Origin of the sequence: Cohnella lupini (genome assembly GCF_003386205.1) — a bacterium.
Taxonomy (GTDB): Bacteria; Bacillota; Bacilli; order Paenibacillales; family Paenibacillaceae; genus Cohnella; species Cohnella lupini.
This window is the reverse complement of the sequence record NZ_QRDY01000015.1, coordinates 57,672-115,342: the sequence shown is the minus strand read 5'-3', so window position 1 is coordinate 115,342 and position 57,671 is coordinate 57,672. Positions and strand designations below refer to the sequence as shown.

Here is a 57,671-nt window from a genome sequence, read left to right as displayed (position 1 = left end):
CCGGACGAAGTCGTTGCCGGCCTTGGTTCGAGTAAGAAGCCCGCGGTCAAAGTGACGATCGGCGGCTACGCTTATCGAACGACTATCGGCACCATGGGCGGGAAGTTCATGATTCCCGTAAGCGCGGAAATTCGCAAGAATGCCAACGTAGCCGGAGGCGAAGAGGTAGACGTTCAAGTCGAACTCGATAACGAGCCTCGCGAGCTTGCCGTACCTGCCGATTTCTCGGAGGCTCTAGAACGCGATTCCATGGCGGAAAGCTTCTTCGCCGGGCTGTCTTACAGCAACAAAAGACGATTCGTGCTTTCGATCGAGGAAGCCAAGACGGCCGAAACCAGACTGCGTCGCATCGATAAAGCCATTACGACCCTTCGCGACGGCCGAATTCAGTAACATTCCATGCAAAAACCACTGACGGAGAGTCCAGTGGTTTTGTTTTGCCGTTTTGTTTTGCCGTTTTCTATTGCAACCTTTGCATCGGTTCCGTTCGCTCTGCCGGTAACCTCGCCGATTCATGAACCGCTTTTTCGTTCCATCGGTCATCGTTTTCATCGTTCATCTTTGCTTGCGATTCCCTCGCTCGTGCGATCGACCTTATTCAACGCGAACGCGAAGTAGATAAAGAAGCCGCAACACACCGCCGCAATGAACCCGAATCCTCCGAAAATGTCCAACCGCGCTGAGAAGTATCCAAAGCCGATACCCGTAAGAGTCAGCGCCGCGTTCTCCCCGAGCGATTGAAAGGAGCCGATGGTCGCCCTCATCGACGAATCCGCTCGATGGTGCAGATACCCGGCGGTCAGCGGTTCGTTCATACCTGCGAACAAACAAATCATGCCGATCGCGAGCAGACTGCTATAGTCTTTTATCAGGGAAATATACAAGAAACACGCGGCGAATACGGCAATTGCACCCGTTAGCAGGCTTCTGTAGCTGAATAAGCCCAACAGGAAGGACACCAGCAGATTGCCGGGTAATCTAAGCAGGAAAATAGTCGCCGAGAACATCCCGAAGTAAATAACCGGAATACCGAGCCTATCCAGGTAAGTCTGCCAGAACTCGTCGATGAAATTAATCGCGGCCCCCGCCACCATACCCGACAAAACCACGATTCGTATGCCCGGATGATTCCGAAAGAATCGTAGCGAAGCCGATACGTACGCGAGAATCGGGATCGGCCGGCCATTGTCCAGGCCGCGATCCGATACGGGCTCGACAAGCGTTAGCGTGAGGAACAGGGCGATAGACGCGCTCGCCAAGGAAATCCAATAATTAAACTCGAAGCCGTATCGGCTGGCCAGCAAGCTGCCGCACAAGGCCGCAATCATAATGGAGACGATATCTAGCGCGTTCAGACGCCCCAGTACCTTCTCGAAGGAGCTCTCCTTGCCTCGCGAAGACAAGGACTCGTAGAGCAAAGCGTCCTCCGCCCCGCTGCTCGCGGAATTTCCGATGGCCGCCAACCATACGACGATAGCGAAGTGCCAGAATTCCGTCGCGTATATCAGAATCAGAAACTCGCAGCAGCCCATGATCGCGGAGACGGTCAACATAGGCTTTCTTCCCCATTTATCGGCCATGATGCCCGTGGGAACTTCCAATACTACGATCGTAATCGCAAAAATAATCTCCGCGTACACGACCATCTGAATGGTCATGCCTCTTTCTTCCCAATACAACCGCTCGATAACGTAAGCGGGTATCAAGCTAGAGAAAAACCGGATAACGAACAGCTTCCATACGTTCGACGTTATACCCATTGCAGGGCTCCTCTCCTTGTGATCGAGACTTGCTCAATCTAAGGAGGAGGCGCTCGCGGGCGGTAATCCCTTAACGATTAGCAGGGAGGTCTAGCGTAGGTCATGTCGTCGTTCACCCTTTCCTTGTTATTGAAGAGCGCCTATGAATTCTTCCAGATCGCGATCCGCTTTGGACTGGTTGCATTCGTTACACGCGCAAACGCAGTTGTCCGGCGTCGTATGGCCGCCCTTGGCGCGAGGCAGCATGTGGTCGATCGTATCGCCGTATTGCCCGCAGAAGTGGCATATATAATGATCCCTCTTCAGAATGAAGAGGCGAAATTCCTTATTGGCATAGATTCGGCGGATCGTATTCCGATTAACGACGACGGCCGCGCGTTCCCGCACGAGAGTAATCGCCAGCTCCGGATCGACCTCTTGGTACCAGCGCCGTCCGTTGTCCGTCTTGCCTCTCATGCGAATGAAGCCTTGCCGCGTCGGCCTCAGGCTGGACGCGTCCAGCAAGCCCGGTTCCGCCATGGTTATCCGCTTGGTCGGTTGCGGAGCGGCCGTCGACTTCGGTGCCGCTAACATCTTCGTTGCCGCCGTTACCTTTGGAGTTGGCAACTTAGCCCCGGCTCCGCGTTTACGCCGCCGCCTCTTCGGCTTAATCCCCGTCATCGGCTTTGCCGTTATCCCGGAGACGGTAACTTCGGGTTCGACCGCTTCTTGCCGGATCGACCGAGGCTCGCCCGGGATCTGCCGGCATGCCCGGCACGTCCCGCGACGTCGCTTGCGTCCCCCCGACGTTCCGCTTCTCCTAAGAAACTCCGACAGCGGCCTCGCTTCCATGCACCGCGCGCACACTTTAGTCGAAGCTTCCGTCTCCTGTCTTGGAGTATCGGTAGTTGTCATCTCGATGGAAGGACGAGCCGTCTCGTCCTTCCGTTCACCTCGTCCGGATTGAATTCTCATCCTCCGATTATATCACACCGAAGCTTCCGACTCGATTAGACGTATATACCTCTCGTGCCAAAGCGGCCATTCCTCGTCTCGATCGATCGCCTTGCCGTCCAACAGAGCCTCGATAACCATTAAGCACACATGCCAACCGGCAAGGTCCTTGGGAGTATGACTCGTGATACGGGCAATCTTCTCGATCAGGATCAGGCGACAGCCTTCTTGCTCCTTATGAATCTCGAATCTGACGCGATCTTCGCCCCAGGTGTATTCCAGTACGGAATTCATGCTAAGCTCGAGAATCTCGAACTTCTCGAACGTGCCGTCCCGCATGTCGAATTTAATGAAGCCGCCTTCGCGGAGCTCGTCGACCGAAAGCTCCGAGAACCATCGGTCCAGCTTGTCGTTGTCCGTGAGATACGACCATACCTCTTCCGGGGAATGGCGGAGCGTTCTCTCGAATCGGGCAATATACCCTTCATCCGATTTCCGTACGGTTGCTAACATAATCGAACCTCCTTTGCGATATTATTCCAGTTTGAATCAACTTTAGACCAAAGTAAAGAACGCCCCATCGGGAGCAGACGCGATGCGTCGAGCCTCCATTTCTTGACGGCGAGCGGGCCGAGGCATAGTATTAGAACAAATCCCCACGATTGGATGTGCATACGCGATGAGCGATTACCAAGTAGAACTAGAACGTTTGCTGCAGCAGGAGACCGACCTGCAATTTTCGGAATTCTCCAACGAAACGGCTTATCGTATCGGCACTAAACTCATAGAAAAAGCGGCGGAGGAAAACAAATTCGTCGCCGTCACGATCACGAGAAACGGAGAGTTGCTATACCACAGCAAAATGAACGAAACGAACGAAGGCAACGATTCCTGGATAGCGCGCAAGAGCAACGTCGTTCATCATTTCGGTCACAGCTCCTACTACATGCACGTACTGTTCAAATCCAACGGAGGCTCCATCGAATCTTCGTCATTGGATCCTAAGGATTATGCCGCCGAAGGCGGCGCCTTCCCGCTAATTCTCAAGAATACCGGCATCATAGGCACGATCGCGGCATCCGGCCTTCCAGGGGATCAGGATCACCAATTAATCGTCGACGTCCTGCAAGAGTACTTTCAATCTCTGTAATCCATGAACGCAAAACGACGAAACAGGACGTCATGTCCCGTTCCGTCGTTTTTTCAAAGTTAGTGGTTCGCCGCTTACTCGTTAACCGTCGCCAAGGCAACGTTCAAAGCACCGATCACTTTATCGCACCAAATATCGAACTCCTCGTCCTCCCGTTGAAGCTCGGGATGGGCAAGAATGTGCTGAATCGTCTGCTTGATTCCTTGGTCCAAGCGCGTCGTAGCTACGAATTCGGGAACGAGCCGTTTCAGCTTCGAATTATCGAATACGACGGAATTCGCCTTATCCCCGAGCAAGCCTCCCCTGTAATCCTCTTTGCTGCAGCCTGCCAGAAATTCCGAAGAAACATGAACCGCTTGCAACGGAACTCCAAGAGCGCCGGCGATCGATTCGTAGATCTGATTCCAGGTAACGGTCTCATCGGAAGTGATGTGCACGGACTCCCCGATTGCGTGAATGTTGCCCATAAGACCGATGAACCCTTTGGCAAAATCACTATTGTGCGTCATCGTCCACAAGGAAGTCCCGTCTCCGTGAATGATTACGGGTTTGTTCTCCAGCATGCGCTTGACAACCTGCCAGCTCCCTTTCCTTCCATGTACGCCGAGCGGCACGGACCGCTCATCGTATGTATGGCTAGGCCGAACGATTGTAATCGGAAAACCGTTCTCCCGGTACTGCTTGATCAAGTAGTCCTCGCATGCGATTTTATTCCTGGAGTATTCCCAATAAGGATTGGATAATGGCGTGCCCTCCGTAATTCTATAATCGGACAGAGGCGTTTGATAAGCCGAGGCGGAGCTGATGAAAATAAATTGTTTGGTTCTCCCGTTGAACAGGCGATAATCCCGTTCCAATTGGGCGGGCTCGAATGCGATAAAATCGGCTACGACATCGAACTGGTGTTGATCGACTAGCTCCGCAACCCGGGCTTCGTCGTTGATATCCGCTTGAATAATCTTAACGCCGGCCGGCAAGGCCCCGTTCCGGTTGCCCCGGTTCAGAAGGTACAGCTCGCAGCCTTGTTCCAGCAACTGCCTCGTAATCGCGGAACTAATCGTTCCCGTGCCTCCGATAAATAGCGCTTTCATAAATCCACCTCCGGTAAGATTCGAACATCCAACTCTAGTATTTTCGTGCTAATTCTTACGATAACACGCGTTCACGATGAAAACAAACCCGACGAAAACGGCGGCTTGATCATCTTCGTCGTCAGAAGGGTTTCCGGGCATACTCGTAATACTCGACAATCACTCGATACCTAGCAAGATCAAATTCCATACCGCATCGAAGTCGGCATCGATCGTCTCCGCCAACCATTCCCGAGCATGCGCCGGATGATGAAATCTCGAGGTTGCTATGAATATAGACCGGGCAAGAACTTCCGGCTGCCCGGGCTTGAATTCCGCGGAATCCATCCCTTGTCGGATAATTCGAGCGATCTGTTCGATCAGGCAGTCCACATGCGTCGCGATCATCTCGATCGTATCCAGCGTGACTGCCGCGTACATCGCGAACATCTCCGAGTCCTGCAAGGAAAAGGATTGCTTAGCATGAATAAGCGCCTCCAGCCACAGCTTCAACCGTTCGACCGCGCTTCCATTCACATTGCCCGCTATGGCCTCTAACGGTTCGGCAATACTCTTATGCAACCATCTCTCCGTGACGGCCTCCCGCAAGGAAGCTTTGCTTGCAAAATGTCTATACACCGTTCCGTGGCTAACCCGGAGCACCTTGGCTATATCCACGACGGAAGTCTTGTCCGGCCCGAACCGCCTCAGCACCTGCTCCGCCGCGTCAAGAATCGCTTCTCTCGTTAAGGGCAAATCATTGTTCACGCGTCGTTTCCCCCTCCGTTTCCTTCATCATAGCATGTCGAAGACTGTATCCAAAGGACAATATTGATATTTTGTCATTTGATAGCTAACAGATTACTTACTTTTGTTGAGAAACCATAAATTATATAGTAAACTAAAGAACAATGAAGGAGGGATCTCAGAATGGCAGATTACGCTAAAATGGAAATAGGAATCAGTACCTTCTTGGAGGCTACGCCCGATCCGTCGACAGGAAAGACGATCAGCCACGCCGAACGGTTGCGCAACGCGGTCGAGGAGATCGTAATGGCCGACCAGTCCGGCTTGGACGTATACGGAATCGGGGAACACCATCGGTCCGACTATGCCGGAACCGCGCCAGCCGTCGTATTGGCAGCCGCTGCGGGATTGACCAAACGAATTAGGTTAACGAGCGCCGTTACCGTCTTATCCTCGGACGATCCGGTTCGCGTATATCAATCCTTCTCTACCTTGGACGGCATCTCCAACGGCCGCGCCGAGATTATGGCGGGAAGAGGTTCCTTTATCGAATCCTTCCCGCTCTTCGGATACAGTCTGGATGACTATGATGAGTTGTTCGAGGAGAATCTGGAGCTGCTTCTCGCGATCAGAGCTTCCGAGAAAGTCACCTGGCGCGGCGGCCACCGTCCCGCGATCGATAATCGCGGCGTCTATCCGCGATCCGTTCAAGACCCGCTTCCGGTATGGATCGCAAGCGGAGGCAATCCCGAATCGGCCGTTCGCGCGGGAACGTTAGGCCTTCCGATCGCATTCGCCATTATCGGCGGCATGCCGGAGCGGTTCGCTCCGCTGGTCGATCTTTATAAGCAAGCCGCGGCCCGAGCCGGGCACGACCCCGCTACCCTGCAGATCGCGACGCACTCGCACGGCTTCGTAGGAGAGACGACCGAGCAAGCAGCAGACCTCTTCTTTCCTCCTACGCAAGCCCAGATGAACGTCATTGGACGCGAACGGGGATGGCCGCCCTATAGCCGGGATGCGTTCGATGCCGCGCGCAGTCTCCGCGGAGCCTTATACGTCGGAGATCCCGAATACGTCGCGGAGAAGATCGTCTTGCTGCGCAAAAACTTGGGAATCAACCGCTTCTTCCTCCACGTGAACGTCGGAACGATGCCGCATCTCGAGGTGCTGCGCGCCATCGAACTGCTCGGCACCAAAGTAGCGCCTATCGTTCATAAAGAGCTCGCGCGGATCGAGTCAGGGCAATAATCGCACTTAACGTCTTAAGACTTCCGAAAACCGTAAAAAAGAAGGGATGGCCGATGCCTCCCTTCTTTTTGCGCGCTCGCTTCCGTCCGGCGTTCCGACTGTCTTTCGACTCCATGTCACCCAGCGAGGCCATTTTCCTTCAGTACTTTCTGTTGATCGCCGGCCACGTAAGCAAATACCTGAGCTTGACCGTCCACAAACTGCAGCAAGTACGTCTCGGCAAATTCGATCGAGATATCCTTGCCGTCCTTAGGCCGGCGATAATCGGCAGCCCAATTGATTTTCACCGCGCTATGGTATTCGTCAATCCGATACTCTTCCATAGCGGCTACCTTCATCGCCCGGGTCCCGATTTTACGCATATGCTCGAACATTCCGGGAATCTGGCGCGCATAGGCTTCGTCGTTCCGATATACGGTCACGCCCTGCGGGTTAGCCTCCATGATGGAATCGGCATAGGCTTCCGTCATTGCTTTTACATCCACATCCGGAGAATCCTCCAACGCGGCGAGCATCCACTGCTCGTAATTGGTGAAATACTCCCGTACCTCCTTACGCGTTTCCGACCGACCTGAATCCAATTTGTCTTCCTTCATCATGATCTCTCCTTTCGTTAAGGGGGTTATTAATACTTTACCTAAGAGCGAGAAATCCGAATCACACTTTGCAAGGTGCGGGTTACCGCAGTAATTCGGCCAAGGCATGCATAAGGAACGTACGGTAGGTAGGATAATACCGAAAACGGTTAAGATGACGGGATTCGAGCAGGGAGGATTATTGGCGGTGCAAATGTTCATTACGGTTCTCATCTTACTACTCATCATTGCCGCTGCGCTCGCTGGATCCAGCTTCTACTTCTACCGCGTCGCGGTCGCGCGGGCCGATAAGAGCTTCTTAAGACGCCATCCCGATCTGGCGGAGCTCGGCGCAAGCGCCGAAAAAAACGGCGAGAGCCCCTTTACATTCAACAAGGAATGGTGGAATCGGCAGGCTTTCGTCGATTGGAGCCTGACGTCCGACGACGGCCTCAGGCTGGAAGCCTACTACTTGGCGGCGAATCGGCCGACGGACAAAACCGCGATACTCGCGCACGGTTATTCCGGACAAGCCGACCAGATGGGCGAATTCGCCCGGCTGTTCAAAGATACTCTAGGCTTTAACGTTCTGATTCCCGATGCCCGCGGACACGGGCGAAGCGAAGGGAAATATATCGGTTTCGGTTGGCCCGAGCGCAAGGACATCGTCGATTGGATCGGCGAAGTCCTCAAGCATTCGGGCAAAAAGGCGCAAATCGTCCTGCATGGCATTTCCATGGGCGGGGCTACGGTCATGATGACCGGCGGCGAGCCGCTTCCGCCGAACGTCAAGGCGATCGTGGAGGATTGCGGATATACCTCGGTCAAGGAGCAGCTCTCTTATCAATTGAAACGAATGTACCGCATGCCTTGGTTCCCGATGATCCCGGCGACTAGCCTGGTGACTAAGCTATTGGCAGGCTACTTCTTCGGAGAGGCTTCCGCTCTTGCCCAAGTCAAGAAATCCAAGACGCCGACGCTCTTCATTCACGGAGATGCCGACATCTTCGTGCCGACGCGCATGGTGCGCGAGCTGTACGCGAGCGCTTCTGCGGACAAGAGTCTGTACATCGTACCCGGCGCGGGTCACGGCCTTGCCAGGACGACCGACCCGGCAGGTTACGACCGGGAAATCTCTCTATTCATCGGACACTACGTGAAGTGAAAAACCGCAAGGGCTATACCGGACAATAGAATCCGGTAAGCTCGCGAAGCGGGCAAGGAATGCCCAAACCCGTCAACGGCAACCATAATTTGAGATACAATAACCCGGTTATGCCAAGCGAGGCACCCCATAGTAACCTGGGGTGCCTCTTTGGGTGCAGTGACTTAAGCGAGTTTATTAACATCTAATTGTACCAATGCATAAGTGACGATTCCTAAACCGAGGTGAAGGATCTGTCCCCGCTCAATCTGCCCACATCATTCGTTGGCTCCTTAGAATACCGCTCGCGTTCCTTATTCTGCGGAAATCTCTTCGCCGCCGAATTTGATATCCACGATCGAGCCGCATTTCACGAAACCGATGCTCTGATAAACCTTGTTCGAATCCGGATTGCTCGAATCCGCATACAGCATCGGAATCAACCGTTCCGACTCGAGTATCGCGCATAGCTCCGCAACGATCGCGCTTGCGTAACCTCGCTTACGGAAACTCGCAGGCGTATATACGGCGTTAATTCTAGCATTTCTAGGGGAGCGATGCGCGATATTCGCCATGGACACCGGAGTCCCGTCCACGATCCAAGTATATAAGTTGCCGCTCTCGATTGCCCTCTTGGCTGCCGGAATCTGGCTGGCGGGATGGACGGAAACGCCGTACGCCCCATCGGAGAATCCCGCGAAAAACTCCGCTATGATTTCCAAATCGCCCATTTCGGATCTTCGTAATATTCCCGTTACGTTGAGCGGCTTCTTCAACTCGTAACAAGCATAAGCCTCCATCGTCATATGAGTATGAAAGGAGCGATTCGTTGCTACCGCAAAGGCTCTGGCGAATCGTTCCGCCGTCCTCGGCTCACCGGTTATCCCCGGTAACAGTGCCCCCTCGAGATTTTCTATCATCTCGTTTACAAGAGCGTTCTTAGGCTCGTCCGCCATGCCCTTGAGCATCCATAACCAAGCATTATGACCTTGGGATTGGGCATATATCATCGAGCTGTCCGTGGATTTGAGACATTTCGAGCCCGTTGAGCCGCTAATTCGGTATATCAAATTGTAGGGGACTTCATCCTCGATGAATTCACTCCGATTAAGCACTTCATCGTTTTGCTCGACCGGTACCAGCATATGCTTCCTCCTCGTTTGTTTCTAGCCGGCTTTCCCCGCTCGCTTCACCCGGTACATAGCTTTGTCCGCATTCATCAGCAAGGTGTCGCCATCCGTTCCGTCCTGGGGAAAGAAGCTCGCACCTACGCTCATATGTACCGTGAGCGACTGCCCGCGGTATTGCAGCTCTTCCTCCGTTAATCTGCTTTGAATCCGCCGAATCGTCTCCTCGACGAAAGCATTCGATGGGGCATGTCGAATGAACAATACGAATTCGTCTCCGCCCAGCCTCGCGGCCATGCCGAGCGTTTCCGCCGTTTCCGCGATGATGCGCGCGGCGTGACGCAGTACCTCGTCCCCCGCTTCATGCCCGTATCTGTCATTCGTTTCCTTGAACCGGTCCAGATCTATCAGAATAACCGCCAATCCGAGGCGATTTTCGTCCGCCTTGCGGATAGCTTCGTTTAATCTTTCGTAGAAATATCTTCTATTGGGAAGCCGAGTCAACGGGTCATGATAAGCCAAGAAACGAATTTCTTCCTGGCTTTCCTTCTGCGCCGTCACGTCGCGAACGATCATAATCATATGCGGCTCGTTATCGACGGACACATAGTCTCCGTCTATCAGCGCCTCCAAGCGCGCGCTGCCGTTATAGATCGACGCTTCATAGTCCTTGATTTCCTTCTCGTCCCTTATGCGATCTTGCAATTCGTCGTTTACTAGCTTATGAAACGGTTCTCTGTCCAGATCGATATGATCGAATAGATGTCGGGCGCTTGGATTCGCTTCCTTGATCTTCCCCGATAGCTCGACCAATAGAATAGCGGCGGGATTCAGATTGAACAGCTTCTCGTATCTTTTGGTCACGAAGTTAAGGAAGTCGAACCTTATCATCGCTAACCGAAGGAATGAACACCATAACACGCCGCCGTAAATGTAAGAGTACGGAGGGAGCGTCCCCGCGAATTGAAAGTACCCGAAAGCCACATGCCAGAACGTGCACAGAACAACTCCGGTAATCAACAAATTAAAGATCGCTTTATGTTCCCGGGTGCTCGCTCTCGCCTTGCCGACGTATAGCACGAGCAAATAAAAACAGCTAATGAAAATACTCACGCTAAGAGCAATATAATATTGCAGGTTATATACGGGATATTTCCATACTCCCTCCTGGAAAAACCGGCTGGAGGAGATCACTTCCTGGCTACTTAGGGTATTGACGATAATAACCGCAAGCGGCAAATAGAAGATGCCGGGATAGAGGTACTTTGGCATGATTTTTTCCATACCGGCGAACTTGGACAGAAAATGAAAGCCCAGTCCCGGCATGACGATGCCCACATTGGAGAACCAGAACGCGACGAGCTCGGGGCTATAGGAAATGGGGAGCTGATGCCGGATGTATTCTTCCGAAAATAATAGAATGTACACGATCGCGGTGAGGCTGAGCAGCCGGTGCTCGACTTTCTTCGAATTACGCACGATCACGTCCGTGCCCATGTAAACGAAAAATAAAATCGGGAGCAAATAAGCCAATGAATAGGTCCAAACTTCCGATGTGTTCAAGGCGATCACGTCTCTTCCGCGAGTTGTTCCAAGCCGGCATCCTTGCCGCAACGTTCTATGCTATATTCTATCTTACTTCGATCCGTAAGCGGGTCGTTTTCGACAAAATCAGAGGATTTCCTGATGGAGCCCCCTTCGCGCGTCCCGTAAGATCAATGCATTCATGCATGAATTAACGAACAATTTCGCAAGCTGTAATAGGCACAAGCGTTTGCCTTAACGGTCCCGACACCCGAATTCGATATAACGAATTAGTCTTGGAGTTACGTTGCAAATTTAGTTACTATATAAAATTTCAGTTCTTACGCCGGACTGGTTATTAAGCTATACTTTCTTAAAACGCTTTTCTTATTCGAAGGAGGATTTACAACGGTGAGAACAATCAAGCTTGGTACCACTTCGCTAGACGTGCCCGTCATCGCCGTCGGCTGCATGCGTATTAACTCGTTGAGCTCGACTCAAGCCGAGCGATTCGTGCAAACGGCAATGGACGAAGAAGCGAACTTCTTCGATCACGCGGATATCTACGGCGCCGGAGAATGCGAATCGATATTCGCGGACGCCATCCATATGAACGACGATGTTCGCGAGAAGATCATCCTGCAATCCAAATGCGGCATTCGCAAAGGAATGTTCGATTTCTCCAAAGAACATATCCTGGAGTCGGTGGACGGAATCTTGAAGCGGTTGAGAACCGATTATTTGGACATCTTGCTCTTGCACCGTCCCGATGCGCTCGTAGAACCGGAAGAGGTCGCCGAAGCGTTCGACATCCTGGAAAGCTCGGGGAAAGTGCGCCATTTCGGAGTGTCCAATCAGAATCCGATGCAAATTCAGCTGCTGAAGAAATTCGTGAAACAGCCTATCGTTGCCAACCAACTGCAATTGAGCATCACGAACGCCACTATGGTTACGAACGGATTCAACGTAAATATGGAGAATGAGTCCGCCGTGAACCGCGACGGCAGCATTCTTGATTTTTGCAGACTGAACGATATTACCATCCAACCATGGTCTCCATTCCAATACGGATTCTTCGAAGGCGTGTTCCTTGGAAGCGACAAATACCCGGCATTGAACAAAACGATCGATCAAGTCGCGGAGAAATACGGAGTCAGCAACACCACCATCGCCACTGCATGGCTGTTGCGCCATCCGGCGGGCATGCAACCGGTTATCGGTACGATGAACATCGAACGCTTGAAGGATTGCATCAAAGCAGGCGACATTCAACTGACGCGCGAAGAATATTATGCGATCTTGCTCGCGGCAGGCAACGTGCTTCCTTAATCGTAAACCTAACCTGAGTAAATACAGAGAAGCACCTCCAACGACTATGGAGGTGCTTCTCTCTTCGTTGATATCGATGCCTGATTTTCGGCGACGATGATGGCCGAAAGATTCTATAATAAGGTCATATTCAATGCAAGGACGTGAGCCGATGGAAATGAATAAACTCAACGAAAAGTATTACGAAGCTCTATTGGAGAAAAACACGGAATATGAAGGAATATTTTACGTAGGCGTCAAGACGACCGGCGTATTCTGCCGCCCTACTTGTCCGGCTCGGAAGCCGAAATACATCAATTGCGAATTTTTCGGGACGGCGCAACAGGCGCTTCTCGCCTCCTATCGGCCATGCCAACGGTGCCGGCCCTTATCCCATCCGAATCAGGTGTCCGACATCGTGCGTCTTCTCGTCGAAGCCGTCGAGAACAATCCCGAGAAACGATGGAAGGGACAAGATTTCAAAAACCTCTCGGTCGATGAATCGACGGCGCGCCGTCAATTCAAGAAGCGTTTCGGCATGACGTTCGTCGAATATGCGCGCGCACGCCGCATGGGACTCGCATTGAAGAATATAAGAGCGGGTCATACGGTCATCGATAGCCAATTATCAGCCGGATATGAATCGAGCAGCGGGTTCAGGGATGCCTTCTCGCGAATATTGGGGGCAGCTCCTACGTTATTGACGGCAGGGAACATTCTTAAAGCGTCATGGATCGATACGCGACTCGGTCCAATGATTGCCATCGGTGACGAACAGTCCATTCATCTTCTGGAATTCGTGGATCGCCGGGGACTGGAACGCGAAGTGGAACGTCTTCGCCTGAGGACGAAATCGGCGATTATTCCCGGGACCACGGAACCGATAAGATCGATCGAGCAGGAGTTAACTCAATACTTCGTAGGTTCGCTGACCGTATTCCGCACCCCTCTTTCGTTGCTGGGGTCTCCTTTTCAGAGAAGCGTGTGGGAGCAATTAATGAAAATTCCGCCCGGAGAAACCCGCTCTTACCTCGATGTCGCCAACTCGCTAGGAAGACCGACCGCTTTCCGAGCTGTAGCCCAAGCCAACGGAGCTAATCAATTAGCTATCGTTATCCCCTGCCACCGCGTGATTAATTCGAACGGAGATTTAGGTGGATACGGCGGCGGCATAACGCGCAAAAACTGGTTATTAGAGCATGAAAAAGCAGGACATTGATCGTCTGATGTCCTGCTAACCCGATATTATGCTCATAGAATATGTCTTTCCGAAAACTCTTGCTTTTTTATCATTTGAGTAGTAAAGTGATGACAAGGTTAGCGAAAGGAGGGCAACATGGATGCGTGCAAATAATCGATTAGGATCAATGATTTGGGTACGTTTATCGCGTTTTACGAGCCAAAGTAACCAACTCTCGAACGTTTTTCTGAAGCGCTTCGACCTCACGTCCGCGCAGTTCGACGTACTCATGCAAATTCGCATATACGGGCCTCTTTCCCAAATGGAGTTAGCCGATAAGGTCACGGTGACGCAAGGCGGTATTTCGCGAATGCTCGTACGTCTCGAGAAGGAAGGCTACATTGTCCGCAAACAAGACTGGAAAACGAAAACGATTAGCCTTACGGCGAAAGCCGAGTCCATATTAGAGCGCGCGTACCCTGCGCAAGAAGCATTTCAATCTTCGTTTTTCGAAGAGGCTTTAAATGAGGAAGAACAGAAAACGCTGCACGATTTGTTGTCGCGCGTTCATAGGCACAGCCTGAAGAAAGAAATACCGCTCGAGTAAATTTTTTTATCCATCAGTTGACTAATCAAGTTATACAAAATAAGGAGTGATTACATCATGAAGCAGTATCGTATGGATACCGACAAAGGAATCGAATTCGGCTTATATTCAATCGGGGATCATATGCCGAATCCGCATACCGGCTCGATGATTAACGCCGAGCAACGCATTCAGGAATTTATCGAGGCAAGCAAGCTGGCAGACGAAGGCGGGCTCGACGTATTCGCCGTCGGAGAAAGTCACCAACCTCATTTTACGACGCAAGCTCATACGGTCCTTCTTGGCGCGATTGCCCAAGCCACGAAGAACATTAAAGTCGCCAGCTCCTCAACGGTGCTGAGCACGTCCGATCCCGTTCGCGTATTCGAGGATTTCGTTACGCTCGATTTAATCTCGAAAGGCCGCGCGGAAATCGTCGCCGGGCGAGGCTCACGAGTAGGGGCGTATAACTTGCTTGGCTATGATGTGAATGATTACGAGGAATTATTCGAAGAGAAAATGGAGCTTCTCCTCAAGCTGAATAACGAGGCTACGATAACCTGGAAAGGCCAGTTTCGCGCACCGTTGAACCGCGCGTCTATTTTGCCTCAGCCCATACACGGTCGCCTTCCGATTTGGCGCGCGGTCGGCGGCACGCCCGCTAGCGCGATCAAGTCCGGATATGCCGGCGTACCGATCATGGTGGCGATGCTTGGCGGTCCTTCGATCAACTTTAAGGCCACGATCGATTCGTATCGCGAGACTGCCGCCAGAAACGGTTTCGATCCGGCAACCTTACCGGTAACGACGACGGGTCTATTTTATACGGCTACCAACTCTCAGGATGCGCAGCGCGAGCTCTATCCGCATCTGAACTCCGGTTTCCAGGCGATACGGGGGACAGGTTATCCCAAGCAGCAATTCGCGCAATCCCCGGATCCACGCGATGCGTTAATGGTCGGCAGCCCGCAGCAAATTATCGAGAAAATTCTTTACCAGCACGAATTGTTCGGCCATCAGCGCTTCTTCGCGCAGCTCGATTTCGGCGGCGTACCGTTCGATAAGATCGCGAGAAACATCGAGCTGATCGCCACGGAAATTATGCCGGCCGTCAAGAAACATACGGCAAACCATAAGGAGTGATCGAGATGAAAATCATAGGAATATCCGGCTCTATCGTAGGTTCCAAAACAAGAACGGCAATGACTTATACTCTTGAACTGGCACGTAAAAAATATCCGGACGCGGAGATTGAATTGCTCGATCTAGCGGACTACGAGTTGGTTTTCAGCGACGGTCGCAACTATTCGGACTATGAAGGCGACACTAAGACGGTAACCGAAGCGATTATGGCAGCGGATGCCATCATTATCGGAACGCCGACGTTCCAAGCGTCCATTCCGGCAACGCTCAAGAACATATTCGATTTATTGCCGGTCGACGCATTCCGGGACAAAGTGGTGAGCATTCTGGTAACGGCGGGCACGCCGAAGCATTATCTAATGGCGGAACAGCAGTTAAAACCGATTTTGGCTTATATGAAGGCGCATATCGTACCCCTCTACGTCTTCATAGAGGAAAAGGATTTCCATCGGAAAGAAATCGTAAACGACGACGTTCTATTCCGCTTAGAGCGTTTGGTTGAAGATACGGTGCGCTATGTCGATGCCTTTGCCGGCATTCGGGCGGCAAAAGACGCCGAATATGATTTCTAAGCAAACAGGGCATCCTCGCTCGCGAGGATGCCCTGAAATTTTAGCAGCAATCGTTTCTATTATTCTCTAACCCATCCATTCTCGATAGTCAGTTCCCGAATCGGCTTAGCGGGAGTTCCCCCGGCCAATACGTTGCCGGGGATATCCTTGTTCACGGTGCTCTTGGCCGCGATAACGGAATTATCGCCGATGGTCACGCCCGGAAGAATGGTGCAATCCGCTCCGATCCACACGTTGTTTCCGATGGTCACTTTTTTGCTGAGCTCGCCCTTATCCGCGGAATCCATTCGGTGATAGTTACTATCGAAAATACTCGTTCTCGGACCGATCTTCACGTTGTCGCCGATAACGATTTCTTTGCTCGCCGCGATTCCCACTCCCGCATTAATGTACACGTGGTCTCCGAAAATCAAATTCGCGCCCTTGGTACTCGTAATTTGAACCGCCCAAGGGTGGCCGACAATGGATAAATTCTTTCCGACTCGAATTCGTCCCAGCTTATTGACGAACACTTTACCTCTTAACTTCGAAGACATATCCCCGAATTTATAGAGCCCTCTAAGCTTGTACAATACTCCCTTATAACCCATATCAACATCTTCTCCTCCCGAATAGTGTGCTTAATGAATACTATAGCAGAGATTATTCTTGATTATTTGCAAAAGTTATTCATTTTGAATAACTTTATTCAAAATGAAAGAGCGCTAACCCGATGGTCAACGCTCTCTTTATGCTTCCTTCCCTCAACGTGCGGCTTCTCTTCCTTCGCGAACAAAACGGGACGCCGAAGCCAACTGCGTCTCGCTTACGTCTTCAAGCGTTACGAATCCGCGAGGCTTGTACAGCTCCAGCCGTTTCCAGAATAGCGAATAATGGAGTTCGCCGAGCCCGGCCGCCGTACCCGTAACCTCTCCGTTCTCCCCTCGCTTCATGTCCTTGGCATGCGCGCTTACGATGCGCGGTCCGAGCAATCGGAAAGCCGTCTCCATGATTTCGTCCTGATGATCGAAGTTGTTCGAATTCATTAGGTTGCACGGATCGAGCACGACGCCCATGCAGGAGGACGGAAAACGATCCAGCGTCGCCGCCAACGCGTCAGTCGATTCGATCAAATGTCCTTGCGCCGCTTCCAGTCCGATCGTGACTCCCCATCGTTCCGCTTCTTCAACCAATTCTTCAAGCGCTTGATTCAGCCGTTCCCAATGCTGCGGGAGTCGAGCTAGATCCGTAGGCACGCCAACCTCGGTAGCGACAATCGGCGCGCCGAAATGCCGCGCGTGACGCAGATGCTCTTTGAACCGATTCACATTGTAACGGTAGCTCTCGTCGTCCAGCTCGATCAAGCTTGCGTAACAGCCAAGTACGGCGATCTTGACGCGATTGTCCGCGAATGCTCCGCCCACTTCGTTGGCCAATCCCGGACTCATTTTACCCAACGAGAAATCGACGTCCGCGATCGCCTTGGACAGAGCAAGCTGCACATAGGGAAAATCGCATGCGGCAACCTTCTCCGCCAATTGCCTGTAAGGCAGCCCGCCAAGCAAGTGCGCTAATATTCCGACCGACAAAGTCTCTCCCCCTAATCGTTATGGTAGTCCTTCCAGTATATAACGATAATGCGACCGAGTCATTGGCGATGTTATGATTCCGCGTACGGCGAAAACCCCCTTGCGAGGTTGGGGGCCACTGAAGAACTTAGCTTTTTCATTTGAAAATGAGCGATTAGCTAAAGAAAAGCGACACCTACTCCGAATTTCCGGACTGGTGTCGCCTTTTTATGGTGGAATTGCTTATTTGCTTAGTCCGCCAACTTCAAGATCCTTTTTAGATTTACAGCGAATATTGCCATTGCACCTTGTAATTGCATCCCTAATAAACCCGAGGATGACGCTACATCATACCCGTGTCGGTGTTTTAATTCACTGTTCTTCGCTTCGATTTTATAGCGTTCCTTTGCCTTTACTTTGAAGTACTCGCTTTCTTGAAACTCAGCCTGTCCCGAGTGCTCGTTCGACTTTATTGTCACAGAGTAAGTTTTACTGGCGCCGTCGTTATAGCATCCCGCCTTGATCGGGCATACCTTGCATTTTTCTGTATCAAAGTAATAGATCGTTCGTTTGTTTTTTCCACCTTCGTTTTTTCTTCCTTGCTTTGCTTTTCGAATGGCCATATGGCCAGCCTTACACACGTACATTCCTGCGTCTTTATTAAATTGGAATTCGTCTTCTTTCCTTCGTCCGCCTTGAGTAATAAGGGGGTTGAGTTTAGAAATGAGTTCAATTTCTTTGCTATTGGTGTATATGATATTATCTTTTTCCGAATACGCGGTATCTCCAATTACCGTAGTCACTTCAAGTCCAGTCGCTTTGCTTTTCTCAATTAGCGTCTGTAGTTGCTTACCGTCGTTCTTTTCTCCGGTCGTCACTACCGCTGCAGTAATAATCCGTTCTTCGGTCATGGCAATGTGGGTTTTGTACCCGAAAAATGAAGAATCCGCGCTCTTGTGGCCTACCCGAGCATCCGGATCTTTCGAGATTTTTAGCTGCTCCAGGTCGTCTTCGACGGCTTCTTTCAAGAAGTTGAGCGGCTCTTCAATTTTCGGGAGTTGGCAAACGCCGCTTTGGGCCTCGAGTACGGCGATGAGCTTCTCGCAGTAGACGATTTCATCCTCGAGCACGTCGTTTGTATTTTTGGCAGGCATCTTGGCCTTTAAGGATTCGTCAGCCATATACACGGCTTTTCTTAGCTTAAGCGAGCGTTCCAGCAACACCTCGCGAGGTGTTTTCTGGTTATAGCGAGCTTTAGTATGTGTGGCGTCGACGATGATTGATTTGCTCGTAATAATGCCTTTCTCAAGCGCAATTTCTACGGTTTTGCCAATTAACATATCAAGCAGGTTCATATCCTTAAGACGTAACTTCCGGAATTTCGTTAAAGAACTCGCGTCGATTACATCGTCTTCCGGCGCCATATCAAGAAAATACTTAAACGACATGTCATACCGGGAGCGCTCGACAATATCTACATCCGACAGCTCAAAGATTGCTTTTAGAAGCAAGTACTTAAACATGCGAATAGGGTCAATCGCGTTACGACCGTTATCCAGGCAGTAACGCGCTTTTAGCTCCTCATAGATGAACGAGAAGTCGACCAAATCGTTGATTTGGCGTAGCGTGTTGTCTTTTGGAATGATGATGTTGTAGAGATCTATATAGGGACTTAACTTCAAGGTTTGTTGTTGTTGGATCAAGGTTCTCACCTGCTTAGGTTAATAACCTAATTATACAAGAAAAAGGTAAAGCCTCCCTCAGTAAATTGAGGTTTGCTGTACCTTTTCTCTTAAGGGCACTTTTTCAGTGGCCTCCGAGGTTGCGAGGGGGCTTTCACTGATATCGCGCCAACAACTCGGAGAGCCTCCTTCGGATCGAATCCTTCAACTCCTCCGGTTCCTCCAACACTGCCTCGTTCCCCAGCCCGATGAAGAACTCCGCGTAAAAAGGGATGTCCGCGCGCGAAACGTCCGTATCGATCGCACCGCTCCCGTCTTCGCGCACTTGAAGCATGCGAGCAAGCCACAGCTCGACTTCGCAGCGTTGGACGCCGGACGGACTGAGCTCCGCGCGAAGGCGGACGGGCTCCCTCGGCTCCGCGACTTCCCGCCGACTGAGATTGACGTCGCCAAGATCGAGCGGCTCCGTTCCGGATACGTCGAACTCCGCCTCGCGGATCCGATCGCAGCGGAACACGCGGTAGCCTTCGCGAAGAAAGCAATAAGCCGTGCAATACCACAAGCCGTTGTTCGCGTAAATGCAAACCGGCTGAATCCGGCGGCTACTCGTCCCTTCCTCCGTCGACTCGTATTCGACGGAGAGCACCTTCCGATGGACGGCCGCGTCGAGAAGGATAGCCAAGCAAGGAGCATCTCCCCGCCTTGTCGGCGTAATGAAGTCGACCCGATTCTTCATCCCGTCTATCCGGTCCCTGACATCCCCCGGCATATGGAGGTAGAACTTGTTCAGCGCCGAAGCGGATTCCGCTTCGAACGGTAGCGAGGAGTAGTGGCGAAGGGCATGTACGGCAAAAAACATCGCCACCGCCTCTTCCTCCGTGAAAGCAATCGGCGGCAACACCCTCTCCCTGACTACCTGATAGCCCCCGTGCGGACCCACTTCGGAGTAAAGAGGCACTCCTAATTCGCTCAACTCCTGCAAATCCCTTAGAATCGTGCGCGTCGAGACGCCGAACTCGTCGGCGAGCTCCTGAACCTTGAATCTCCTTTTCCGGTTGACGGTCATCATCAGTTCCATGAGTCTTTTGGATTTGGGCATTGGTATCACCCCTATTTGAGTAAACATTCGAGTTCATGACAGAATCTGTCACCATTATACTTTACGATAGAAAACGCAAGCAACACTACACCCTAGGAGTGATTGGCCATGCGTAAATATACCGCGCTGTTCTTTCTCGTCATGTTCATGATCGGAACCGACACCTTCCTCATCTCGCCCTTGCTCCCGACTTTGCAGGCGCAATACGGCGTGTCCACCGGCATCGCCGGATGGATGATCGGATCCTACACGTTAGGCTCGGCTCTATTCGCATTGATTGCCGGCCCTCTATCCGATGGATGGAACCGTAGAACCGTTATGCTGTACGGGCTGCTCGGCTTCTCCGTCTCGACGGTTCTATGCGGCTTCGCGGACGGCTTCTGGACGATGTGCCTGTTCCGTTTCCTTGCCGGCGTCAGCGCGGCATTCACGGCACCGCAAGTGTGGGCATCCATTCCCGCCGTCATGCCCGCATCCAAAATAGCGAAGACGATGGGCATCGCCTTCGCGGGACTAGCCGCGGCTCAGGCGCTCGGCGTACCGATCGGAAGCTGGCTGGCGGTCGCTCGCTGGTCCGTTCCGTTCTGGACGATCGGAGCCGCTTCGTCGCTGCTCATCGTTTACGCTTATTACGCGCTGCCCGACATAAAGCCGAATACGCGCGAGAAGACATCTGTCCTTCGACGTTATATCCCGCTAATCATAAGCGGCAAAGCAAGGAGCGGCTTCCTTGCCTATCTTCTATTGCACTTAGGGAGCGGTACCGCTTTCGCGTTCGTGGGCAAGTGGATGGCGGATCGCTTCGAGCTTCCGATCGGGCAGATCGGTACCGTGATGATGTTCCTCGGATTCGGTACTCTTCTGGGAAGCATAGTGAGCACCTATGCGACCCGCAAGCTAGGTATTACGAATGCTGTTGTCGTAGGGATGCTCCTGCTCATGGCGCTATACGTTGTTATGCCCCGACTGGCGAGTCTACCGTTCGTGACAATCGTCTACTTCATTATTTTCGTGACGCTTGGAATCATCTTCCCCATCGTCATGGGTGCGCTCACCTCGCTGAACGCCTCCATTCGAGGAACGATTTCCAGCCTGGCCAACTCGACGATGAACGGCGCGAACACGCTCGGCGCATGGATAGCCGGCGTGCTCTACGTTCAGCTTGGCGGATATTCATCGATCGGTATTTTCTCTGCGATCTGTCTTGCGTTTTCTCTCGGTACGTTCCTGTTCGGTGGCGTCCTCGAGAGAAAGCCGGCGCGCATTAGCGAGGAACCGGCGTCCGTTTCTGAGACAAATACATAAAGACCGCATGGCCGAAGATCAGTAACCCCCCGCTTGCCATCAATGAAATACACGGCCATTGCCAAGCTTCAGGGAGATATAGAGCGAGGAACCAGACGGGATCGCCGCCGCCGCCGGACAGTTTGATTCCGAGCGGTGCGATACCTTGCGGGAACAACGCGAGCAAGCCGACAATCGTGCTGGTGAAAAAGACCGTTTTCCGTTTGCCGGACATGCTACCCGTCACCTTGTCAAAATCCAGCTTCATCGAGCCGGCATCGGAAACTGGATGCAGCGCCGCCCGCCCGCGGAGCATGAGGTTCAACAGCTCGGGACCGCGCGCCTCCAGCGACTTATACGCCAGTCGTCCGAACCACCACCAATAAAAGCTGCCTGTGAGGATCGCGGTCGGGATCCCGGCCCATACTACCCCGTCCATCTGAAGGGAGGCGCCTAGAACGAGAACTCCCGCGGAAGGAGCGACCAAGAGCAGGGCAGCGATCATGAGCGACATGAACTGCCACCAACCGATAGGATTGTCGAACATATCTTCGCTGCGCTTGTTGGCGTCGGTCATCGGATCGAGGCGAAAGACGGAATTCAGCACGACAAGTCCTGCACCTGCGCCGAGAGCGGCAAGGACGAACGTGAGCGCCCACGGCATCGCCCAGTAAGAGCCGCTAATACTAATCATGGCTAAGGTGGTGACCAACGCGATCGGGGCTACCACTAAGATCCATGCCAGTTGACGCCCCCGGACATCAGGCCGCTCGGCATCCGGCGTCACGAGCGTCATCCACAAGGCGCTCCCGTCCGATCCATATAAGTTAGAAGTGGAACCGATCGCCGTAATAACGAATATCCCTCCGCACCATGGGAGCAAAGCTGCATTCCCGACAAAAAACGGATACACGCATAAGAAGAAGCTATAGAAGAAGGCGAAATACACAAATCCGCTCCGTGTAAAATCACGACTCCACGCCACGAACTCTTTGCGCGCGACGGCTCCGGTTTGGCCGGCAAAACGACCTAAGCGGATCTCGCGACGGCCGAACGTACGGCCACGCTTGGATTTAACGGTCAGCCGACTCACTAGCAAGATCGTCCATAAGGAACGAAGCAGCAAGATCAGAAGCCCGAGCCCCGCCAAGCATACGGATGCAAGTGCCCATTGTCCGTTATGCGCGGCGTAGACCGCTGCGATCCCCCAACCGGAGGGGAGGGCGTACAGAATAGTGGAGAGTTGCGGGAGGAACCCCAGAGTTAAGATAGGTTGCTCCGTATCCAGCAGCAGCCAGCCGGTGATGAAGAAAGCCATGATCGCGCCGGTAACCATCGAGCTAAGCGCCGAACTAAGTTGAGAGCGGGTTAGCTTGCGCAACAGACTGGTCGAGACGCGGGACAGGACTACAGTGAATATCAGCTGCAGAACAACCGCGGGGATGGCAATGATGACCGGCATTACGCCAAGCTGAAACGAATGAATGAGGAGAAGAATGAAGGCTAGCAAGCTAATAACAGCTGGTAATCCGACGAAGGATGCTCCCAGCAATCCCGTTGCGAGCTGTTTGGAGGATAGGGAAAGCGATCTGAAGTTCTCGGGAAGCAGCGTCCGGTCTTCCCCGCTGAACAGAATCGGACCGAGCACCCAGCCCAGCGTCCAGATGCCGAATAGGAGAGCGAGTTTGTCTTGCGCCACGCGGGGGGAGGCGTCAGCCAGACCTATCGTATACGTAACGGCGACGGCAGCCAAGCCGAACAGAACGCCCCAACCTAGCCTAACCCAATCTTTATCGGTTAGACTGTTGCGCAATACGGCGAGCTTCATCCGGATCAAGACAGCAACCATTTCAACCCCTCCTTGCCGCCCGACCGTGCGCCTACGAGCTCGACGAAACGGTCCTCCAGATCACGTCCGGCACGAACGGACTCCATCGTCCCGGCAGCCCGCACTTTGCCTTCGCTAACGACGGCGAGCGAGTCGCACAGCTGCTCGACGGTAGCCATAACATGGCTGGAGAAGACGACCGATCCTCCCTGGTCTACGAACCGGCGGAGAATGTTCTTGATCGTAGACGCCGAGACCGGGTCTACCGCCTCGAATGGCTCGTCGAGCACGAGCAGCTTAGGTCCGTGGAGAAGGGCGGTGGCGAGGGCGATTTTTTTGCGCATCCCAGTGGAGTATTCGCTCACGAATTTCCCGGCGGCTTCCTGCAGATCGAGCACGTCGAGCAGCTCTTGGGCTCGCGTTGCTACCGTTCGTTCATCCAGCTTGCGGAGCAAACCCATGTACGTCAGCACTTCGCGGCCGGTTAGCCGCTCCGGCATCGCGAGTCCATCGGGAAGCACGCCAATCAATTCTTTGGCTGCAGCCGGATTCTGCCATACGTCCACACCGAATATCCGAGCCGTTCCCCCATCCGGGCGCAGCATTCCGGTTGCCATCGACAGCGAAGTGGTTTTGCCGGCCCCGTTCGGACCGACCAGTCCGTAGAACGATCCAGCCTGCACAATCAGATCGATATGGTCAACCGCTACTTTGGTGCCGAAGGCTTTATACAGGCCGGTCAATTCGAGTGCATGCTCTTTAGTCGCATTCGAGTTCGTCGCCATTTCCCGCTCTCCTTTTTTTGAAAGGCATCGTTGGTTATTCGGTTAGTTAGTTATGTAACTAACTATATATGCAGATAACCTACGATGTCAATACTTGAAAAAGGAATTGGGCCAATGTCTGTAAACTAAGAGAGAGTCAGTTAAGTAACACTATCAACCCCGAGCGGCTGCGTCCGCATAGAAGATCACCGTGAAGAAATGTAACGCCTCGGAGCCCGTATTGCGATACCAATGCGGACGATTGGCAGGGAAATGAACGGCGCTGCCCGCCGGTACTACATAGGATTCTTCGTCGTAAGTTAGCTCCAAGACGCCCTTGTGAACGAAAATATACTCCTCTACCCCATCGTTATGAGGCTCGGAACCGTGTTCGCAGCCCGGCTCGATCGTAACCATGTAAGACTCCAGCTTCGTTCGCAACCGATAGGGAAACATAGGGTACGCGCGGTAAGCGCCGTCCTCCTCCGAGAAAGGCTCCAGATTCTCCGGAGTAGCCACCGTAACCTCCGATTCCACGTCTTCGATAAGCGTCGTAAACGAGATTCCCAGCCCGTTGACTATGCGCCACAACACCGAGATCGTCGGATTCGAATCCCCGCGTTCGATCTGCCCGAGCATTGCCTTGCTTACGCCGGTCATTTCAGCCATGTTATCCAAGCTTAAGCCGCGCGATTTCCGAATGGCCAGCAGATTTTTTCCGACCTTCTTGTGTATCTGTTCCATCGCTCGTTGCCTCTTTCCAACCCGTTATTCAGCCCAAAGTTAAGCGAATTATAACAGATTAGTACCTCTCCCGCTATTTCCGAAGCTATATTTTCCCGATGCGCGTTGTCATGTACCGTTCGCCGTTTTCGTACACTAATAGATAACGCTCGTACGAATGACAGTATGCCTCGGGGGGATGAACATGAAAATAACGTCCGGAGGATTCGAAGTCGTATATCACGGAAGAGTATTCGCCTACGAAATGAGTCCGATCGAAATCACGTTGTCCGAAGAAAACGATCCTCTAAAGTTCGTGTTTTGCATCGAGCATGAAGCGGAACGCGACGACTTCATGACCGACATTCGGCTTACCCGTTACAACGAAGTGCGCATTGCCTGCGTTAACTTCCCAAGAGGCAAGCCTACCGGCAATCACGACATGATCCATCTCGGAGTGCTGAACAATCGCAAGCTTTCCCTTCGTTACGAGGTGACCATTAACTTCGATATGACGGCTTGGGTGCTGACGTTTACTTTTTACGCGGGGGAGGGAGTCCCGGATCATGAATAAAATCGAAATCCAAGATCCCAAGGTCGCAGGCAAGATCATAGCCGCTAACGCGGAGAACGAGAAGCGCAAGGCCGAGCTCGGTTTCCTTGGAAGGTTTTTCGGGTCGGGGGACAACGTCCGCTTGTATATCGTAGGTACGATCGCGCTCGGAATTCTCCTTATCGCGCTGGTCTATACTTTGACGCCCGAGAAGTTCCGTTCGGCCGACTTCGGCTTGAAAGAATTGTGGTCGCTGGTGCTTCCCGTCGAAATGACGATCATCGGTTACTTGATCGGATCGCGGTCGAAGGAAACCGGCGGGTGAAGCGGTTAGTCTTTTGGTTAAAGTCGAGAACACTGACATAATGGTGTCAGTATAGATGGTTTATAATAACGATAGAATCCTGTTTTAATTAGTTGAATAGCTGAAAGGGCGGCCGGGATATTGGTTATAGATAAAATAGCTCAAGCGCGCAATCGTACAGAATGGCGACAGTGGCTAAGCGATCATCACGCTACCGAAGATTACTGTTGGTTGCTATACAATCCATCTTTAAGTTATTTAGATTGCGTCGAAGAAGCCCTCTGTTTCGGCTGGATCGACAGCACGCGCAAAAGAACGGATGACGATCGAACGGGACAACGATTTTCTCCAAGGAAAAAACAAAGTAACTGGACGGAGCTCAATAAAGAGCGTGCCAGAAGATTAGAGAAATTAGGGTTAATGACGGAAGCAGGAAGAAAAGCGTTGCCTGATATGAGTATCGAATCTTTTACGATTCATGAAGCTATCTTAGCGGAATTGCTTCGGGATGAAGAGCTCTACCGCAATTTTCAAGCTTTGCCCGAACTATATACGCGAATCAAGATCGACAATATTCAGTCCGTTAGGAAGGACGAAAATCTGTATCATGAACGGTTGGCCAAGTTTATTGAACATACTCGCATGAATAGGATTTACGGACAATGGAATGATGACGGTCGCCTGATAGGATACTAACTTTGCCGATTCTCAAACAAGCCGAGCTACCCTTTTGAGAGGGGGCTCGGCTTTTCCATTTCATGGTTATACGAAATAAGTGGAACCTTTTTGTCCGACGTTGCGTCTATGAGGAGGCAAAACAACAATACGCCCAGAGGTGACTTAAATGAAAGTACCATTCAAGATGATTACGATGTCGACCGCAGCTGCTCTAGCTCTTAGTTTTGCCGGACATGAACTTGCTTCTGCCGCTTCCTTTAAGGATATTAATAGCGTTCAAGGCAAGGAAAAGATCATTGCCCTTCAAAATAGCGGCCTGATCAAAGGAATCAGCGCCGACCTGTTTGCTCCTCTATTGACCATCTCGGAGGCTGAAGGCGTTCAACTGATCGTCAATGCGTTTGACTTGAATCTAGATCTCGTTAGATTCGTCAAAGAGCCTAAGGCTTCCGACTATTTCAAAAACGCCAGCGATTCCGCTTGGTACGCAAAAGCTTTCATTATCGCAGCAGTCAACGGAATGGACCTCCCGGCCGATCTAAAGCCGAACAAGAAGCTAACGCGCGAAGAATTCACGCACCAGCTCATTCATACGATCGAAGCAAGCGGCAAGCTACCCATGGTGAAGCCGGTTGTCGTGGAATTTAAGGACCAGGATCAAGTCAAGCTGGATTACTCCGCCTCGATCCAACGCGCCTTGAACTACGGCGTCGTGAAGCTGGATGCCAACGGGAAACTGAATCCGAAGAAAGAAATTACTAGAGCCGAAGCAGCCATCGAGATAAGCAATGCGCTGGCGTACCTGAAGGCTCATCCGGCACCGGTCGTCGAGGGCGAAGCCCTTACATCCGAGCAAGCCGTTCAATTGATCAAGGACGTCGTCGGCCCCGAAGCCGCCCTTCAGATCAAGATCGATCCAACCGCCAGCATAAGCCGTGAATCATTCACGTACTTGTTGGTCCATACTCTTCAAACAAGCGGCCAACTACCTATGCTTAATGTCGTTCCGGTCGAAGTGAAGGATGAAGCTCAGATGGACATCTCGAACTCCGGCGCCATTCAAACGGCGATCGCTCTTGGCTTCGTCAGCCTGGATCAAGCCGGCAACTTTAATCCGAAAGCCGAGTTGACCCGCACCGATGCTACCGCGATCGCCAGCAAAGCGACGGAATACTTGAAAGCTCATCCGGCGCCGGTCGCCGAAGGCGCGTTCCTCACGTCGGAGCAGGCCGTTCAATTGATCAAGGATGCTGCCGGACCTGAGGCCGCTCTACAGATCAAGATCGATCCAAGCGCTAGCGTGACTCGCGAGTCGTTCACGTACCTGCTGGTCCATACTCTCCAAACGAGCGGCCAACTACCGATGCTCAACGTCGTTCCGGTCGAAGTGAAGGATGAGGATCAAATGGATGTCTCGAACTCCGGCGCCATTCAAACGGCGATTGCCTTGAAGATCGTGGAGTTGGATTCGGAAGGCAAGTTTAATCCTAAAGGTGGAGTTACCCTTACGGATGCGACTGCTATGGTCAACCACGTGAAAGAAATATTGGTAAAATTCTCGAACCCGCAAGAATAGGAGTCAAAAAAAAGAGACTATCCTCCGGCAATCGTTCATGCCCTTGGATAGTCTCTTTTCTATGCCCTCTATTGAAATTTCATCTCGAAGTACGGCACTCGGCGGCAGGCTTCAATCTTCTTTATATTTTTCCTTCACGACGCCTGAGCAAATCCCCGCGCCGACCATCAATACAAGCGGTCCGAAATTCCATATCCACGCTCCGCCGACCAACGTCAAATCGAAAGAGAACGCTTTATTTAATAAAAGTATGCCTAATTTAATGACCAACAAAGCCACGCCTAATAAAAACAGAACGTCCAACGCGAACTTTAATCTGGGGTATGCCAGTTGCTTGCCGTCCTGGATGACTTTCTTGGTTAGCCCCTCGTCGCTCCTTAACAATTCGTCGATCGTGACGCCGAAGAGATCGCTTATCTTGATGATGATTTCGATACTCGGATAATTCTGGCTATTTTCCCATTTCGAAACGGATTGCCGGCTGACGAATAGCTTCTCCGCCAATTCTTCTTGCGACCAGCCTCGCTTCGTTCGCTCGCTTTTCAACTTCTCGCCAAATTCCATTTCGGCCATCACCTTTTCTGCATTTGGTAATCCCATTATTGTGGTGACCTCCGAAAAAAGTAAAGCTAGTTGTAGTTGCATTCCCCCCGCAACCTTACGTTGCACGCTTTCTTCTCCCTCTCCAGAATGGAGCGTGCGATTTGGCCGGTTCCTAATCTACGTACATTTAAGAGGATATGGGTTCCTTACGACGAAGTATTAAATTATGAGACATCAAACGACAAATATTTTGCGCAAACCGTTCGTACAGATCAGCCTCTTCATTTTGCTGTTGCTTGTCGGCCGTACCATGTGGTATTTGCACTATACGCCTCCCGAGCATCCGCAAGCGGTGCAGGGCGTACTCGATATGCGAGGCTGGGATTTCGAACATTCTCGGATGATTCCGTTAAACGGGGAATGGACCTTCTATCCTAATCAACTCCTGACGGAAGCGGATCTGAAGGACGGCGATCCGTCTTCGCCCCTCTATATTCACACTCCGGGAGATTGGCGGGACGCATGGCCGGCAGGGAACGATTCATACGGGTATGGAACTTACCGTTTGCGGATTCTGGTCGACGGGGCTTTGACGCAGCCCTATGGATTCTGGTTCGATAACGTTCAAGCCTCATCCAAAGTCGAGATCAACGGGGAAGAATTGGCTCAAATTGGTATGCCCGGCGACCGGCGACAAGATTATACGCCGAATGTTCGTTCATATACGGTTTCCTATTCATTAGAGGCCGAGAATGAGATTGACTTGCTTGTGCAAGTCGCCAACTTCGACAACCCTAGAACCGGCGGGATTACGTCAGCCGTCAAATTCGGTTCGCAAGCCGTAATCGACCAAGAACGCTGGTATTCGATCGGGTTCCAGCTTGTGACTTTCGTTATCTTTCTGTTGCATGCTTTATATGCTCTAATCATGTTCGCGATTAACCCTAGGCAGAAGATGCTGCTTATCGCGGTTCTTCTGTTCGTCTTCGCCGGAATGACGGTCGTGTCGGCTTCGGATCGTCTTCTGTTGCAATGGTTGCCGCTTACGTATACTGCACGGATCAAGGTTGCCCTGCTCTCCTACGACTACGAATCATTTTTTATCCTGGCGATGACCTTAATCCTGCTCGGCTTCACTCGGAAATCCATGCTGTTTCGCCTGTACGTAGCCGCGCTAGGTCTCTATACCCTCTTCATGATAGGAGCGCCAGCGCACTACGTCTATACTTGGTATCTTGTATTCGCAATTCTTTACCTGCTTCCTTTCGCGGCGGTTCTGGTCTTGTTTATTAAGAAAGTCCGCAAGGACGGACGCGACGTTCTGCTGCTGATGGCCGCAGTTAGCATCGTGTTCAGCGTTGCGGGAGCATTCGGTTTTTTGCATGGAGTGTTGCCGATTGAGTTTTACCCTCTCGACATGATCGCCGCATTGATCGGCTTCTCCGCCTACTGGTTTAAGAACTACTACCGGAACGCGGAAGAGAACAATAAGCTAACCGAGCGATTACAGCGAAACGATAAACTCAAAGACGAATTTCTGGCTTACACCGCGCATGAACTGCGGACGCCTCTTCACGGAATGGTCAGTCTCGCCCAAACAGTGCTGAGCGAAGAGCGTCCGACGATTCGGCCTAGGAATACCGCCAACATGGAACTTCTGTTAACGGTTGGTCGCCGCATGTCCCAATTGGTTAACGATTTGCTGGATATGTCCAGACTCCAAGAAAAGCGCATCATACTTAAGCCCGAGAGACTCACGCTACAGTCCCTTGCGCCCGGCGTCTTCTCGATGCTTGCCCACTTGTCCGAGGCCAAGGGGCTGAGGATGGAGATGGAGGTTTCGGATACGTTCCCGTCTATATACGCGGACGAGAAAAGACTCGTGCAAATTTTGTACAACTTGCTTCACAATGCGATCAAGTACACCGAGTCCGGTACGATAACGTTGTCGGCCGAATCGGATAACGTCATGGCATCTATTCAAGTGGCCGATACCGGGATCGGTATAGACGAGGAGCTGCAAGCTCGCATCTTCCATTCCTACGAACAGGGGCCTCACGAGTTCGGAGGAATGGGCCTCGGGCTCTCGATTTGCAAGCAGCTTACGGAATTACACGGCGGCCATCTGAGCCTGCGATCCGAGCCGGGCTTAGGTTCCGTGTTTACTTTCACGATTCCATTGGATTCTCAAGAAGCCAACTCGGCGCTGCGGGAGATCAGAGCTATTCGAGAGGAGACAGCGGCTACCGAAGAGTCGCCGATTTCAAGTTTATTACGAGAAACATCCTCCTCTTGGTCCTGGCCATTAACGCCTCATCCGCCTGGAGGGAAGGAACCGAACATCCTAATCGTCGACGACGATCCCGTGAATCTAAAAGTGCTGACGAGCATCCTGCAAGCCGAACAGTATCGCGTCACGCCGGCTTTGTCGGGCAAAGAGGCGATAGTTAAGCTAGGAAAAGCCTCCTGGGATCTCGCGATTATCGACGTTATGATGCCCCATATGTCGGGATACGAGCTGACAAACGAAATTCGCAAACAATTTTCCGTTTCCGAGCTCCCGATATTGCTTCTTACGGCACGCAGCCAGTCGGAGGACATCTATGCCGGATTCTCATCGGGAGCCAACGACTACGTTTCCAAGCCTATAGACACTCTGGAACTAAAGTACAGAATCAAGGCGTTAGTCGCTCTGAAGCAATCGGTAAATGAACGATTACGTATGGAAGCCGCCTATCTGCAAGCGCAGATCCAACCCCATTTTCTGTTCAACACTCTTAATTCGCTTTTAGCGCTTAGCGACATAGATACGGAAAGAATGAGAAATCTGGGCAATGCTTTTGCATCTTTTTTACGAATCAGCTTCGACTACCTGAATACGGGAGAATTAGTAACCCTCTCCCATGAAATCGAGCTTGTTAAATCCTACTTGCATATCGAGAAAGAGAGGTTCGAGGATCGGCTGACTATCGAATGGGAGGTTGACCCGAACATCGAACTGCTTCTCCCGCCGCTCTCGATTCAGCCGTTGATTGAAAATGCCGTCAAACACGGTCTTATGAGCCGGCAGATTGGCGGCATGGTAAGACTTAGCGTGACCCGAGCGGATGGGTATACGCTTATCGAAGTGATAGACAACGGCATAGGCATGGATCAGAGGAAGGTTACGCAGCTGATGGATCCCTCCCTTAAGGGCGAAAGCGGCGTTGGAATTACCAACACGAATCGGCGGTTGATTCAGATGTACGGTCAAGGTTTGTCTATATCAAGCAAACCCAATGAAGGGACAACGGTATCGTTCATTGTCCCGGACAACGATCGCGGTAGCCGGGGGATCGAAAAGTGATTTGCCGTATTCAAGATATATTCTCCGCGATAAGCATGGCATAAGCTTTGGAGCCGATCGGTTGAATATGGACGCCATCTTTGGCGAAATATTCGTCATGATTAGCACTGAATGAGTACCAGTCGACCAGAGTGACGTTCTCATAATCTTTGGCGGCTGAAGCTAGCGTTTCGTTCACGTCATCTTGCCAATTCCTGGGGACGCGAGTGTTGACCAGTATGACGCGACGCAAATCCGCAATTGAATCGAGCAGGCTTCTAAGCTTATTCTCGGTAAATATTCCATTGGTTCCAAGCTCGATAATGACAATATCCCCAAGCTTGCCGGTCGATTTAAGTTGGTCGATGAGTTCCATGCCTTCCCCAAACTGCCGACCGACTTTTCCATCGACAACGATGCCGGGCAACTGCTCCTCCAAATAAGGCTTAATATCCAGCATGACCGAATCTCCGATCGCGGTTATCCCTATTCCGGTACCGTCTTCCTGCCTTCCGGTGTCGTTGCCATTGCCAGCATCCGGCTTCGCGCTTTCCTCGGTCGTAGAAGGTACTGGAGACAAGAGGGGTGCATTGCTGCTGCCTTGACCCGAACAGGACGCACAAATCGCGATAATAAGTCCTAATGAAATAATGACGGGCCATTTACGATTGATTTGAACTTTCTGTTTCCTTTTCCAGTTAGCCCATATTGCGCCAAGCGCCTCGCGTCGAACGGGGGACTCGACATACTTCCAGGTGAACGCTGCTAATAGTATGCTAGCTCCTGCCTGAACAATCGGGCGGATCAATCCGGTATCTCCCGTATCGACGGCAGGCGTGGTCAGAATAATGACCGGGTAGTGCCATATATAAATGCTGTAAGACCTTTTTCCCAGCCAGCGTAATGGTTTGCAGCCGAACGCCGCACCTAGGCGGCTGGATGGATGAGCCAGCGAAGCTAATAAAAACGCCGTGGCCAGAGACAGGAGCACGAAACCGCCTTGGTACAGGAAAGCGTCATATTCGCCCGTTCGCCAAATCATCCATATAATAACCGTCAATCCTGCCGCTCCGATGAGTTCGAGCATTATCTTTCCTTTGACGGACATAAGAGAACCCAGTTGCCGGCTTGGCCAAATAACGGCAAGCAACGCGCCGATCAACAGCGCGAAAGCACGCGTATCCGTACCGTAATAGACGCGACTGGGATCGCCATCAGGGTTATAAAGCACCGCCATGGCAATGGCGGACACCGCCGCCCCGCACGCAATAAGCAGAGCTAGGGATCCGCGTCTGGGAGCAAGTCGGATGCCTAGAAGGAGTAGCATCGGCCAGATCAAATAAAATTGCTCTTCTACCGCAAGCGACCACAGATGGGCGATCGGTGAAGGGGGACCGAAACTTTCAAAGTAAGAGACCTGATGAAAGATCATAACCCAGTTGTTCATAAAAAATACAGTTGAAAACACCTCCCCCCGCAGAGAGAGCAATCTAGAACCGTCAAAAAGGAGTAAGAAGACCGTAACAACGACGAGTACGAATAGCATCGCGGGCACAAGTCTCTTTATTCTCCTTAGCCAAAATGTCTTAAGATCCAGCTTTCTCTCGTTTCTATATTGGTTGAGAAGGATGTCGGTAATCAAATATCCGGACAACACGAAGAACACTCCGACTCCCAAAAAGCCTCCCGAAGCCCAGTCAAGATGAAGATGATATCCCATAACAGCGAATAGGGCCAATGCTCTTAGACCGTCAAGGCCGGGCATATATCGATTTTGCGGTTTGATAGACGGTTCAACTTGTTCATATCCCATCATTTTTAACCTTCTTTCGTTTTAGATTTTCTTGCTGCACACTCTCAAGTCCGTCTTCTTCTTGTTTGTTTCCTCCTGTCCTTCCTACGTCAGAATAGGGAATACTTATAAAGAAAAAGGTAGAGTAGGATTTAAATTTCCCTTAAACCGTCGGGAGGGCTATTCATAACGAAAAACAACAGCCCCATTTTAATGGGACTGTTGTCAAAAACTGCTTTTGTTTACATCATGCGCAATCCCTTTTATCTCATCTCCTCATATAAAGACGTATCCAATGCCTGGACGAATGGTGCCCATTCCCCAGTCGCGTAAAGCAAAAGCCGATGCATAGCACGGGTGCATGCCGTATAGAAGAGCTTACGCTCGCTTTCCCGATGATACGTTCGCGGAGAAGCGTCGTAGATCAACACGGCGTCGAATTCAACTCCCTTAGCGAGATACGCGGGAATAACCATCGTCCCCCTCTCGAAGGTGAGCGTCTCTTTCGTAATGAGCCGAAGCGCCTCGCACCCACCAGCCTTCAATGCCTCGTAGGCCTCAAGGCTTTCCGCCATCGTCTTCGTAATGACGGCAATCGAGTCGAAGCCTTCATCCCGTAGCTCCGCTAGGTCCTCGATTAATCGAGCTACCTTCATCTTATCGCCGCCCATCTTCGAGAGAACGGGCTTCCTGCCGTTCCTCTCGAAAGGCACGATCTCTTCTCCGTTCGGCAGCAGCGCCTTCGTAAACTCCACGATCTCGCGGGTTGAACGATAACTCCGGACAAGGCGAATCAGACTCGTATCGCCCTCGCCGTATAGCCGGATCAACGGCGAATCCGCTGCGTGCAGATTCGTTGCCTGCGGGAAGATCGCTTGGCCGAAATCGCCGAGCACCGTCATACGGGCGCGCGGAAACAATTGTTTAAGGAACAAGAATTGGAAAGGCGAGTAATCCTGACCTTCGTCAATGAATAAATGCCGCACCTCCGTATTCGTCCGAGCGCCCTCGACGAGTTCTTTTAAATACAAGAATGGGGCAGCATCCTCATAAAACAGTTCTTGACGGCTCAGCTTCTCTTTCGTTTGCTTGCACATCTCCTGCCAATGTTCGGGCACTTCAGTCTCGTTCGTCATTAGCCGATAAGCGTCATCATCAACGAATAACTGATCGTACAGACCGTTTACGTTTATGAACTTCAACCTCTTCGCGTCTTGTCTAAGCGGTTTGAAGTGCTCCTTCACAATCATCCGGCGCAGCAGCTCCTCTTCTTCCTGCGTGGAAAAGTCGAAGTCGTTTGCTTCATCCTGCTCCAACTCGCCATACATCTCGGCAAACTGCTCGTTTAAATCAAACACTGCCTTTTCTTGCCGATACTTCTTGCGAAGCGCGCCGTGGGCTTCGGCATACTGATCGTTGTCGAGGTAATTAAGCTCATCTTGAACCCAGCGGGCTTCCTGCTCCTTACGCTCCAGGGAAGTTAGCTCCCGCAGGATCCATTCCCGCAACAGAGCAACGCGATTAGCGAGGCGGATGGAACTGTCGTAGCCGTAAAATCGCGATTTCAATTGCTCCTCGGTAATCAGCTCGCGATCTTGGAACCGGATACCTCGGAACATCATGCCTTCCTTCCCCAACCACAGCGCATAGCTCTGGAGAGCACGCAGGAAAGCCTCGGAAGCCTTATATCGAATCCCGCTCAGCCTTGCCTCATACCCTTGAGATTGAATAGAAGTCAGTACGTATTCGATCTGTTCGAATGGGTCCTCTAGGCGAAACGAAGATCCAAGCCAATACTCCAGATACTCCTGAAGGGTCGTCTGCTGCATGTTCTCCTCGCCGAGCTCCGGGAGGACCGTGGATACGTAGCTGTTAAACATCGGATTAGGCGAGAAAAGAATCATTTGATCCGCTTTGAGCTTATTTCGGTGCTTATACAACAAGTAGGCTACCCGTTGCAATGCCGCGGAAGTCTTTCCGCTGCCGGCCGCCCCTTGCACGATGAGCATCCGGCTCTTATCGTCGCGGATGATGGCGTTTTGCTCCTTCTGGATCGTCGCCACGATGGTCTTCATTTGGGTATCCGCGCCTTGGCCGAGGACCTGTTGCAGCAATTCGTCGCCTATCGTTAAGCTCGTGTCGAACACGTTCTGCAGTTCGCGTTCCCGGATCTGATACTGCCGCTTCAGCATCATCGTCCCCGCGACTCGTCCACCCGGCGTCTCATAGGCGGACGCCCCCGGCGAGTAGTCATAATACATACTTGCAATCGGCGTTCGCCAGTCATATACCAGAAAGCTTAGACCATCTACATCGACGAAGGACGATACGCCGATGTAGATCTGCTCGTTGGAGCTTAAGCCGTCCTCTTGAAAATCGACGCGACCGAAATAGGGAGACGGCAGCAGCCGTTTCATGCTTTTCCAGCGTTGTACCCGATTCTGGTGACTGCGCTCTCGTTCGGACAACACCGCTTCTTGCTGCTTCATACTATAGAATGACTCTTCGAAATCTTCATGGGTGCTCGTGTTGATCGTAACCTCTTCCCAGAATCGCTTGCGGATTTCCGCCACCTGGTCCCTCAATCCGGCTACCTCCGGTTCCAGTTCTGCAATTGCCGCCCGCAGTGTTACCGAAACCAGATCCAGCCGATCCTGTTCTTGTTGCCAATCCTGCTCGTTTACCATCTCTTCGAACACGCCCCTTTTCGGATTTGTATAAAGAAGCATCATTACGGTTGACAAACCGCGAACCCAAGTGCTACAATAAAGATGTAGATAAAATGCATTAACTATGTCCGATAACATGAAATTGGACGATAGCTCTCCTATATTACCACAATGATGCTTTGCATTCAATCGATTTATATAGAAAAGAACCGGCATTCCGTCGGTTCTTTTTTTGTCGTCCCGGTTGAGCCCCCGATTTGCCAAATGCTGGCGAATCGCCATTTCAAGGAACCTTTTTGGAAGTGTGCTCGTCTATGAGTACACAACAGCAAGAAAATACTCCAAGAGGTGAAAAAAAATGAAGAAACCATTCAAGATGATTGCCATGTCCACCGCCGCCGCCCTGATGTTCGGATTTGCCGGACAACAAATCACGTCAGCCGCATCCGTTAAGGATTACAATAAAGTTCAAAGCAAGGACCAGATCGCTGCTCTTCTTCAGGGCAACCTGATCTCAGGGAACGGCTCCTTGCAGCAGCTTGCCCCCTTGCTTAATGCGCTGGGATTGAATCTGAATTCGTTCCTCAACCCATCCTCGTATACTCAAAATTTCTCTTGGTATGCGAATGCGTTCCTTTTGGCCGGGTTCAACAATCCGCATCACAAGATGACGCGCGAACAATTCACTTACCGACTCGTTCGCGAGATGGAAGCACGCGGCAAGCTACCGATGGTCAAGCCCGTCGTCGTGGAATTTAAGGACTTAGGCAATGTCTCGCCCGAATATGCAGCTTCGATCCAACGCGCCTTGTCCTACGGCATCGTAAAATTGGATGCCAACGGGAAGTTTAATCCTAAAGCCATCATTACAAGAGCCGATGCAGCCGCAGAGATTCGCAACGCGCAGAGTTACCTGAAGTCTCATTCGTCGCCGATCAATCAAGGGTCGACGCTGACTGCTGAACAAGCCGTTCAATTGATTAAGCAGGTCGTTGGTCCGCAAGCAGCACTGCAAATCAAGATCGATCCGAACGCAGTCGTAACTCGGGAGTCGTTCATTTACTTGCTCGTTCATACGCTTCAACAGAGCGGACAACTCCCGTTGATCCATGTCGTCCCGGTCGAAGTAAAGGATGAATACGGGATGGACGTCTCGAAATCGGGCGCCGTTCAAACAGCCTTGGCTCTTGGCTTCGTCGGCTTGGATCAAGCCGGAAACTTTAATCCTAAAGCTCAAATGACTCTTGCGCAAGCCACCGAAATCGCAGCCAAAGCGACAGCCTACTTGAATGCTCATTCGTCGCCGATCGATCACGGCGCGACGCTGACTGCTGAACAAGCCGTTCAATTGATCAAACAAGTCGTCGGCCCGCAAGCGGCCCTGCAAATCAAGATAGATCCTAACGCAGTCGTGACTCGCGAGTCTTTCACGTCCTTGCTGGTCCACACGCTCCAACAGAGCGGACAACTGCCGATGATCCATGTCGTTCCGGTCGAAGTGAAGGATGAATACGGAATGGACGTCTCCAATTCCGGCGCCGTTCAAACGGCTCTCGCTCTTGGCTTCGTCGGTCTGGATCAATCAGGCAACTATAATCCTAAAGCACAATTGACGCTTGCCGAAGCTTCCGATATCGCAGCTAAAGCGACAGCCTACTTGAAAGCTCACCCGGCACCGGCCGTCGACAACGCGACGATCACGGCGGAACAAGCCGTTCAATTGATCAAGACAGCCGCAGGCTCGGACCTGCAGATCAAGATCGATCCGAACGCAGTCGTGACCCGCGAGTCGTTCACTTACTTGCTGGTGCACACGCTCCAATCGAGCGGCCAACTGCCGAAGTTCAACTTGATTCCGACGGAGATCACGGACGACTACAACGTCGATATTCTTAACGAAGGCGCCATTCAGACGGCGCTAGCCTTGAAGATCGCGCAACTGGACTCTGAAGGCAAGTTTAACCCTAAGGGCGGATTAACCCTTGCGGACGCAACGGCCATGGTGAATCGCGCAATTGAAGTCGTGAAAGTGTATTCGAATCCTCAAGCATAAGGATTTGTGCAGGACATCGCGAATAACCTCCTCCCGTTCCTGCTAAGCAATAAAGAAAGCCCATCCGCCGATATGGCGGATGGGCTTTTCCTTCTATACATAATTCAGTCCGCCCGTGTACGGGAACGGGATCGGAAACCATAGGGCCGCCACCGTGTTCCATTCCGCAGGCAGATCCGGCTCAGGCTGCGAATCAAACAGCAAAGAAACCAGCTCGTCGCTGCTCAAAGCTACAATCGGCAGTCCGGAAATCGTGAATGTCGCTCCTCCATCCGGGGTGTTAGAGACGATAAGATTTTTGCCGGCTACCGGATCTTTCGCCTCTAAATAGGGCCGCAATTGCCTGAAAAGTTGTTCCGGATCAACGAGAAAAACGGTTCCCTGATTTCTTATTTTCTCCGACTTTGCCGAGCACAACGTAGCAAGCATCTCCCGCTCATGCGTTTCAACGACAATGTTTAGCCTATCCAGATTATTATCTATTACCACATGAGAGAGCAATGCGGCGACAGCCGTCGATCTACCCGCCCATTCCACGACGTAAGGCTCCCCTTTCGAGACGGAGGTGGGCAGCGCCACGACGACAAACGCGACAATCTTCTTCTCGTGACGGGCAACATAGACATGCTGCTTCATCTTCTTGTTGCTGACTTCCGCTTCCGTGTTCAGCAGCAACGGGAAATCCCAAACGCTCTGTTCATAGGCGGCGTAACGCTTAGCCGCGATTCGTTGAAGGTGCAGCACATCCTGATGACGCGATTCGTTCATTTGATAGGTTCGGTAGCCATCTGTAGCTTCCGAAGCTAGGGACAGCTCGCGGCTCCAAGCCAATCGATAAGCTTCTCCGAACTTGCGGCAGCCGGAGCGAGCGTACAACGGTCCCTCCCCCGACACCAGTAAAATCGATACGCCAGCTTGCCGACTGTAGACTTTGATCTCCTCCAGCAGCTGGCTCGCCAACCCCCTGTTGCGCGCTTCCGGCAACGTAAAGACCGAACCGAGCGAGAAGACGGTTACCCGGGAGCCGCCTATGCGAATAAGCGCAGGAACAAGGCCCATGAACACAAGCAGGCTGCCGTCCTCGAACAGTCCGAGCGAGTGCGAGGTCGTCGCCGAGAATAAGAACGGGAACGCCTCGCCCATAGAAGACATGTCGGAATCTCTTGCGAATATACGATCCGAGGAGGCGATGGCAGCTTGCATCTCCTCTTGTTTAACTAGACGAATTTCAGTCAACAGCATGACCTCCGCACGGGCTGTTCCAACTTTTATTGATTCCTGTAAAAGCAGTAGTATTGTGTTTATAGTTTAGAGCATCGAGCAGTAATACGCTACCGATTCCTTGATGGGAAGTTAGACGGTTCTAAATGGCACTCGCTCAGCCACGTATAAGAAAAAAGCCGCTCGGAAGTTTTCGCTTCCGAGACAGCCATTTCGTTTTATTTCAAAGCCAAGGACAATCCGAGTTATCAGTTTGCCACCTTGTGCTGCACGCTTTTGTTAGGTAAATAATGAATCGTCTTAATCGAACGAATTGTTTTCGTTTGAGCTCGCATGACGATGGAGTGCGTCTCTGCTTGATTACTGGAAAGGTATCTCACTCCGCCCAAGAACTCTCCGTCGGTCACTCCGGTTGCCGCAAAGATCACATCGTCGCTACCGACCAAATCTTCCATATTCAGTACCTTATGCGGATCTTGAAGCCCCATGGCCAAGCAACGATCGAATTGGGTTTGATCCTCCGGAAGTAATCTACCTTGAAATTCTCCGCCTAAACATTTCAAAGCCGCCGCAGCCAGCACGCCCTCGGGAGCGCCGCCGGAGCCTAAATAGATATCGATTCCCGTTTCCGGGAAAGCGGGCGCAATGGCGCCTGCCACATCGCCATCCGAGAGAAATTTAATCCGCACGTTCGCATCCCGTAAGGCTTGAATTAAGGGTTGATGTCTTTCCCGGTCGAGCACCATCACGCATAGATCGGAAACTCTTTTGTTCAGGGCTTCCGCTGCTTTAGTTAAAGTTACCTCCACGGGATCAAGAAGATCCAGCTTACCTGCTAATGCCGGCCCTACGGCAAGCTTCTCCATATACATATCCGGCGCATGGAGTAGGTTCCCTTTGTTTGCAATCGCAATGACGGAGAGCGCATTGTTCAATCCGCTAGCGACCAAAGTAGTACCTTCCAAAGGATCAACCGCGATATCCACTTCCGGACCATGTTGATTTCCCAGCTTCTCGCCAATATATAACATCGGAGCCTCGTCCATTTCGCCTTCGCCGATGACGACCGTTCCCGTTATGGAGACGGAGTCGAACATCGCCCGCATCGCCGAAGTAGCTGCATCGTCCGCGTTGACCTTATCTCCTCTGCCCATCCATGGTGCCGATGCCAATGCGGCAAGCTCCGTTACTCGAACAAATTCCAATGCTAATTCGCGTTCCACAGTCTCCAACTCCTTCAACGAGCCGTATTTTTAGCGATTGGAGGAAGTATCCGAAGCTAAACGCTTGTTGAGCTCCGCTTTTTGCGCTTCGTAGCCGGGTTTTCCTAGCAGGGCAAACATATTGACCTTATAGGCTTCCACGCCCGGTTGATCGAACGGATTTACTCCCAGCAACAAACCGCTAATTCCGCATGCCTTCTCGAAAAAGTAAACCATTTCTCCGTACGTATAAGCATTCAACTCATCCATCTCAACGATTAAGTTAGGAACGCCGCCATCCACATGGGCAAGCCGCGTGCCTTGTGCCGCCTTTTGGTTCACTTCATCCATAGTCATGCCTGCCACGAAATTCAATCCATCCAGATTGGCCTCGTCTTCTTGGATAGTCACTTCTACTCGCGGTTTCTTCACTGCCAGTACGGTTTCAATGAGATCTCTGCGACCTTCTTGCACATATTGCCCCATCGAATGCAAATCGGTCGTAAAATCGACGGCTGCAGGAAACAGCCCTTTTTGGTCTTTTCCTTCGCTTTCGCCGAATAGTTGCTTCCACCATTCGGAAACATAGTGCAGAGAGGGCTCGTAATTAACCAGCAATTCAATGGATTTGCCCTTACGGTAAAGCGCATTGCGAACGGCCGCATATTGATAGCTCTCATTAGTGGCAAGATCGGCATTGTTATATTTCCGTGCGGCAGCGGCGGCTCCCGCCATCATTTGATCGATGTCGATTCCGGCAACGGCAATAGGCAGTAGACCAACGGCCGTAAGCACGGAATATCGTCCGCCTACATCATCGGGAATGACGAAGGTTTCATAGCCTTCATTATCCGCAAGTGATTTTAAGGCGCCTTTGGATTGATCCGTCGTAGCGAATATACGTCTTTTCGCTCCCGCTTTTCCGTATTTCTTCTCCATATACTCCCGCAAAATACGAAATGCAATCGCAGGCTCCGTTGTTGTACCCGACTTCGAAATGACATTGACCGAAATATCCTTACCCTCTAGAAGCTCCAATAGATGAGTGATATACGTGGAGCTGATATTTTGTCCGGCAAAATAAACTTGGGTATTCCCGATCATCTGGTTATGAAATGTATGCGATAGTGCATCTATAGCCGATCTTGCGCCTAAATACGATCCGCCGATGCCGATCACGATCAATGCATCGGAATGACTGCGGATTCTTTGGGCCGCATGTTTAATTCTTGCGAATTCTTCTTGATCATATTGGAGCGGCAAATTCACCCACCCGTGATAATCGGAACCTGGTCCTGCTTGGTTATGAAGCATATGATGAGCAGCTTTTACGAAATCGCCGAGATAGTCGACTTCATGTTGTTGCATGAACGGTAATGCATTGGAATAATTAAAAGAAATCGTCATAGCGCGTATCTCCAATCGGTAATGTATTTTCGAGCAGAAACGGATTCCAAGTCAGCAATCTCTGGTTTCTATTTCGTGCTTTGATTATAGTACGATTACCGACTATATAAGTAATTAATATATTTAAGGGAAGACATAGACCTCGTCTATGTCATTGAATAAGCCAAGGGACACCTTCTAATGAAGGTGCCCCTTGAAATGAGACTCTACGTTACCCCGGTATATCTCTTATTTTTGCGGAACCATATTGTTGTAAATAACATCCGCAGTCACTTTTCCAGTGCTTACATCCTCCGTCGTAAAGCCGGATACGATGTTGCCGACTTTAAATTCCTTTTGCAGCAGCTCTTCGGATGGCTCAGCAGCCGTTGGGCCGCCGATGCCCAGTTCGGTTTCCGGAGTAACCGTTACCCACAGGTCGCCTACCTTGAACGCTGCTCCATCCGCGCTTACCTCCGTAATCACGCCCTCGATATTAACCGCGGCTTTCCCCTTAATTGGCGGTTTCGCGGCAACGTCCTTCTGTGGAGCCATGTTGTTGTAGATAACATCCGCAGTCACCTTCCCGGTAGCGACATCCTGAGAAGTGTAGCCGGACACGATATTGCCGACTTTGAATTCTTTCTGAAGCAGCTCTTCGGATGGCGCCGATGCCGTCGGCTCTTTACTGCCTAGCGCGGTTTGATCCGTTACCGTCACCCAGAGGTCGCCTACCTTGAAGCTTTTGCCGTCCGCGCTCACCTCGGAGATGACACCGTCAATGTTGACTGCAACTTTACCCAGAATCGGAGGCTTAGATGCGATCGCCGAAGCCTGGGGTGAAGGAGACGAACCATTCTGGCTCATGGTGAAGATACTTATCGATAGTACCGCGCACGCCGCAATTCCGACTGTCCAACCTGTTATCTTTCTTTTCATAACGTTTTCCATTTTTATACTCTCCTTTTGATTGGGTTTATTTATGTTAGTTTGCTTCGTCTTTTCCGTCTCCGACATCAACTTCCGATAGGTTTCTTCTTTAAAATTCTCACTGGTTTTCACGCGGGACATCGCGGATTTATATACAGATTTCTTCATCCTCCAGGCCTCCGATCTTCTCTTTTAAGATAAAACGTCCTCTTGCAAGCCATGTGCCGACCGTTGCGGGTTTCGACTGCATAATAGCTGCAATTTCCTGGATAGAATATCCCTCGTAATAGTGCAGATGAATCGGAATTCGATACTTCTTGTCCAAAGCCAGTACGGCTTGCAGGACCTCGCTTTCTTCCTTCGGGAGGTAGCTCAGGTCTTCAGGAACAGGGTTTCTACTTTTGAACCATCCGGTTTTTAGCATATTTTTGCTTTTATTGATCGTTGTTCGAATCAGCCACGCTTTTTCATGCTCGCTACTTGCGAATACGGGACGCTTCTGCAAATAAGCAAGAAATACTTCCTGCGTAACCTCTTCCGCGTCGGCTATATTTTTCAGGTATGCGAACGCGATCTTGATCAAGCTTTGCGAATGTAGATCCAATGCCTGCCGCACAGATTCATTGAGCTCTAATGAATTGTACACCTCAGCACCTCCTTTCACTTTTAATACAACTGAGAGAAGCGATATTTTTCATTGCGATCCATATTTTTTTTAGCATGCGGCTAATTCGGTAAAATAATCGTTCGGGCGGCACTAATCTTACATGCACGCAAAACAAGGGCCTCCCCCTAGGGAAAGCCCTTGTTTTGCGTGTTCCTTTTCCTCCTTAGATGTGGTTCACCAAGGTTTGGACGAATTGCTCGAGAGATTCTTGATCGGCTTCATCGAATCTGCTTTTGATAGGACTATCGATATCCAGTACGCCGATCAACTGATCATTCTTAATGACGGGAATCACGATTTCCGATTGCGAAGCCGCGTCGCATGCGATATGGCCCGGAAACAAATGGACGTCGTCTACTCTGATCGTTTCCCTCTTCTGGGCGGCTGTTCCGCATACTCCTTTACCGATAGGTATCCTGACGCAAGCAGGCAGGCCTTGGAACGGTCCAAGCACAAGTTCGTCGGACTTCAGCAAATAAAACCCGACCCAGTTTACGTCGGTTAAGAATTGATTCAGTAATGCAGAGGCATTGGATAAGTTGGCGATTGTATCGCTTTCGTCTTCAAGCAACGATGCAAGCTGCTTCGTAACCAACCGATAGTTTTCTTGTTTGGTTCCTGTAAAGCTCTCTTTTTGAAACAATTTATTCTCACCTCAACAGTGGATTAGTATCGCAAGAGGGTCATTGTAGACCCTTGATTAGAAAATCCAAAAATCTCCCGTTCGTTATGTCGTACGCGGAGTCCGAAAGACACCAGGTAACGAAGGCTCTTCCGGTGATTTGCGCGCTTGGCCAGGATGTATTTCTTCGCTACGGCGAATATCTTCTTCTTCGTGGCTTTCCCCTTCAGGTGCCGACTAGTTTCCTTTTCCGTCACCCCTTAACCCCTCCATCTACAACTATACGGATGTGCTTTTGGTTAGTCAACGCTCGCTCGAAAGCCCGGATTTACTTATATTAAGCACCATGTTGCCTTCTTGACTCAACCATCGAATAAATTTGCATCACGCCTCAACACGATGGTAATGCTAATCTACGACCTACATACGAACAAGCCCTAATATGCCTTACGCACTCCGCCTCCTCGCAGTATGGAGGTTCCAAAGGTTACAATAAGATCGTGGGGCACAATTCTGTAATAATAAACCACGGCTATATTATAGAGGAGGAATTTCAATGTCAGAACAAATTACGGCAGCAGCCTCGGGTACATTCAAGATCGGAGGGGATCTTCAAGTCAATCGATTGGGATACGGCGCCATGCAACTTACAGGCAACGGCGTATGGGGAGAACCGAACAATCCGGATGAGGCGGTGCGCGTACTCCGTCGTGCTGTCGAGCTTGGCGTAACGTTAATCGATACCGCCGACTCCTACGGCCCTTTTATATCCGATATGCTAATAAAAAAGGCGCTTCATCCTTATAATGACGATCTCGTAATCGCAACAAAATCAGGCCTTGCGCGTACCGGACCTAACGTGTGGGTTCCGATAGGACGTCCCGAGTATCTGCGGCAACAAGCCGAGCTGAGCCTGCGTTATCTTGGTCTCGAACGGATTGACCTCTTTCAATTACACCGCGTCGATCCTAAGGTGCCCCTGGAAGAACAAATAGGAGAACTCGCTCTTATGCAAAAAGAGGGAAAAATCCGTCATATCGGACTCAGCGAAGTGTCCGTCGAGGTTCTGAAGGCGGCTTCCGAAATAACGAAGATCGCTTCCGTACAAAATCTATACAACCTAGCGAAGAGAGATTCGGAGCCGGTACTCGAATATGCCGAAGCTAACGGCATCGCGTTCATTCCATGGTTTCCGCTGGCGACGGGAGAGTTGGCTCGCGAAGGCAGCATACTCGGCGAAATGGCCAACCGCTTAAACGTGAAACCGGCTCAACTTGCGCTCGCTTGGTTGCTGAAACGTTCAAAGGTTATGCTGCCGATTCCCGGAACCTCCTCCGTTTCGCATGTTGAAGAGAACATAGCCGCTTCAGGTATCACGCTTAGCGACGAGGATTTTAACGCGCTTTCGAAATTAGCGTAAGCGACGCGAACGACCCCGCTTCCTCTCGTCGTCCATATCGGCAAGTGAAAGAAGACCATCCTACGCAAATCAGGATGGTCTTTTTTTTAGAACGGTTTAGTTTTCTTCCACTCGGATGACGATTTTCCCAAACGCACCGCTAGCTAAATGCTTATATGCTTCGAAAGCTTGTTAGAAGAGTAACCGGTATCAATCACGGGCTATTATGTAAATCCCCTTAAGTTTGATTGCTCGCGATCCTAAATTTAACACACTCATCCATGAAATGATAAAACCATGAGATAGTAACGCTGAATTCGCCTTCCACGCTACGAATGAGCGGCTCGCCAGGCGTCAAGCTGCCTTTGAACTTCGAGTCGCACCTCGTCGATTCCCGCCTGCCGCAGCTCCTGATTGAACTTCGGAAGCACCTCGTTCACGTTGACGCTGCCGGTCATCAGGCTGGGAAAGTATTTCTCCCATACCATCTGGATATTCTGCACCTGGATCGGCATCCGGGACAAGTCCGGAGTAAAGCCCAGCGTGCTCGAATCGACGGCTTCCCTGTTACTTGCGCGGAACTGATCCCATTTGTCCAATGGATCGGGGAATTCTCCGCCCATGGTCTTCAAGATGAACCAATTGCCTTGCGTGTACTGCACGCCTCCATAGCTTGGCCGAGCGTCCGGGATCGGATTCCCGTTATTATCCTTGGGAGGGATCGGCACCACTTGGCCGTTGCTATCCAGCGAGTAGTGCACGCCTTCGATTCCGAAATTGAACAGGTTGCGTACCTCGGGATCCGTGTTAAGCAGATTGAGGAACTTTACGGCCTCGACGGGATGTTTCGTATCCATGCTGACGGCCATGATTCCTCCCCTGGTAGATTCTGTCGTGATTAACGCGGGGGTTACGGGGTAAGCCACCAGCTTGTAACCGCGATCCTTGCTCCAGCTGTTTTCCGATAACGGGCCGCCGCCGGCGGCTTTCCAGAAAACGAGCTCTCCCCGCTCCAGCCCTTGGCTTTCCCGCAAGGCCGCATCCTCGTTAATATAGCCCTCCACATAGTAGTGCCGAAGAATATCCAGTACGTTCCGGGCTTCCTCGGTTTCGAAAATATTTACGACCGGGGAGCCGGGATCGAGCAACCGCACCATGAGCGGAAGCGTCTTCTCCGATACGTATTCGTAACCGTCCAAGGCAAAGAAATTTTGAGAGTCCTTGTCCAGATCCATCGGCTGGTACGAGGGCTCCTTCTGCTTGATCATCCGGAGCAGCGGTTCAAGGGACGCTAACGAAGTATACTTCGAGATGTCTATGCCATACTTCTTAACTAGCGCGTCCGGATACATCCATTGGTCGCGTACCGCTAATTCCTTATTGGTCGGCACCCCATAGATGCCTCCGTCATCCATCCGCACGCCTTCCCAGAAAATAGGATCGATTGCGTCGTACATGTCCTCTCCCACGGTGGCCAAATAATCGTTCAGCCTTAACCATGCTCCTCTTTGCGCGTAAGTGGTATACTCCGGCGCAAAGGCGATGTCAAAGGGAGTGCCTGCCGACACAAGAGTGTTCAACCGGTCTTCGTACTCCTGCCAGCCTACTTTAATATACGTTACGGTAACGCCGATTTTCTTGGCCAGGATCTCGTTGATCTTGTCGTTGACCATCGGAAGGTCCGGGTCCGGATCCCCGATCGTGTAATAGATCAAATTCACCGTATCGCCGGGCAATGCGTCATTACCGTCCTTGCCGGATGCGGAGAAGCAGCCGGCCAGTGCCAGCGTCAATATCATGACGGGTATGAAGAAAGCGGCGAGACGAATCCAATTCCGTTGTTGTCTCATCGCGGCGCTATTCCTTTCTTCGCAAATCCGAGGGCGATTTGTCGAAATAAGCGTGGAAATGAGAGTAAAAATAGTTCAGGTTGGGATAGCCGACCGAAAGCGCGATGCTGATGATCTTCTCGTCCGTGGACTGAATGCGTTCCTGGGCGCGGAGCATCCGGTAGGCCATCAAATATTCCGAAAACTTCATCTGCGTCTCCTTGAGGAATAGCTGCCCGAGGTAGGTGCCGTTCATGCGAAAACGTTCGGCAACCGACTTCAAATTCAAGTTCTGGGCATACTCCGCCTTGACGATCAACAGTATGCGGTTGGCCAACTTGGACAAGCTGTCGTAGCGCACTCCGAGCACCGGGTCCATGTCCAAGTCCTCGCGATCCTTCCCTTCCAGCGTACCATGCAAATCTTCCACGATAATCTTCTCGACGAGATGCTGCAGCTTCGAACGGTCGACGGGTTTGAGCAGATAGTCCTTGGCGCCGCAGCGAATGGCCTCCAGCGCATACTGGAATTCTCCATAGCCGCTCATGATGATGTATTTCGCGGGAAGACGCAGTTCATTGAGCATGTGGATGGCATCATAACCGCGTTTCTTGCCGATACATACATCGAAGATAGCCAGGTCCGGCATAAAATCCACCGACTTCGAAATTGCGCCCTCGTACGTTTCGCTCGTCTCTATGCGGCCAAAGCCGTAACTTTCCCAGTCCAGCGTCCGTTTCATTCCCTCCAGAATTTGCGGCTCGTCATCCACGATTAGCAGCTTGTACATCGAAAGTAGCCTCCTTGGATAGGATTACGGTAATTTTGACGCCCGCTTCCTCGTTGTTGTCGATCTTCATGAAGAAGCCCGCCCCATAGAAAAAGTGCAGCCGGGTGTACACGTTGCGCAGACCGATATTATCCGCCGGCGCGTCGTCGAACCTGGAAAGCTTGCTCCTGATTTCGGTCAAGCGATCTTCGGAGATCCTATTGCCGTTGTCCACGATTTCCAGCACGAAGCGATCTTCTTCCTCCCAGCCGTTAACGATGAGCAGATTGAACTCGCTCTCCGGGTTAAAGCCGTGTACGAAGAAATTTTCCGCCAGCGGCTGCAGCCAGAATTTCACCGTAGTTACGGATAGTAACGCCGTCTCCACGTTAAACTGATAGTAAAACCGATCTGGGTATTTGAATTCCATGATTTTCAAATATTTTTGGAGCAAATCCAGTTCGCTGCCCAGCGGAATGATATTCTCGTTCTTCACGATATCGCGGTAAAGCGCCCCCAACGTGGCGATCGCGTCGGAGGTATAGTCGGCGCTGTTCATCAGCGCGGAAGATCGAATAACCTCTAGCGTATTGTACAAAAAGTGAGGATTAATTTGATTCTGAAGCGCTTTCATTTCGGTTTCTTGCTGTTTGAGTTTAAGTAGATAATTGGTTCGGATATGCCGATCGAGCTGATGAATCATATCGTCCAGCTCGCGTGCGATCATGCCGTATTCGTTTTTCCGATAGCGAGCCCGGTTAACCGGCGTGAAATCCGCCGTTTTCACGCGTCCTATGGAATTGATGATCCGTCGCAGGAAGTTCGCGTCCTCGCGCAGATTGTACACGATGAGCAGCAAGACGCAGATCATCGCGGCTAGCACGATAAGAAACACGATAAGCAGTACGCTCGCTTGTTGACGGATCAACGGCGTCAACTCCACGATGCTGACGAACCGATAATCGAAGCCGGCGGACTTAAACGTGACGAAGTACGCACGTTCCGCGAATCCGGTCGATAGAAAGCCGTGCGTCCGTCCATCCGCCACTGCCCGGCAAACCAACTTCTCCGTGTTAGGGCCGCTGCCGGCGATCAAGTACACGTCACCGCTAGCGCTGACTGCCGCCGCTTCTTTCAGATGGTCATTTTGCACCGTTTGGAAAATCCGGTCGCTGCTCACCAAGAATCGGAACTCTCCCAGCTGGCGAGAGATTTGGTTTGGATCCGAAAGCTTCTTGTGGAAGACGAAACCTTTGCCGATCGTCTCGCGGAATGTCTCGTCCGAATTGGGTACCCGGAACAGAAAACTCGTTTTACCGCTGTCGTCGAAGCTCACCACGTTGCCTTCCCGTTCGGTATGCAAGCTAATTTGGGTGATATCTCCCTTACCCCCGTTGCTTAGAAAAGATTTCATATCGTCGGGAAAGGAAACGAGCGGTCGGTTGAATTGGCTTAACTGCAGCCTGCTCGTCAGATAGCCTTCCGCGTTATTTCCCAAGAAGCTGCGTATGTCCGATACCAGCCCGTCATTGGAGTACACCCGCTGCATGAAAGCTTCAATACGGTCGGCATCGTATTGAAGGCTGTTTTCCACCCGGGAGAACGCTCCGTCGGCATCGTTCCGAGCATTGCCCAACCATTGATCCAGCAGTACCGCGCAGGTGAGCGCGCCGAGCGCCAAGCCGATGAATACCACGAATATCGCATAAGCAATGAATTTGCCGCGATAGATCTTGATTTGCATAAATGAACGCATGCGGCGTCTCCTTTGCAATAAGCTTGTGTCGCACCCCGCAGCTCAACCATATAACGTAGTCGCCGATAAAATCAATCCTTATATATGGGTACCAGAAAACCCGAACGGCAATCTCCGTTCGGGTTTTCCTGAAGCCGCTCACCAGTAAGGCTTATTTGAAATAAGCATCGATCTGCTCTTGCGCGGCCTTCATAATCGTATCCATGCCCGCGGCTTTCATTTCCTCGACGATCTTCGGTACCATTTTCTCCGGATCGGAGGCGCCCGTCATCAGTTCATACCGGTATTTGTCCCATACGGCCTTCGTATTGGACACTTCGGTGCTCAGCTCGCTAATGTCCAGGGCAAAGCCCAAGTTCGTGGAAGAAGTCGCTTGATCATTAAGCTTGCGTACTTGATCCCATTGGTCTACCGGAGCGCCCTTCGTAACGGCCAGGTCGAAGAACGTGCCTTGCGTATAAGCGGCCAACGGCCACGTATCGGTTTTGCGCTCGATAACCTTCTCGCCGTCTACGCTGTCGTAGTCTACGCCCAGCTCGCCGAAGGCCAGCATATTGCGCAGCTTCGGATCGGTATTGACCAACTGCAAGTATTTCAAGGCTTCCTTCTTATATTTCGAATTGGCGGAGATCGCGTTCAAGGAGCCTTGGATCGTGCTTGTCGTGTAAATCGGGCCGAAAATTTGGAACATGTCGTACTTCGCAACGCCTTCCGTGATCTGCCAGTTCGCTTCCGCGCCAGGGAATGCCTGAGCTGCGAAGAACGGGCGCGCCTTGTCCGCTTCGGTCTTAGTCGGCGCATCGGGATTGATGATGCCGTCATTGTACCATTGGTGCAACAGCTTCAATCCGTCTTTGACGTCGGGTTGCTCCAGCACGGATACCACTTTACGGGAAGCGTCGTCCACCTTGACGCCGAGCGGCGCCAGACCGAGCGTCATATCGTCGTAGCCGTTGAAGAATCCGTTAAATCCATCGCCTTGGGTGAGCGACAACGGGTAGAAGCTTTTACCCTCGCCGGCTTTCATATCGTGGAAAGGTTTGTCGAGGTCTTTCAGAGACTTGATGCCGGCGGTATCGATGCCGTATTTCTGCACGTAGGTGTCATCGAACACCCAGTATTGGGTCAAAGAAGAGTCCTTGTACGTCGGAACGGAGTAGATTTTGCCGCCGACCTTCGTTCCGTCCCAAACCTTCTCGGGGATGAGCTTGTAGAGATCGGGTGTTTCGCTCTGCACGTCGGCGGTAAGGTCCGCGAATGCTCCCATATTGACTTGCTGGCTGTACTTGCTGTTGTTCGTAAACATGATGTCGAACGGTTCGCCGGTGTTCACGATCGTGTTGATCTTCGTGTCCCAGTCACCCCAGCCGGCTACCTTGATGTCGATTTTCACGCCGATTTTCTCGGCCGTGTACTCGTTCATCGCAGCGAGGGCTTTGTCGAAGTTGGCGGGCACTTGACCGCCGATCGTCCACCAAACCAGCGTAGGCGCATCGCCCGAATCGGCCGGCTTGCTTGCTTCGGATTGAACCGGCGAATTCGTTTCGGTCTGATTGTCGGCCGGCGTGTTCGTCGAAGCGTTATTCGAGGAATTGCAGCCCACCAGGCCGGTTGTCAGGAGTGCCGCTACACCGATGGCGAGCAGATTTTTCTTTGTCTTTTTCATGAACGTTTCCTCCCTTTAATGGCTTCCATATTGTCATCCACCGTCCGAATTCCCCGGTGATTATAATAAACCCAACAACCGGGTCTATTTTCGAGTTCATCCTTTAACCGCGCCCACAGTCAGACCCGATATAAAGTACTTCTGGAAGAACGGATAGGCGGCGGCCACGGGCGCTACTATGACGATAGCTACGGCCATGCGGGCGGATTCCTTAGGCATGGTGGCGACGAGCTCCGCATAGCTAATGCCCATGCTGGAGGCGTTCTTCGCCAACGCGTCCACGTTGCTCATCAAGCTGTTCAGCAAAGCCTGAAGCGAGAACAGGTTCTGATCGTTGATGTACAGCATGGATTGGAACCAATCGTTCCAGTAAGAAAAGCATAGAAACAGCCCGATGGTTGCCAGTACCGGTAACGAAATAGGGATCACGATGGAAAAGAAGATTCTCAACTGGCTCGCGCCGTCGATTTCGGCGGATTCGATCAGACCGTCCGGAATGGTGCTTCGGAAAAAGGTTTTGCAAATAATGACGTTGAAGGAGGAGACGGCCAGTGGCAGGATTAGCGCCCAGACCGTATCCTTCAGGCCCAGCAAGTTCGAGTTGATATAGTAGCTGGACACCAAGCCTCCGTTGAACACCATCGGGATGAACACTACCCAGGTCAGCAGCCCTTTGAGCTTGTAATTCGGTCGGGAGATTACATAACCCATCGAAGTGGTGAGCAGCACGCCCAGTACGGTACCGACTGCGGTAACGAGCACGGATACGCCGAGCGCCCGGGAAATCATCGTTCCTTGCTGGGCAATATAGTAGTAAGCCTCTCCCGAAAGAACTTTCGGGAAAAGATGGTAGCCGCTATGACGAATGGAATCTTCGCTGGATAGCGATACGGACAGCACCACAAGGATGGGCACCAGGCAGACCACCGTCAATAAGATGAATACCGCATGGAAAAACACGTTCGCGGCGGTGCCGATTCGGTTGAATTTGTCGAGACCCGTCCGATAGTTAGCTCTCGTTGTCATTTTCAAGCCTCCCCCTTACATCATGGCGCTGTCCGGATCTACCCGGCGAACGATCCAGTTGGCTATCAGAATGGTCGCGCATCCGAGTACGGATTGTACGAATGCGGAAGCGGAAGCCATGCCTACGGTAGCCGTCTTGAGTTGCTTGTACACAAGTACGTCTATGGTCGTCGCCACGTTGAACAACGAGTTTGAATCCCGCGGAACTTGGAAGAACAAACCGAAGTCCGTGTAGAAGATGCGACCGATCGCCAATATGAACATCATTACGATGACGAGCTTCATAAGGGGCAACGTAATATATCGCGCTTGCTGCCACTTCGAAGCGCCGTCGATCACGGCCGCCTCGTAATACGTGGAGTCGATTCCGGCTATCGTAGCCAAATAGACGACCATGCCATAGCCCAAGCCCTTCCACATATTCATAAAGATGAGAAAGTACGGCCAGTATTTCGCTTCCATATACCAGTTCACGGGATCCTTGCCGAGCTCGGCGAGGTATTGATTGGCGATCCCCTTATCGAAGCTTAGGAACGCCCAAGCAACCGCGGATACGACGACCCAGGAGAGGAAGTACGGCAGGAACATCATCGTTTGATAGATTTTCCCCGCTTTGCGGTTGTGCAGTTGACCGATCATCAGCGCTAAGGTGACGGGCACGGCGATGCCCAGGATAATGAACACCAAGTTGTAGCCCAACGTATTGCGGATGACGATCCAAGCATCGTTAGACTTGAACAGAAATTCGAAGTTTTTGAAGCCGGACCATTCGCTATGAATGACGTTGCTGAGAAAACCGCCGTGGATCTTGAAATCCTTAAAGGCAATAATCAGACCGAACATCGGCAAGAAACAAAACAGGATATACCAGACGGTCGTAGGTAGAGCCAGAAGCGTCAGTTCGGTATCCTGCGTGCGCCAGCGCGTTCGCAAACGTCTTCGCCCGCTTTTCATGTCCATGTTAGCCACCCCTTCTGCTTGTTCGTGTTTTGGAATGTATGCGCCTTCAATTCATCGCTCGAGATTTATCCATTAGATGGTCGAATTTACATGTAAAGCGGAAACAATATGATCTGGCTGATGTCATTGTATAGAAAGTCGATAGCCTCATTCCAGACTAAAAACATGAGACCGCAGTCAACAAACGTTAGATTTCGGCGAGAGAGGGTGCGGCGTTGCTATGATCGTAACAACCATTCGCCTCAGTCGAGGTACGAAACCCCTATAAGTAGAATGGTAATCATCGTTATTGGAGCTATTGAGCACTTTTGTAATCAAAGTAGAATGAAGAACATCACTTTTGATCATATTTAGGAAAGGAATAAGGCAACCGGAGACCAATAGGAATAAAAAACATCTTTATCCAGCTTAATTCTTGAACTTATTCCAAAAGTACATTGAAAAACATCGTATTTGAAATGGATGACTCTCACCCTAGCTTACTTCTACCTACCTGACAGCATAAGAAAAACCGTCAGGGATAATCTCCCTGACGGTCTTATTGTAGGATACGATTCGTTCTATCGCTATTGCCGGTCTATGGATGTATCTGCTGAATGAGCAGGTTACATTCCTTCAATGATTGCCTTGACCGCGCTATCGCTTTCCAGTGCGCGAACGATGAGCGTCACCGCTTCGGCGCGAGTCGTCTTGCCGTTAGGCGCAAAGGTGGAAGAAGAAGTTCCTTTCACCAGCTTGGCCGAGTAGGCTTGCTCGATCGTGCTTGCGGCCCAATAGTCGTCGCTTACGTCCGTGAAATCCGCCCGCGCATCGGTTGCCAATGCGCTAAGGTTTAACACGCGTCCAATGATCGCCACCAACTCGGCGCGAGTGATGGCCGCATCCGGTTTAAAGCTGCCATCCTTATAGCCGGTTACGACCCCTTTCTCAGCCAGCGAGCCGATATAGCCGGCTGCCCAATTCGAGCCCGTGTCCTTGAAGACACTAGATGAAGGATTCGGCGTCAGTCCCAAGGCGCGGACGATCATCGCCGAGATTTCAGCTCTTGTTACAGGTGCATTCGGACGGAAAGTATTATCCTTATATCCGTCGACGATAAGCAATCTCACCGCGATGGCAATGTCGTCCGTTGCCCAATGGCCGGAGGTGTCGCTGAACGTTTTGTTCTCGTTCTTGGTTGCTGCGGCCGCTTCGCCGATTACTTTCAGAAGAGACTCTTGGTTCACCACGTTAGATACGAACGGACTCGCTTTAACGGGCGGCAGCTCTGCATTCCCGCCTGTTGAACCTCCGTTGTTCGTGTCATGAGGTACCGTCCCGGAGCTTGGCGGAGTATATGTGCCCGTGCCCGTTGTATCCGTAATGGCCAACGCGATCCGGTTGGATTCATACACTACCCGAGTGCTGTATTTGCTAGGCAATCCTTCGATCTCGACCGAGCTGAACTGTCCGGTCCGTTGGTTCTCGCTATGATTTATCAGCGCCACGGAGCCCGCGCCGGGCACATAACCGGCATCGAATTTCACTCGAAGCTTCCCGTTCGCGGCTACCGCGCCTTTTACATCGAGCACGTCGCTCGCGCTAGCCATGCCCAGCTCCAGCGTACCGCTCGCGGTTAGGGTCAAATCCCCGCCGATCGTCATTTTGCCGTTAACGCGTTCCGCAAGCGTTCCGCCATTCACCGCTACGTCGCCTTTACCGAACGCCGTCTCCGAATCGCCTTCCAGCGTGCCCGCGCTCAGCTCGGTTCCGCCGGTATACGTGTTACCGCCCATCAGCTTCAACGTACCGCTTCCGTCCTTCGTCAGCTTGCCGCTGCCCGAGATGTTGTTCCGCCACTGATCCATGGCATAGAATCCGCCCTTATCGGCATCCATCGTTACCGTAACGGCACGCTCGAACGCACCGTATCCGTCCGCGGCAGCAAATAAATCCAATCTTCCCCATCCTTCGGGATCATCCAGTACCGGATAACCGGATGGCAAACCCGTCGTTGCCAACACCTCGCGGCGTTGCTCGTCGCTCAGATACGGCAAGCGCGTTTCGAGAAGCACCTCGGCGCGCTTCGGAACAGCCACGGGCTCCGTCACGGAGCCGATCGGCTTAAATCCATACGTCAACCGCTCGGAATATTGCGCCTTGTTCTTGCGATAATCGGTGAAGCGATCTTCCGCCGTACCGGTCTTAGCGAGTAAAATTTCATGCGCTTGGGCATAGGCTTCCTGTTTGATCGCGGCGTTATCCGGATCTGCAAGTGCAGCCGCCGCCAGCGCCGTAGCCAGGACCCGACCGCCCATAACGTCTAACGGCGAGTGCATCCCCGCTACAATCCGGTTGTTGCCGATTTCCGAGGCCCGGGTCAGCAGCTCCTGGAAGCGTTCAGGCACCGAATAAGCCAATGCTAAGGCCGCCAAATACGAAGCGTTCGTATGTCCGCTCGGGAAGCCGCCATCTGTGGCCGGCGTCGGGCTGATCGCGGGTCTCAGGGTAGGCACGATCATGGAAGTATTATCGGCCCAGCGATAGGGGCGCATGTAGTTATAGAAATTTTTCGAAGGCGTTGTCGAAGCATAGTTGCCTCGCAGCGTGCCGATCAAATCTACCATCTTGCCCAGCTCGGAACTCGAATCCCCGCCTTTGTTGGCACCGTTGAGGTCATCGTATTTTACGGTTGTGGCGTCTTCCGGAATGCTCTTGATCGACGTGAACGTATTCGTAGTGCTTCGGTACACGTCGGCCAAAGATCCGAGGCCGTCTATTACGGAATACGTTTGGTTTCTCCGATCATCGTAATACGCGGCATCCCCTTGTGCCGGGGTGCGGGTAGCGGCTAGATCCGCCACATATTGAATGTTAGCGTCCAGAACGGCGGCGTTCAGCTTGGTGCCGTTATTCCAGGATGTCCCCGGAGTCCACAAATCCAAATATTTAGAAAGAGTGCCGATGGCCGGATTGGAATACACCGTCATATTAACGGAAGTATTATTTTTATAGTTGTCTACAAAATAACCCCATGCCGGAGCCGGGGGCAGATCGGTCGACGCTGCCGATGCCGGAGCCGCAAAACTTCCAGCGACCGTATTCGTAATGAGGAGCATACCCAAGGCGACGGATACTCTTTTTTTCATTGCGTTCTTATTCAAGGCGTTGTCCACTCCTAGTTGTTATTGCCGCTCCGCATGTGCCGGAGACGACTTTCCCAATCTATCATCCGGGCTGCTCTCTCCTCAATACAACAATTTCTCCTTAATATCAAAATGGGAGCTTTTCGGTCTTTCCATATTTTTTTATACCGCTAGGCGTCAGTTTTAACATTGCCATAACAAAAGTCGCGGATAAGTTTACAGAAGTCCAGTTATCGTAAAGTATACATTCGTAACGGACGGTGAATCATTCTTGAAAAAGCGGAATTCCGTACTGGCAAACCTGACCTTATCGTATGTAACGATTGTGCTCGTTATCGTTCTGTTGCTTTGCTCTACTTTATATCTCTATTTCTCGAAACATTATAAGGAAGAACTGCGAAACCAAAATCAACTCACGCTGGAGAATACGGCCCAAACGATTGAATCTACCGTTTTTCAGAGAGTTCAGCAGCTCTATTTGGATATTTCTTTGAACACAAACATAGATCTCCGTTTATTTAACGACTCTTCCGATTCCGTCATTCCCAGCAAAGTAATCAGCCTACAGGCGTTGCTTAAGTCTAAAGTGGCAAATAACTCGGAGCTCGTAAGTGCCATTCACT

At 51.5% G+C, this 57,671-nt stretch carries 49 protein-coding genes (2 of these 49 cut by a window edge); 18 read left to right on the top strand and 31 right to left on the bottom strand.

Features of this window, described 5'->3' with window-relative positions; translation table 11 throughout:
* Window positions 1–393: the 3' portion of a YdeI/OmpD-associated family protein gene (locus tag DFP95_RS20880; protein WP_115994626.1), read on the top strand. 57 nt of this gene lie to the left of the window's left edge; only the last 393 of its 450 coding nucleotides appear in the window; the start codon falls outside the window, past its left edge; its stop codon occupies window positions 391–393.
* A 155-nt stretch (window positions 394–548) separates the two neighbouring features.
* Here the strand turns inward: DFP95_RS20880 and DFP95_RS20875 are convergent, their stop codons facing one another.
* The 3 genes from DFP95_RS20875 to DFP95_RS20865 form a co-directional block, all read right to left on the bottom strand.
* On the bottom strand, window positions 549–1,760 hold the full coding sequence (locus DFP95_RS20875) for an MFS transporter (protein ID WP_115994625.1): 1,212 nt from the start codon (window positions 1,758–1,760) through the stop codon (window positions 549–551).
* A 126-nt stretch (window positions 1,761–1,886) separates the two neighbouring features.
* The gene (locus DFP95_RS29490) at window positions 1,887–2,714 is read right to left on the bottom strand and encodes an HNH endonuclease (protein WP_245987802.1); all 828 of its coding nucleotides are present in this window, start codon (window positions 2,712–2,714) and stop codon (window positions 1,887–1,889) included.
* Window positions 2,715–2,726: 12 nt separating this feature from the next.
* Window positions 2,727–3,206, bottom strand: a complete 480-nt coding sequence (locus DFP95_RS20865; RefSeq protein WP_115994624.1) for an SRPBCC family protein — start codon at window positions 3,204–3,206, stop codon at window positions 2,727–2,729.
* A 166-nt stretch (window positions 3,207–3,372) separates the two neighbouring features.
* On the opposite strand from DFP95_RS20865, the gene DFP95_RS20860 reads away from it, so the two are divergent.
* Window positions 3,373–3,843, top strand: coding sequence for a heme-degrading domain-containing protein (locus DFP95_RS20860; protein WP_115994623.1), 471 nt, complete (start codon window positions 3,373–3,375; stop codon window positions 3,841–3,843).
* Between the two features lie 74 nt (window positions 3,844–3,917).
* Here the strand turns inward: DFP95_RS20860 and DFP95_RS20855 are convergent, their stop codons facing one another.
* Both DFP95_RS20855 and DFP95_RS20850 read right to left on the bottom strand, forming a co-directional pair.
* Complete coding sequence (locus DFP95_RS20855) at window positions 3,918–4,934, bottom strand: SDR family oxidoreductase (protein WP_115994622.1); 1,017 nt, start codon at window positions 4,932–4,934, stop codon at window positions 3,918–3,920.
* A 159-nt stretch (window positions 4,935–5,093) separates the two neighbouring features.
* The gene (locus tag DFP95_RS20850; RefSeq protein ID WP_115994621.1) at window positions 5,094–5,681 is read right to left on the bottom strand and encodes a TetR/AcrR family transcriptional regulator; all 588 of its coding nucleotides are present in this window, start codon (window positions 5,679–5,681) and stop codon (window positions 5,094–5,096) included.
* Between the two features lie 162 nt (window positions 5,682–5,843).
* Between DFP95_RS20850 and DFP95_RS20845 the strand changes: the two genes are divergently transcribed.
* Complete coding sequence (locus DFP95_RS20845) at window positions 5,844–6,911, top strand: LLM class flavin-dependent oxidoreductase (RefSeq protein WP_245987800.1); 1,068 nt, start codon at window positions 5,844–5,846, stop codon at window positions 6,909–6,911.
* A gap of 116 nt (window positions 6,912–7,027) precedes the next feature.
* Here DFP95_RS20845 and DFP95_RS20840 read toward each other — a convergent pair whose 3' ends face one another.
* Window positions 7,028–7,510, bottom strand: a complete 483-nt coding sequence (locus tag DFP95_RS20840; RefSeq protein ID WP_147304198.1) for a hypothetical protein — start codon at window positions 7,508–7,510, stop codon at window positions 7,028–7,030.
* A 190-nt stretch (window positions 7,511–7,700) separates the two neighbouring features.
* Between DFP95_RS20840 and DFP95_RS20835 the strand changes: the two genes are divergently transcribed.
* Window positions 7,701–8,651, top strand: a complete 951-nt coding sequence (locus tag DFP95_RS20835) for an alpha/beta hydrolase (protein WP_115994639.1) — start codon at window positions 7,701–7,703, stop codon at window positions 8,649–8,651.
* 293 nt (window positions 8,652–8,944) lie between these two features.
* Here the strand turns inward: DFP95_RS20835 and DFP95_RS20830 are convergent, their stop codons facing one another.
* Complete coding sequence (locus DFP95_RS20830) at window positions 8,945–9,775, bottom strand: GNAT family N-acetyltransferase (RefSeq protein WP_115994619.1); 831 nt, start codon at window positions 9,773–9,775, stop codon at window positions 8,945–8,947.
* Between the two features lie 21 nt (window positions 9,776–9,796).
* Complete coding sequence (locus DFP95_RS20825; protein ID WP_115994618.1) at window positions 9,797–11,320, bottom strand: sensor domain-containing diguanylate cyclase; 1,524 nt, start codon at window positions 11,318–11,320, stop codon at window positions 9,797–9,799.
* 372 nt (window positions 11,321–11,692) lie between these two features.
* Here DFP95_RS20825 and DFP95_RS20820 point away from each other — a divergent pair, with 372 nt between their 5' ends.
* The 5 genes from DFP95_RS20820 (at window position 11,693) to DFP95_RS20800 (ending at window position 16,070) form a co-directional block, all read left to right on the top strand.
* On the top strand, window positions 11,693–12,610 hold the full coding sequence (locus tag DFP95_RS20820; RefSeq protein ID WP_115994617.1) for an aldo/keto reductase: 918 nt from the start codon (window positions 11,693–11,695) through the stop codon (window positions 12,608–12,610).
* A gap of 151 nt (window positions 12,611–12,761) precedes the next feature.
* A complete protein-coding gene (locus DFP95_RS20815) occupies window positions 12,762–13,808 on the top strand; it encodes a bifunctional transcriptional activator/DNA repair enzyme AdaA (protein WP_115994616.1) in 1,047 nt (348 codons plus the stop codon).
* A 121-nt stretch (window positions 13,809–13,929) separates the two neighbouring features.
* The gene (locus DFP95_RS20810) at window positions 13,930–14,376 is read left to right on the top strand and encodes a MarR family winged helix-turn-helix transcriptional regulator (protein WP_115994615.1); all 447 of its coding nucleotides are present in this window, start codon (window positions 13,930–13,932) and stop codon (window positions 14,374–14,376) included.
* 57 nt (window positions 14,377–14,433) lie between these two features.
* Entirely contained in the window at window positions 14,434–15,498 is a 1,065-nt protein-coding gene (locus DFP95_RS20805) for an LLM class flavin-dependent oxidoreductase (protein ID WP_115994614.1), read from the top strand.
* A 5-nt stretch (window positions 15,499–15,503) separates the two neighbouring features.
* Entirely contained in the window at window positions 15,504–16,070 is a 567-nt protein-coding gene (locus tag DFP95_RS20800) for an NADPH-dependent FMN reductase (protein ID WP_115994613.1), read from the top strand.
* Between the two features lie 59 nt (window positions 16,071–16,129).
* On the opposite strand, the gene DFP95_RS29650 is transcribed toward DFP95_RS20800, so the two are convergent.
* The 4 genes from DFP95_RS29650 to DFP95_RS20780 all read right to left on the bottom strand — a co-directional run bounded on the left by DFP95_RS29650 (window position 16,130) and on the right by DFP95_RS20780 (window position 20,398).
* Window positions 16,130–16,660 carry an acyltransferase gene (locus DFP95_RS29650; RefSeq protein ID WP_115994612.1) on the bottom strand — a complete coding sequence of 177 codons (531 nt, stop codon included), beginning with the start codon at window positions 16,658–16,660 and terminating at the stop codon, window positions 16,130–16,132.
* A 153-nt stretch (window positions 16,661–16,813) separates the two neighbouring features.
* Window positions 16,814–17,638: a sugar phosphate isomerase/epimerase family protein gene (locus tag DFP95_RS20790; RefSeq protein WP_115994611.1), complete on the bottom strand. Its 825-nt coding sequence runs from the start codon at window positions 17,636–17,638 to the stop codon at window positions 16,814–16,816.
* 230 nt (window positions 17,639–17,868) lie between these two features.
* On the bottom strand, window positions 17,869–19,320 hold the full coding sequence (locus tag DFP95_RS20785; protein WP_115994610.1) for an IS1182 family transposase: 1,452 nt from the start codon (window positions 19,318–19,320) through the stop codon (window positions 17,869–17,871).
* 133 nt (window positions 19,321–19,453) lie between these two features.
* Window positions 19,454–20,398, bottom strand: a complete 945-nt coding sequence (locus tag DFP95_RS20780; RefSeq protein WP_115994609.1) for a helix-turn-helix transcriptional regulator — start codon at window positions 20,396–20,398, stop codon at window positions 19,454–19,456.
* A 108-nt stretch (window positions 20,399–20,506) separates the two neighbouring features.
* Between DFP95_RS20780 and DFP95_RS20775 the strand changes: the two genes are divergently transcribed.
* Window positions 20,507–21,703: an MFS transporter gene (locus DFP95_RS20775; protein WP_115994608.1), complete on the top strand. Its 1,197-nt coding sequence runs from the start codon at window positions 20,507–20,509 to the stop codon at window positions 21,701–21,703.
* Here the strand turns inward: DFP95_RS20775 and DFP95_RS20770 are convergent.
* The 3 genes from DFP95_RS20770 to DFP95_RS20760 all read right to left on the bottom strand — a co-directional run bounded on the left by DFP95_RS20770 (window position 21,663) and on the right by DFP95_RS20760 (window position 25,018).
* The gene (locus tag DFP95_RS20770; protein ID WP_115994607.1) at window positions 21,663–23,531 is read right to left on the bottom strand and encodes a hypothetical protein; all 1,869 of its coding nucleotides are present in this window, start codon (window positions 23,529–23,531) and stop codon (window positions 21,663–21,665) included. The two genes, DFP95_RS20775 and DFP95_RS20770, sit on opposite strands and share 41 nt — an antisense overlap.
* A complete protein-coding gene (locus DFP95_RS20765; RefSeq protein WP_115994606.1) occupies window positions 23,516–24,295 on the bottom strand; it encodes an ABC transporter ATP-binding protein in 780 nt (259 codons plus the stop codon). Before DFP95_RS20765 ends, DFP95_RS20770 begins: the two co-directional genes overlap by 16 nt.
* Before the next feature lie 153 nt (window positions 24,296–24,448).
* Window positions 24,449–25,018: a helix-turn-helix domain-containing protein gene (locus DFP95_RS20760; protein WP_115994605.1), complete on the bottom strand. Its 570-nt coding sequence runs from the start codon at window positions 25,016–25,018 to the stop codon at window positions 24,449–24,451.
* Between the two features lie 184 nt (window positions 25,019–25,202).
* Here DFP95_RS20760 and DFP95_RS20755 point away from each other — a divergent pair, with 184 nt between their 5' ends.
* From DFP95_RS20755 to DFP95_RS20740, 4 genes are all read left to right on the top strand, one after another.
* The gene (locus DFP95_RS20755; protein ID WP_115994604.1) at window positions 25,203–25,571 is read left to right on the top strand and encodes a DUF6864 domain-containing function; all 369 of its coding nucleotides are present in this window, start codon (window positions 25,203–25,205) and stop codon (window positions 25,569–25,571) included.
* A complete protein-coding gene (locus DFP95_RS20750) occupies window positions 25,564–25,875 on the top strand; it encodes a hypothetical protein (RefSeq protein ID WP_115994603.1) in 312 nt (103 codons plus the stop codon). Before DFP95_RS20755 ends, DFP95_RS20750 begins: the two co-directional genes overlap by 8 nt.
* Window positions 25,876–25,995: 120 nt before the next feature.
* The gene (locus tag DFP95_RS20745; RefSeq protein WP_115994602.1) at window positions 25,996–26,550 is read left to right on the top strand and encodes a YdeI/OmpD-associated family protein; all 555 of its coding nucleotides are present in this window, start codon (window positions 25,996–25,998) and stop codon (window positions 26,548–26,550) included.
* Between the two features lie 148 nt (window positions 26,551–26,698).
* The gene (locus DFP95_RS20740; RefSeq protein WP_115994601.1) at window positions 26,699–28,108 is read left to right on the top strand and encodes an S-layer homology domain-containing protein; all 1,410 of its coding nucleotides are present in this window, start codon (window positions 26,699–26,701) and stop codon (window positions 28,106–28,108) included.
* 111 nt (window positions 28,109–28,219) lie between these two features.
* Here DFP95_RS20740 and DFP95_RS20735 read toward each other — a convergent pair whose 3' ends face one another.
* The gene (locus DFP95_RS20735; RefSeq protein WP_115994638.1) at window positions 28,220–28,672 is read right to left on the bottom strand and encodes a helix-turn-helix domain-containing protein; all 453 of its coding nucleotides are present in this window, start codon (window positions 28,670–28,672) and stop codon (window positions 28,220–28,222) included.
* Between the two features lie 205 nt (window positions 28,673–28,877).
* On the opposite strand from DFP95_RS20735, the gene DFP95_RS20730 reads away from it, so the two are divergent.
* Complete coding sequence (locus DFP95_RS20730) at window positions 28,878–31,997, top strand: hybrid sensor histidine kinase/response regulator (RefSeq protein WP_115994600.1); 3,120 nt, start codon at window positions 28,878–28,880, stop codon at window positions 31,995–31,997.
* A gap of 10 nt (window positions 31,998–32,007) precedes the next feature.
* On the opposite strand, the gene DFP95_RS20725 is transcribed toward DFP95_RS20730, so the two are convergent.
* Window positions 32,008–33,792 (bottom strand): acyltransferase family protein, encoded by a 1,785-nt coding sequence (locus DFP95_RS20725; RefSeq protein WP_245987798.1) that lies wholly within the window; start codon window positions 33,790–33,792, stop codon window positions 32,008–32,010.
* A gap of 239 nt (window positions 33,793–34,031) precedes the next feature.
* Complete coding sequence (gene helD, locus DFP95_RS20720; protein WP_115994637.1) at window positions 34,032–36,455, bottom strand: RNA polymerase recycling motor HelD; 2,424 nt, start codon at window positions 36,453–36,455, stop codon at window positions 34,032–34,034.
* A gap of 340 nt (window positions 36,456–36,795) precedes the next feature.
* On the opposite strand from helD, the gene DFP95_RS20715 reads away from it, so the two are divergent.
* A complete protein-coding gene (locus DFP95_RS20715) occupies window positions 36,796–38,490 on the top strand; it encodes an S-layer homology domain-containing protein (protein ID WP_115994598.1) in 1,695 nt (564 codons plus the stop codon).
* Between the two features lie 93 nt (window positions 38,491–38,583).
* Here DFP95_RS20715 and DFP95_RS20710 read toward each other — a convergent pair whose 3' ends face one another.
* The 6 genes from DFP95_RS20710 to DFP95_RS20685 form a co-directional block, all read right to left on the bottom strand.
* The gene (locus tag DFP95_RS20710) at window positions 38,584–39,726 is read right to left on the bottom strand and encodes a GNAT family N-acetyltransferase (protein ID WP_181907545.1); all 1,143 of its coding nucleotides are present in this window, start codon (window positions 39,724–39,726) and stop codon (window positions 38,584–38,586) included.
* 233 nt (window positions 39,727–39,959) lie between these two features.
* Window positions 39,960–40,934, bottom strand: a complete 975-nt coding sequence (gene glpX / locus DFP95_RS20705) for a class II fructose-bisphosphatase (RefSeq protein ID WP_115994596.1) — start codon at window positions 40,932–40,934, stop codon at window positions 39,960–39,962.
* Window positions 40,935–40,964: 30 nt separating this feature from the next.
* Window positions 40,965–42,320, bottom strand: a complete 1,356-nt coding sequence (locus tag DFP95_RS20700) for a glucose-6-phosphate isomerase (RefSeq protein ID WP_115994595.1) — start codon at window positions 42,318–42,320, stop codon at window positions 40,965–40,967.
* A 228-nt stretch (window positions 42,321–42,548) separates the two neighbouring features.
* On the bottom strand, window positions 42,549–43,250 hold the full coding sequence (locus tag DFP95_RS20695) for a DUF5666 domain-containing protein (RefSeq protein WP_147304197.1): 702 nt from the start codon (window positions 43,248–43,250) through the stop codon (window positions 42,549–42,551).
* 127 nt (window positions 43,251–43,377) lie between these two features.
* Window positions 43,378–43,875 carry an RNA polymerase sigma factor gene (locus tag DFP95_RS20690; RefSeq protein WP_115994593.1) on the bottom strand — a complete coding sequence of 166 codons (498 nt, stop codon included), beginning with the start codon at window positions 43,873–43,875 and terminating at the stop codon, window positions 43,378–43,380.
* A 184-nt stretch (window positions 43,876–44,059) separates the two neighbouring features.
* Complete coding sequence (locus DFP95_RS20685) at window positions 44,060–44,539, bottom strand: GAF domain-containing protein (protein ID WP_115994592.1); 480 nt, start codon at window positions 44,537–44,539, stop codon at window positions 44,060–44,062.
* A gap of 535 nt (window positions 44,540–45,074) precedes the next feature.
* On the opposite strand from DFP95_RS20685, the gene DFP95_RS20675 reads away from it, so the two are divergent.
* Window positions 45,075–45,938, top strand: coding sequence for an aldo/keto reductase (locus tag DFP95_RS20675; protein WP_115994590.1), 864 nt, complete (start codon window positions 45,075–45,077; stop codon window positions 45,936–45,938).
* A 308-nt stretch (window positions 45,939–46,246) separates the two neighbouring features.
* Here the strand turns inward: DFP95_RS20675 and DFP95_RS20670 are convergent, their stop codons facing one another.
* The 7 genes from DFP95_RS20670 to DFP95_RS20640 all read right to left on the bottom strand — a co-directional run bounded on the left by DFP95_RS20670 (window position 46,247) and on the right by DFP95_RS20640 (window position 57,051).
* A complete protein-coding gene (locus DFP95_RS20670) occupies window positions 46,247–47,767 on the bottom strand; it encodes an ABC transporter substrate-binding protein (protein WP_115994589.1) in 1,521 nt (506 codons plus the stop codon).
* A 7-nt stretch (window positions 47,768–47,774) separates the two neighbouring features.
* On the bottom strand, window positions 47,775–48,536 hold the full coding sequence (locus DFP95_RS20665; protein ID WP_115994588.1) for a response regulator transcription factor: 762 nt from the start codon (window positions 48,534–48,536) through the stop codon (window positions 47,775–47,777).
* Window positions 48,511–50,271 (bottom strand): sensor histidine kinase, encoded by a 1,761-nt coding sequence (locus DFP95_RS20660; RefSeq protein ID WP_115994587.1) that lies wholly within the window; start codon window positions 50,269–50,271, stop codon window positions 48,511–48,513. Before DFP95_RS20660 ends, DFP95_RS20665 begins: the two co-directional genes overlap by 26 nt.
* Before the next feature lie 151 nt (window positions 50,272–50,422).
* The gene (locus DFP95_RS20655; RefSeq protein ID WP_115994586.1) at window positions 50,423–51,937 is read right to left on the bottom strand and encodes an ABC transporter substrate-binding protein; all 1,515 of its coding nucleotides are present in this window, start codon (window positions 51,935–51,937) and stop codon (window positions 50,423–50,425) included.
* Between the two features lie 96 nt (window positions 51,938–52,033).
* Entirely contained in the window at window positions 52,034–52,963 is a 930-nt protein-coding gene (locus tag DFP95_RS20650; RefSeq protein ID WP_115994585.1) for a carbohydrate ABC transporter permease, read from the bottom strand.
* 15 nt (window positions 52,964–52,978) lie between these two features.
* Window positions 52,979–53,923, bottom strand: a complete 945-nt coding sequence (locus DFP95_RS20645; RefSeq protein WP_115994584.1) for an ABC transporter permease — start codon at window positions 53,921–53,923, stop codon at window positions 52,979–52,981.
* A gap of 605 nt (window positions 53,924–54,528) precedes the next feature.
* Window positions 54,529–57,051: an S-layer homology domain-containing protein gene (locus tag DFP95_RS20640; protein ID WP_115994636.1), complete on the bottom strand. Its 2,523-nt coding sequence runs from the start codon at window positions 57,049–57,051 to the stop codon at window positions 54,529–54,531.
* 268 nt (window positions 57,052–57,319) lie between these two features.
* Here DFP95_RS20640 and DFP95_RS20635 point away from each other — a divergent pair, with 268 nt between their 5' ends.
* Window positions 57,320–57,671, top strand: the 5' end (the start) of a protein-coding gene (locus tag DFP95_RS20635) for an AraC family transcriptional regulator (RefSeq protein ID WP_115994583.1). It continues 1,943 nt past the right edge of the window; 352 of the gene's 2,295 nt are visible here — the first part of the coding sequence; its start codon is at window positions 57,320–57,322; the stop codon falls past the right edge of the window.

Coding starts and splice junctions, on each gene's coding strand:
- DFP95_RS20875 (WP_115994625.1), bottom strand. CDS start 1,760: ATGGGTATAACGTCGAACGTATGGAAGCTGTTCGTTATCCGGTTTTTC.
- DFP95_RS29490 (WP_245987802.1), bottom strand. CDS start 2,714: ATGAGAATTCAATCCGGACGAGGTGAACGGAAGGACGAGACGGCTCGT.
- DFP95_RS20865 (WP_115994624.1), bottom strand. CDS start 3,206: ATGTTAGCAACCGTACGGAAATCGGATGAAGGGTATATTGCCCGATTC.
- DFP95_RS20860 (WP_115994623.1), top strand. CDS start 3,373: ATGAGCGATTACCAAGTAGAACTAGAACGTTTGCTGCAGCAGGAGACC.
- DFP95_RS20855 (WP_115994622.1), bottom strand. CDS start 4,934: ATGAAAGCGCTATTTATCGGAGGCACGGGAACGATTAGTTCCGCGATT.
- DFP95_RS20845 (WP_245987800.1), top strand. CDS start 5,844: ATGGCAGATTACGCTAAAATGGAAATAGGAATCAGTACCTTCTTGGAG.
- DFP95_RS20840 (WP_147304198.1), bottom strand. CDS start 7,510: ATGATGAAGGAAGACAAATTGGATTCAGGTCGGTCGGAAACGCGTAAG.
- DFP95_RS20835 (WP_115994639.1), top strand. CDS start 7,701: ATGTTCATTACGGTTCTCATCTTACTACTCATCATTGCCGCTGCGCTC.
- DFP95_RS20830 (WP_115994619.1), bottom strand. CDS start 9,775: ATGCTGGTACCGGTCGAGCAAAACGATGAAGTGCTTAATCGGAGTGAA.
- DFP95_RS20815 (WP_115994616.1), top strand. CDS start 12,762: ATGGAAATGAATAAACTCAACGAAAAGTATTACGAAGCTCTATTGGAG.
- DFP95_RS20810 (WP_115994615.1), top strand. CDS start 13,930: ATGCGTGCAAATAATCGATTAGGATCAATGATTTGGGTACGTTTATCG.
- DFP95_RS20805 (WP_115994614.1), top strand. CDS start 14,434: ATGAAGCAGTATCGTATGGATACCGACAAAGGAATCGAATTCGGCTTA.
- DFP95_RS20800 (WP_115994613.1), top strand. CDS start 15,504: ATGAAAATCATAGGAATATCCGGCTCTATCGTAGGTTCCAAAACAAGA.
- DFP95_RS29650 (WP_115994612.1), bottom strand. CDS start 16,660: ATGGGTTATAAGGGAGTATTGTACAAGCTTAGAGGGCTCTATAAATTC.
- DFP95_RS20780 (WP_115994609.1), bottom strand. CDS start 20,398: ATGCCCAAATCCAAAAGACTCATGGAACTGATGATGACCGTCAACCGG.
- DFP95_RS20775 (WP_115994608.1), top strand. CDS start 20,507: ATGCGTAAATATACCGCGCTGTTCTTTCTCGTCATGTTCATGATCGGA.
- DFP95_RS20770 (WP_115994607.1), bottom strand. CDS start 23,531: ATGGTTGCTGTCTTGATCCGGATGAAGCTCGCCGTATTGCGCAACAGT.
- DFP95_RS20765 (WP_115994606.1), bottom strand. CDS start 24,295: ATGGCGACGAACTCGAATGCGACTAAAGAGCATGCACTCGAATTGACC.
- DFP95_RS20760 (WP_115994605.1), bottom strand. CDS start 25,018: ATGGAACAGATACACAAGAAGGTCGGAAAAAATCTGCTGGCCATTCGG.
- DFP95_RS20755 (WP_115994604.1), top strand. CDS start 25,203: ATGAAAATAACGTCCGGAGGATTCGAAGTCGTATATCACGGAAGAGTA.
- DFP95_RS20750 (WP_115994603.1), top strand. CDS start 25,564: ATGAATAAAATCGAAATCCAAGATCCCAAGGTCGCAGGCAAGATCATA.
- DFP95_RS20740 (WP_115994601.1), top strand. CDS start 26,699: ATGAAAGTACCATTCAAGATGATTACGATGTCGACCGCAGCTGCTCTA.
- DFP95_RS20735 (WP_115994638.1), bottom strand. CDS start 28,672: ATGGAATTTGGCGAGAAGTTGAAAAGCGAGCGAACGAAGCGAGGCTGG.
- DFP95_RS20730 (WP_115994600.1), top strand. CDS start 28,878: ATGAGACATCAAACGACAAATATTTTGCGCAAACCGTTCGTACAGATC.
- DFP95_RS20725 (WP_245987798.1), bottom strand. CDS start 33,792: ATGATGGGATATGAACAAGTTGAACCGTCTATCAAACCGCAAAATCGA.
- helD (WP_115994637.1), bottom strand. CDS start 36,455: ATGGTAAACGAGCAGGATTGGCAACAAGAACAGGATCGGCTGGATCTG.
- DFP95_RS20715 (WP_115994598.1), top strand. CDS start 36,796: ATGAAGAAACCATTCAAGATGATTGCCATGTCCACCGCCGCCGCCCTG.
- DFP95_RS20700 (WP_115994595.1), bottom strand. CDS start 42,320: ATGACGATTTCTTTTAATTATTCCAATGCATTACCGTTCATGCAACAA.
- DFP95_RS20695 (WP_147304197.1), bottom strand. CDS start 43,250: ATGGAAAACGTTATGAAAAGAAAGATAACAGGTTGGACAGTCGGAATT.
- DFP95_RS20675 (WP_115994590.1), top strand. CDS start 45,075: ATGTCAGAACAAATTACGGCAGCAGCCTCGGGTACATTCAAGATCGGA.
- DFP95_RS20670 (WP_115994589.1), bottom strand. CDS start 47,767: ATGAGACAACAACGGAATTGGATTCGTCTCGCCGCTTTCTTCATACCC.
- DFP95_RS20665 (WP_115994588.1), bottom strand. CDS start 48,536: ATGTACAAGCTGCTAATCGTGGATGACGAGCCGCAAATTCTGGAGGGA.
- DFP95_RS20660 (WP_115994587.1), bottom strand. CDS start 50,271: ATGCGTTCATTTATGCAAATCAAGATCTATCGCGGCAAATTCATTGCT.
- DFP95_RS20655 (WP_115994586.1), bottom strand. CDS start 51,937: ATGAAAAAGACAAAGAAAAATCTGCTCGCCATCGGTGTAGCGGCACTC.
- DFP95_RS20650 (WP_115994585.1), bottom strand. CDS start 52,963: ATGACAACGAGAGCTAACTATCGGACGGGTCTCGACAAATTCAACCGA.
- DFP95_RS20645 (WP_115994584.1), bottom strand. CDS start 53,923: ATGGACATGAAAAGCGGGCGAAGACGTTTGCGAACGCGCTGGCGCACG.
- DFP95_RS20640 (WP_115994636.1), bottom strand. CDS start 57,051: ATGAAAAAAAGAGTATCCGTCGCCTTGGGTATGCTCCTCATTACGAAT.